The organism is Prevotella sp. E15-22 (assembly GCF_023204875.1).
GTDB lineage: Bacteria > Bacteroidota > Bacteroidia > Bacteroidales > Bacteroidaceae > Prevotella.
In genome coordinates this window covers 115,343-173,013 of the sequence record NZ_CP096247.1, presented here as the reverse complement: position 1 = coordinate 173,013, position 57,671 = coordinate 115,343, and the positions used below count along the sequence as shown (strand labels likewise).

Here is a 57,671-nt window from a genome sequence, read left to right as displayed (position 1 = left end):
GATGCTCTGGAAGGCAATCATCAGGATGATGCCGATGATGAGGATGGAGATGACGAACGAGAGCATCTGGCCACGCACCAGATACTGCATCATGGTGACGTACTGCGGGATGTTTCCTACCGTCGTAATCTTCGCCCCAGGGAACAGTTCCTGGGCATCCTGCTGGATGCGCGCCATCTCACGCTCCACCTGCGCCGAGTTGAAGTCGGATATCTCAACCATCAGTCTAAGGCGGCGGTAGTCATAGTCCACCCAATACTCGGACTCCGTACCGCCAGCATTTTCGTAGAGAAGAATTTCCTGCGCCACCTCCTCTTCCGTATCAGGCACACGATAGTAGGCTGTGTCGCCATCGTTGAGCGTCTGGTTCAGGTCCTTCAGAATGTCGAGAATCGAGGTGGTACGCTTGGTCAGGTCGTACGTACCCACTTGCTGCTGCAACTCATCCAGTCGGTGCAGATTATCAGGCTCCTTGGCCTCATCGTTGTGAGACAGTTCCACGATGAGGTCGTAGGAATAGAGTGAGCCCAACTCTGAACGACCCACGTCCATCACCTCCTTTACGTAGGGCACATCCTCGCCCATGGTACGCTCAATATCAAAGGCTGCCTCAATCTTCCACAGACCCACGCACAACACCAGACATACCACAAGGAACGACCAGCCAATCTTCTTGGGATTACGTAATACCACGTCACTCAACTTTACCATTGCCGCCGTCCAGCGCGTGTCGCTCTCATCGGTAAAACCCTTCTTGGGTTGCTTGTTTTTACCAAACGACAGCAATACGGGCGAGATAATCAGCGACGTGAGGAGTACGAACAGTACGCTCATCGAACTGATGACACCCACACAATGCATGGGACGGATGGGGATAACGAGGAACGACAGGAGCGACACCAGTGTGGTGAAACCGCAGAAGAACACCGACCAGCCAATCTCCCTGAGTGTCTCGACCACGGCCTTGCGCCTCTCGCCGTGAATGCGCATACGTCCGCGGAAATACGAGAAGATATGGATGTTATAGGCAATGGCCACGGCAAAGGCCAGAATGGTGGGAATCATCAGTACGGTGGAGTCAACATACATCTTCGTCCAGCCCGCAATGCCGTAGGTGATAAAGAGTCCGCCAACCACCGAGATAATCGGCGCCAGCACACCACGCAGCGAGCGTGTCATGCAGAGCATCACCAGCATGCAGACGATGGTGGCAATCATCATCAGTCTACTCATCTCCTGTCCGATATAAACGGTCTTGCAGTTGGTGACGTAGGGCATGCCCGTACCTTTAGGATGCAGTGAGGCATAGGCAGGCTTCTTGATAATGCGCTCCACCTCCTGACCCGTGATGATATCAGGCGCCACGGTGCCCTGCTGCTTCCACACGCTGTCCTTGGGGAAGGTGCGTAGTTTCACCATAATCCACGACAATCGGCCGTCCTGCGAGATGAGTTTGCGCGCCACGTGTGGCTTACTGTAGGCACGGGCTTTGATACTGTCCATCGCCGCAGTGCCGTCTTCAGGAATCTCATCAGGCACAATCTGCTCGATGGTCATGCCCTCGTCGCTGCCCACCATAAACTCGATATCGGTGAGCGATGTCACCTTGTCGGCATACGACAGACTGTCCAGCAGTTCGTTGGAGAGGGCTCGCAGCGTGGCAAGATTTTCCTGTGTAAAGTGGTTGTCACATTGCGTCAGCACGCCCACGTAGTAGTCGTTGCCGAAGTGCGACTTAAACTCATCAGTCATCACCAGCATAGGGTCGTCCTCAATGAAATAGTCGTCGAACGACGTCTCCTTCACCATCCGCTTCATGCCAATCACCGACATGATCATCACCAGCACAAAGGTCGCCAGCACCAGCCAGCGCCTGCGCAGCAGTTGTCCAGCAAACCGCGCGAACAACTCATTAATCTTTTCAATCTTCATACCTTTCAATTATTTAATAACGAACAATGTTTCAAAATGTTCACAAAAAAAGAGGACCCGCATTTCTGCGAGTCCACTCTGTATCTTGATGCCGAAGCATTCCTATGTATTCTTAATCGTTTCATCTGTTGCATATTTTCGACTGCAAAATTACTATATTCTGTCGAAACGTGCAATACCTAAAACTGACTATTTCGTGTTCATCAGCGTGCGCCACCCTCCAAACTCAAACTTGATGTAGTCCTCGATGGCGCGTCGTATCTCGTCGGCAGGTAGGTTATGCTTGATGACCTCGGAGATGAAACTGAACATCCACACCATATGCACATGGTAGGTGAAGGGTGTTTGGATGACGCCATACTCAGGGTATTTGCGCTTAAACTCATTCATAAACTCCAGAACCATCTTGGTGCACTCGTCCGTGTAGGTGTCGATATAGTTCTCGAGCGAGGAGCCCTGCGACTGATAAAGCAGCAGTTTCAGCTCGTCGCGATGGTTATTAATGAGCAGCATATACTCCTTCACATGGTCACCCACCATCCCATTGCTCTGACCTGTGGCATAGCAGAGGAAGTCGACCTGACCCTCCACATTGTGATGTTCACGCATCATGCGCTCCAACTCAGCCGTGAGTGGCGATACGATATGGCGAAACAGCTCGTCCTTACACTTGAAATAGTTATAGATATTACTCACGCCAATGCCCACCCCAGCCGCAATGTCGCGCATCGAGGTCTTGGCGTAGCCCTGACGCAAAAAGATCCTGCGGGCCACCTCCACAATCTGTTCACGTGTATAGTCCTTTTTTACCTGCATGGATTGTCAGTTAAGCATATGAGTGCATACCACCCAGGAAGAAGTTCACACCAAAATAGGTGATGAGGATGGTGAGAAACGCCAGCGTCATATACACATGACGGTTCATGCGGATGCTGCGATGGGCAGGAACAGCATAAACCATCAGGGTGATGAGCGCCCACGTCTCCTTAGGGTCCCACGACCAGTAGGTGCCCCACGACACATTAGCCCATATAGCACCAATGAAGATACCATAGCACAAGAAGGCAATGGCAGGGAACAGCAGGAGCTGCGACAGGTGGAGCGTTGTCTGACGGAGCTTGGGTCTGATAATGCCCACCAGACTGCTCAGGAAGATAAAGAACAGCAGGGTGTAGGCCATCATGATGGTGGCAATATGGATGGGCAGCAAACGCGAGTTGAGCACTGGCAGGGGATGGTTCTCGGGCGAGTATTTACCCAGGAAGTGATTCATCAGGAAGACGAAGCACACAAGGATAGCCACGGCGAAGACCGTCAGTGCAGTACGATGATTGCGCAACTGCGACAGCTCATAACGGAAGCCACCCTTAGGGTCGGCGAGCATCCAGACGAGCGTCACAAAGAGCAGCGCATAGCCCACATAGGTGATTGGCGTGCCCCAAGGGTCGCTATTCATGGAAAGGATACTGCCCTCCAGGTCGGCGTCGAAGTCCATCTGATACAGGCGGATGCCATTCTTACTGGCGATGTTGTTCATCGAGATGGTCACAGGCTCGCCGTCGATACGCACATACGAGATATAGTCGGACGGCATGTCGCTACCCTCATAGAACTGCACCTCGAAGTCCTCCAGACAGATTGTGAAGGGCAACTGGTGCAGGTACATGTCGCGCGTAAGATACTCATTAGTAAGTACGCCCTTGCGCAGGGGCACCACACCACGCACAGCCGTGAGGTGAGTGAGCAGGGCTCCCAGCAGGATGACCACCAGCGACAGATGGAGCAGTACCACCGACAGTCGGCGCACCCGCTGCTTCAGGAACCAGAAGATGCCGGCAGCAGCAAGGAGGGCCCACAGGGCCGAGAACCACCAGGCACCATAGTAATGCTCCGACACATAGTCTGTGCCCTGATATCGCTCAACAATCGTGGCGGCTGCCATCACGACAACCACCACAATATAGAGTAAAACAATAGCTTTCTTCATGTATATATAACGCGTAGTAAGGGCTATATATTATATTGACTCGACGAATTTCACCAACGCGTCGCGATCATCCTTGTCCAACTGATAGAACTTCTCGGCAGCGCGATAGCCATCAGACTTCTTTGAATAGCCGTGCCACATGATAGCCTCGACAACGGTACGTGCACGACAGTCGTGCAAGCGGTCGTCGGCACCTGTCAACTGGCGCGAGAGGCCTCGGCCCCACAGCGGCGTGGTGCGACACCAGCCCGTACGGATGTCGTTCTTCATCATCAGGCGGTGCTGCACCATATCCGTATAAGGCCAGATGGTCTGGTTGGGATACTTAGGCAGCATCTTCTTGGCATCCTTGCCCACACTCTTGGCATAGGCCTTGATGCTGGCATCCACCCACATATCGTCGGCACCCGTCTTCCATGAGGGACGGTGACACTGGGCACAGCCAATCTTCGTAAACAGCTCCTTGCCACGCTGCACCTTCTTGTCGTTCAGGTGACGGGCAGCAGGCACAGCCAGTCCGCGATGCCACACCATGAACTGATAATACTGTTTGTCGCTCATCTCGTCCTTGCCATTATAGGGGGCACCATTGAAGAGGTACTTCTCGAAGGTCTCCTTCTTGGCTATCGACGAGCAACTCAGCAACTCGTTCACACGCTGGGCAATACCCTCATCGGTGCCATCGGCATAGTAAGGATGCCATAGACTGAGAGGTGAGGCGCCATGCTCCTTGATATACTTGATGACCTCAGGGTCCTGACTCTGAGCCAAGGCCCATGCAGGTGTGGTGTAGAGGAAATGGCGGTCACTACGTGTCACGTTGGTGATGTTCCAAATGGCGTTAGAGCCAGCACCATCCTGCAGCGAGCCACGTGTCATGGCATAGGTGAAGCGCTTCAGCGGACCATGCTGACCATCGCGGAAGGTGCCCAGGTCGTTGTAGTTGGCAGAATAGTAGGCCGACGACTTAAAGGTGCCTGCCTCCTTGTCCCACATATTAGGATTCAGTTCCACATACTTCGACTCGCCCCTCCATTGAGCCTCGATGTCCTCATCGTCGATGGCATCAAGAAGACCTGTGCCGTAGATACCGATGGTTGACTCCAGACGCACCTCATAGTTGGTGGGCTTAGGGTTGGTGTTGAAGGCCGTCTGAGGGATGGTCACCTCAGGATAGATGAGCGAGTACTTCTCGCCATCAGCAAACGCCATGGGCAGTCCACTCTCCATGGCCGTCACCTCTTTCCAATCGATGCGAATCTGGTTCTCGTCGATAGGCGCCTTGAAAGGAGCCATTGCCTGTGTCTGAGGCATACCCGTCACCTCCGCGATATAACCGTTGGTATCAGGGTGATAGATAACCAGAAGGTAACCATTGCCAATCTGGTTGGCACGATACTCTGTCTGGCGCTTGCCATGACCATAGCTGGGATGACAGGCAATACATGAGTTGCGTACCCAGGCAGGACCCAAACCCTTGCGAGGCTCCTGCTCCAGCGTATAGAGTTTCTCAAAGAAGCCCTCACCCGTGGTGAAGTCCTCCACCATTCCTGCAGCCTCAGCAGCTGGACTAATGGCCGAATAGCTGGCTTTCTCGGTGGTTCCCAGCTGTCCGCCAGGATACCATTCCTCGGCTGAAAAATTACCTGTTTCCTTTCCAAATACTTGTTCCTCGGGTACTAGACCACCCAGGTCGCTTAAGCTATCGTTATCATCGGAACATGCTGCCAGCATCACTGCTGACAGCATTCCGATAGACGTAGCTCTAAATAAATTAGATACGTTTATCATCATGATGAATATAATTAATTAATGTTTCATTCTTCTGAGATTGAGTCCCAGTTATCAGGATCGTCAAAGTCCTTACCCCACACCACGCTGCAGTACTTCACGAAGGGTGCAGGCATACCGCTAATGGCCTCGATGGCCTTCACATAACCATTCTCCACCTTTGTGTTCACGTCATCCTTACCAACACTGGCAAAGAAGGTGTGGAAAGAATACTGGTTGGCAGTCTTATCGGTAGAGCCCAGCCAGATGTTACGGATAGAGCGGATATTATCGCGGAAGTCGCTGATAGAGTTGTAGCTATAGGGTGACTCCACATAAGAGATATCGCCTGAAGAGAAGGGGTTGGCAATCTTGGCAGATCCTACCTCCGAGCAGATGGCAAAGCAAGAACCCTCGTCGTCAGAGAGCAGCTGTGCGATGGCGTCCTTCAGTGTGGGGAAGGTGCTCTTGCTGTCAAGACCAGCCTTCTTCAGGTTGTCGCCATAGCTCAGACCCTTCTCAGTGGTGTAGTCGAGACCAGCCTCCTTCACCACAGCCACACGGGTAGCGTTGGCCGATGTCTCACCCTCCCAGGCTACCTGCAACTGGAAGGTGCGCTGCTTCAGCAGGGTGCAGATGGTCTGGGCATAGGCCAGCTCCTGTGCACCTGTGATGTGCTCGAAGTTCTTATAGGTGTCGTTAGCCTGCAACTCGGCCACCTTACGAGGCTGACCATTGCGGAAGAGGATGAACTCAAGGGCGTGGAAGCCCAGGATGGTAGCATCCTCCAGCATCTCTTCGTTCATGCCGTTGTTGAAGTAGCTCAGCAGCAGCGAACGGTTCAAAGGCCATGAGTCGATGGTGGGGTCCACATCGAAGTCGCTGGCAGCACCACCCAGGAATGCCTCAGAGCGCTCCCAGTACTGACGGGCTTTCTTGAAGTCCTCGCAGGCAGCATTGATCTGCGACTGTGTAATCGTGTTCACGGTCAAACCGTTCAGGGTGCTCTCCAGTGCCTCTGTTTCGTTGGCCAACTGTGTATAGGTGGGCACAATCACGTTGCTCACCACATTCTCGAGCACTTTATAAAGATAAGCTTCCTGTGTCTCAGAGAGGCTGGCACCACTGATGGTGCTGTTGGCCTTTGTCAGTTCGCCCTCCAAGGCTGCACATCCGTCGATAGCGGCCTCACCAAAGGCTTTGTTGTCATAGCCAGTGGTAACAGAGGCATAGGTATCCTGGTCAACAACGGGTGTGGTCACCTTGATGTTGAAACCTGTTTCATTACCATCTTTGTTGTCATCATCATCGCCACATGATGTCATTGTCAGGGCTCCCAAGGCTACTGCCACTGACAGGAAGAAATACTTTTTCATAAGCTTTTTAATACTTTTTTATGTTGAATTGTTTATCGTTTACAGAAAGAAGCCCTCGTAGGCCACGCCGATGTTCAGCGAAGGCTCGTTGTTAAACTGCGACTTAAGGAAGCGCTTAGAATACTCCGCCTTGATGACCACTGAGTGGAGGGGGTAGTAGTTCACACCCACAGCCATGCGCTTCACAGCCGTATAATCATAGGTCACACCCTTGGTGGCCGAAGCATAGGGGTTGTACTGCTCATAGCGGCCAAACAGATAGAGTTTCTTCTCCTGCTGACGCAACTTCCTAATCTGCGAGAAAATGTCGTAGCCAGCCTCCAGACCATAGGCATAGGCGTTCTTCGATACAAAGGCCGAGTGGTGGTAGGGCGACTTCTTGTTCACACGGTTCGACAGGTATTTCAACTGATCGGCATCGCCCAGATAGCCGTAGTCGGCCTGGCCACGCACGATCCAGTTATGCCCCTTATAAGTAAAGTCGAGGGCACCAACAAGTACCTGACCCTTATACTCTGCATCCACACCATTGGCATTGCGAGGATAGCTGTTGCCGATGCTCTCGCCATAGTAGCCACTCAGGCCAATACGCAAGCCACGGATGCTATAGTTATCCAAGCGGAGCGCAACACCATATTTGTTGGCCACATCAAACTCCAGGGGTGACATGTGTCCTTTGTGAATCCAGCCAGTATTGGTAAAGCCGTCGGCATTCAGGCCTGCCAGCAGCTGAGCCTCATAACGGAAGTCCTTATAGCGGCCCCAGAACGACACACCCGTCTGATGCCATGTAGAGGGCATGATGGTGTTCTCGCCCTCAGGACGATAGACGGTGAAGAAGTTGGTAGGCTCATGATGGGCGTTGTTCAGTCCCACAGGCACCACGATATGTCCAGCACGGATGTTGGCCCAGCGAGCAAACGACTTCTGGATCCAGAACTGCTCCAGCTCTACCTCGCCGCCCTTCTCTACTTCCTGTTCCCATTCGCCGCCTTCCTCGTCTTCTTTCTCATAGGCCAGTCCGTTGCCGCCGTGCTCAAACTCAATCTCTGTGCCAAACGACCAGCCTTGACCAAAATCGTAACCCAGGTAAACCACAGCATGGGGAATATCGAAGCGACCATGACTGGGGTCGTCCTTGTGCAACTCAGGCTGACTGTAACGACTCACGTGGTCACTGAAATAATTACGCGAGAACACAGCCTCGCCATAACCGCCCACAGTCAGGTGCGAAAATTCCTCTGTTTCTTTAATGCTATCTTTTGCTGTCTGAGCATCAACTGTCTGACAGGCCATAATGACTGAAAATGCTATAATAAATCTTTTCATTTCAAACTAGTTAAAATTCCGGCTGCAAAGGTAGTGTGAATAAAAAAAAGATACAATACCTAAAAATAATGAAAATGATTACGAACTATTTGGTTATTTACACACTTCATAGTAACTTTGCATGCGAAATAGGGCAGGAAGCCCATCATTTCGCAAAAACTGAAAAAATGAAACCTATGAGAAAAGTGATCCTTACGGCCTGCATGGCCGCAGTAAGCATGGTGGCGACAACCACTCAGGCACAGCCCAAACTGACAGCGACGAACATCGACCAGGTGATGAAGGCCATGACCCTTGAGGAGAAGGCCAAGCTCTTGGTTGGCGGTTCCAACAACTTCTTTGGCGACCAGGCTGCCGTAGGTGGCGAGGCCGACCTCGTGGCTGGTGCTGCAGGCACCTCTGCTGCCATTCCCCGTCTGGGCATTCCTGCCACCGTACTGACCGACGGTCCTGCCGGCGTGCGCATCGACCCCACCCGTAGGGGCACCACTCATACGTTTTATGCCACAGGTTTCCCCATTGGCTCGTGTCTGGCATCCACATGGAACACAGAGCTGGTACGCAAGGTGGGCGAGGCCGTGGGCAACGAGACCAAGGAATATCGCTGCGACGTGATCCTGGGTCCTGGCATGAACCTGCATCGCAATCCCCTCTGTGGCCGTAACTTCGAGTACTACTCAGAAGACCCGCTGCTCACAGGTAAGATTGGCGCTGCCTATATCAACGGCGTGCAGAGTCAGGGTGCTGGCGTGTCGGCCAAGCACTTCGCTGTCAACTCGCAGGAGACCAACCGCACCAGCGTTGACGAGCAACTCAGTCAGCGTGCTGCTCGCGAGCTCTATCTGCGTGGCTTCGAGATTGCCGTTCGCGAGAGTCAGCCCTGGACCATCATGTCGAGCTATAACATGATCAACGGCCAGTACTCTATGGGCAACCGCGACCTGCTCACCAGCATCCTGCGCAACGACTGGGGCTATAAGGGCATCGTGATGACCGACTGGATTGGCATCCGCAAGGGACTCGAGACCATCACTGAGGTGCAGGCAGGCAACGACCTGATGGAACCAGGACAGCCAGCACAGGTGAAGGAGATTATCGATGGTGTGAATAGTGGCCGACTGTCTATGAAGGATGTCGACCGTAACGTGCGCCGCATGCTGGAGTATATTGTCAAGACACCCAGTTTCAAGCACTATCCTGCCACCAATGAGCCTGACCTTCAGGCACATGCTGCCATCACACGCCAGACGGCTTGCGAGGGTATTGTGCTGCTGAAGAATGCACCTTGTACAACGAACAATGTACAGGCACCTTGTCTGCCGTGGAAAGACGGACAGGTCAAGACCGTCGCCCTCTTTGGCGAGAACTCCTATAACCTGCTCTCTGGCGGCACAGGCTCTGGCTGTGTGCACACCCCCTATGTCGTCGACCTGGTGGAGGGTCTGAAGAATGCTGGCATCAGCACATCGAAGACCCTGACTGACATCTATCGCAAATACAACGACTTTGCCCGCCTGAAGTTCCAGGCCGAGCGTCATCCAGCCAACTGGTTCCAGCAGGAGCAGTTTGGTCAGCAGAAATATCCTGAGATTAGCTTCTCGTCAATCGCTATTAATAAGGAGGTACGCGCAGCCGATGCTGCCATCGTCACCATTGGTCGCCAGGCTGGCGAGGGTGCCGACCGTGACATCAATACTGAGTTCAACCTCATCGACACTGAGCGCCAGTTGCTCACAGAGGTATGCAAGGCCTTCCATGCTGCCCACAAGCCCGTCATCGTGATTATCAACAGTGGTAGCGTGATCGAGACAGCCTCATGGCGCGACCTGCCCGATGCCATCATCTGTGCCTGGCAGCCTGGCGAGGAGGGTGGCAACTCGCTGGCCGACATCCTCACTGGTAAGGTGAACCCCTCTGGCCGCCTCACGATGACCTGGCCCATAGCCGCCACCGACCACCCCTCGACAGAGGGCTATGCCGACAAGGTGGCCATGAAGCACCACGAGGACATCTATGTGGGTTATCGCTATTTCGACACCTTTAACAAAGAGGTGGCCTACCCCTTCGGCTATGGACTGAGCTACACCACCTTCGAGTTCTCGAAACCCAAGGTGAAGGTGAGTGGCAAGAACGTCACTGTGAGCGTCACTGTGAAGAACACAGGCAGCGTGGCTGGCAAGGAAGTGGCACAGGTCTATGTCACTGCGCCTAAGGGCCGCATCGAAAAACCAGCTCAGGAGTTGAAGACCTTCGCCAAGACGCGCGAACTGCAGCCTGGCGAGAGTCAGACGCTCACCATGCAGATTCCTGTCCGCATGCTGGCATCGTTCGACGAGGCTGGCAGTCAGTGGCTCACAGATGCTGGTCAGTACACCTTTAAGATTGGTGCCTCAAGTCGCGACATCCGTTGCACCACCACAGCCAAGGTGGGCCGCTATACGGAGAAGACCACCAACGCGCTGGCACCCAACGTCAAACTGAACCTGTTGAAACAATAAATAAAATATAGCACCAAATCATGAAACGTATAGCGCTTTTCCTGTTGTCGCTTGCCCTGACATCCCTGTCGGCTGTGGCCCAGAACGACCTGGGCGACCCCACGTTTGTGCCCACGGTGAAGGTGAGTAAGACACTGGTTGACGGCGATTCTATTCAGTATATGGAGATGTCGAACGTCTACGTGTATCCAGAGTTGACCTTCAAGAGCAAGCGACAACAGCAAGCCTATATTCGATTGGTGAAGAACGTGAAGAAGGTACTGCCCATAGCCAAGCAGGTGCGCCAGATTATCATCGAGACGGCCGAGTTTACTGAGACACTGCCTCCCAAGGAGCGCGACGCCCACCTGAAAAAGGTGGAGCAGGCCATCGTCAAGGAGTATAAGCCACAGATGAAGAAACTGACGTTCTCGCAGGGCAAACTGCTCATCAAACTTGTTGACCGTGAGTGTCACTCCACTGCCTACGAAGCCATGCAGGCCTTCATCGGTCCCATCCGTTCAGGCATGTGGCAGGCCTTTGCCTGGATGTTTGGTGCTTCGCTGAAGAAAGGCTATGAGCCAGAAGGCACTGACCGACTCACTGAACGTGTGGTTCTGATGGTCGAGGCCGGACAACTGTAAGTACACGCCATTCCCCCAATACTTTTTTCCTACGAGAGAAACTGATAGGTCACCAAGGCGGCCGCGCTGTTCACAATGATCAGTCCACTCAGGATTGACACATCATCTATATCCCTTTCTGCTTTGTTTTTAAGAATGGTCTTTATGAGAACCGCGATGAGAACAATCTCAAGAACACACGGTATCATAACCAGTCCCCACCTGAGTCTCGTGCAACAGCAAAACAACTCTTCCTTAAAACAGATAGCCACCGCTTCTGTTAAATAGACCGTCAAAACGAGACATGCCAGAATAATAATCCTTGTAGTTTGTTTCATACATTAATAATTAACATCATAGTTGATTTAAATTCTGCTGCAAAATTAGTTACTTTTGCAAAAACAAAAAAACTTTTTATGTTTCAATGTGTTTCACTAAACAAAAGAAAAATTAAACAAGTGTACAATAAATTAGTAATCAGTTACTTAGCAACACTCTGTTTGTTGAAGTAATTATTACATTATCAACTAAATATGAAACACTCTGAAACAAATTTCACGAAATCCTTGTAGTTTATTTTTGTTTTTATTATCTTTGTATGCGAAATAACTAAAGCCTAAGATAATGAAGAAGAACCTTACTACATATATCTATGTGTTTTTGGCTGTAATCCTGACCTCGTGTACTGACCATGCAACCCTTGACAGGTTGGATTATATCAAGGAAATAGGTAACGAGAACCCAGAGGAAGCACTCGTGATGCTCGACTCCGTCGAGGTGGACATCAAGCGGGCATCGGCCTATGCCAAAAACAAGTTTGACCTGCTGCGCGTCAGACTCAATGATAAAGTTGATCACAAGCCTACGTCAGACTTGATGATCAGGCAACTCGTTGACTATTTCGAGAAGGAGGGCAACGTGCGCGACAAGCAGGAGGTGTACTATTACGCTGGCAGCATCTATCGCGACCTGCAGGACACACCAAGGGCCCTCGAGAACTTCTTCAAGTCGCTGAGCTATGCCAACGACTGCAACGACTGCGACGCCTATATGCTCTGCTGCACCTATTCCAATCTGAGTCATCTGTTCTATACAGTACAGGACTATCGGAACGACTTGAAGATGGCCAAGAAGGAACTGGAGATCTGTAAGAAAGGCATCGGCAGTCTGGTCATCCCCTATATGCACATGGGCATAGCCTATCTGGCCTTGGACAGTATGCCCCAGGCCAAGGAGGCGCTCGACATGGCCTATCAGGAGATCATCTCGAAAGAAGACATCTCCAGCAATCAGGCGTCACTCATCCACCTGCTGAACGACTACTCTACTTTGGGTGATACTGCCAAAGCCAAGGTGTGCTACGAACTGATTGAAGACCGTCCCCTCGAACACTTCAAGGCTTTCCCTTGCAATGCCTTTGCTCGATACTTTGAAGCTGCAGGCAAGGTGGACTCGGCCATCATCTATTGTCAGCGTGTGCTGGACGATGGGCAGGACATAGACAACATGTACGATGCGGCCAAATCACTGTTCCGACTCTATGACAGGATGGGCGACAAGGAGAAGACCAATCACTTTGCCAGGAGCTATATGGCACTGAGCGACTCGATGGACTTTGGCACGCGACAGGAGTTGGCCGCCACAGTGACCAACGCATATAAGTATCACCTGGACCAGAACAGGGAGCAGCAACTGAAAGACGAAAGGAACAAGACCTTCAACACGCTGATTGCCGTCTCGATGCTTTCGGCCCTCGCCTTCCTCATTGCCATCACCGTTTACATCCGTAGGAAGAACAGATACCTGAAGCGAATCATCGCCCTCTCGGCCGACCTGCGAAAGCTCTCTGACGAGGAGAAGCGACTGCACGAGGAGATCCGTCAGAAGGAAGAGCAGAACAAGGTATTCATCAAACTGCTCCACATGTCGAAGTTGGAGGACAAGGCCGAGGATGTGGTGTCGTTCGTCAAGGAGTCGGCCTCGGGCAAGCAGCCCATGAAGGCATCCGACTGGAAGAAGCTCTACCAGGCTGTGGACAACCTCTACCCCACCTTCCACGACAAACTCATACACGAGTCGGACGCATTCAACGAACAGCAGATGCAGTTCTGCTACCTCGTCAAGATAGGCCTCTCCAGCACGCAGATCCAGAACCTGATGAACCTCTCGCGCGCCACCGTCTGGCGATGGAAGCAGAAATACGAATGGATTCAAACGGCATAGCGTTCTGGCAGGATTCCTGATTTTTAGAATTATTCGGACAATAGCGCCTCTGAGATTTAAAAATTCTGAGCCAAAAATTTTTTCTGTGCGTACAGGCGAAATATGAGCATGTTCGTAAAATGCTGAAAATGAATGGTTTACGAAATTGGCTCGAAAAGTGTAAAGAATTAGAAAGCGTTCGAATATTCGTTTAGGTTGTAACGGAGCCTGAGTTACACTGCAACGGAGGCTGTTTTGCATGGTAAAACAGCCTCCGTTGGGTTGTAAAACAGCCTCCGTTGCATGGTGAAATCGATAGGGGTCATCCAAAAGGTCATTTTTGACCCATTTTCGCGTTCTAGTTTGCATTTTTTCAGAACCCCTTTTTTCGGCACTTTTTTATGACATTATGTGCCGTGGTCAGAACTGTTTTTGGATCAGACCATTGAGGTTAGTCTGATACCAAGACCTTCTTGCCATCAACGATGGTCAGTCCACGCAAGCCCTTGCCTAACTTTCGCCCCTGAAGGTCGTAGATGCCATGATGCCCAGCATTCTGTGCAGGAAGAACGCCCTGGATGGCAGTAGGCGCGTTATAGTCGATGGACACGAGCGAAAAGCCACTGTCGATATTCGTGATGTGAACACGGAAGATGAAGCGCGCCAAGGCCTCCTTACCGTCAGACGACTTATAGCGCAGGAGCTGACCAAACGTGCAGTCCTGCCCCTGAGTGACGGCCCCAGGCTTCTGACCAATATTAAAAGAGAGGGACGACGGCTGAAACTCACTATAGAGCACGCCACTGGCATACTCGATCACCACGCCAGAAGCATTGAACCAATGGCCATAGCCGTTGGCCGTACTCTGACGGTTCACCAAGGCCTGCGTCCTGGGGTTCATGGCATAGAACATCATCTTGCCAGCACCAGGCCCACCTGTGGCCCATGCCTGCAGCTTGCTGGCAATATCCGTGGGCTGCATCTGGAACGCCGTGCCCAGCATGGCCTGCGCCTGACCAGACACATTCACAGCCACAGCGTCGTAGCTGTTGAGCTGGGGCAGATAGACATCATAGGTAAAGGTGATGTCGGCCACCTCGCGCCCATCAATCACAGGTGCCACATAGACCTGAGCGCGATCGCCCAGCGTGGTGCCCTCAACCTGGAAACGATAGGGCCACTGCCCATCGTTGCTGCTGTTATCGTCCCACTTATGCGCCACATAGGAGGTGGGAGCAGGCAGAACGACCAGCCACAGCTGCTTGGTGTCAGCAGGGATGGTGATGCTCACCTCGCAAGAACTTTCAGTATTCCCCTCGCAATAGATTGAGTCCTGCTGCACATACTGGCGCGAGCCATCGTTCAGGAGGGCCACATAACCCAGTCGGAAGCCACGCTTGGCAGCATTCGAAGGGCGCACATAGGTGGTGCGCGACGTCTTGACCCACTGCGCATCGCCGTTCATCATCTCGGCTGGGTCGCCCTGCGCCAGTTTTGAGGCAGCAGGCAGAGCCGTGAAGCGTGTGGTGACCAGCGTTCCCTCAGCAGGAACAGCAAGGGGTATGACATTAAAGCCAGAAGCCTCAGGGGCCGACGACAGGGCCACCTGATAGGCCGTATCGCCCAAGGCCACACAGCGATAGTCGAAGTCGCCCACAAACGCCTGGCCATAGCTGCGACAGGCATCGAGGTCCCAGGTGACACAATGCGAAGCATAGTCGTAATAAAGACGGAAGAGATCCTTGGCATTGAGTCCCTTCAACTTCATCAGCGCCTGGTTGAAGTCAGTGGCATTGCCCTGCGTCTGTCCAGTCATGGGCTGGTTCCACACCTGCGCCACAGTGGTGATGTCGTTATAGTGCTCACACAGATAGTAGTGCAGCCAGTAACTCTGATAGCGATGCCACTCGTGCGAAAAAGCCAGGTTGTGACTCTTACGGAAGATGCCGATGCTCTGACTGAACATCTCGCTGGGGTACGACTGGGCAGCCTGCCACTGGGCCGTCTGTTCCCAGATGGTCTGACCATTGCCACAACGCAGGTGGAAGCCAGTATTATCAGTCTGCGAGTCCTTGTGGCCACTATGCTCAGCATAGCACATATAATGGAACGAGTGGCCCACCTCGTGCGCCACAGAATGGCCCACAGGCTTACAGGCCGAAGGTCCCAGCCACAGGGCACTGATCTGATAGTCGTAGCCACCACCATAGCACACCCAGTCGGTGGTGTGGTTCAGTAGCACCATGATCTTGTATTTCGACAGGTTCGAGTTCTGAGGATCCACAAAGCCCAACTGGTTGATCTCCAGATCATAGAAGGCCTCGCATTTCTGCAGCAGGTCCTGCTCGTCAACCCTATAGGCCGAAGGCGACTCAGACGGCTTTTTCGTGCCATAGCCTTTGTCCCAGAATACGATGACATTCTCGCTCTCAACACTCCTGCTCTTCGACCACGTATATTGGTTGTCTGGGTCGCTCTCCTTGTAGAGCAGCGAGTCGCTGGGCCAGGGGTTCCTCCACTCGTTGGGGATATAGACCGTTTTCTGGGCATACACGCCAATGGCCATCATACTCAGCAGCATCTGGATGAAAAAGAATCTTCTCATTGTTTTAGGGAACATCGTTTTAAGTTTTTTTATGTAGATAATTGATTTTTCGAGGTGCAAAGTTACACTTTTTTCGTAACTTTGCACCATCAAAACCGATAAATGTCTACTTTCTACTGAAAACAAGCAAGAAACAAACATGAGAAGACTTTTTTCCTTCCTCATCCTCACTTCATTATGCTATGGCCAGATGATGGCGCAGATAGTGAAGACAGAGACCGTCTGCGTGGAGACACCTGTGGGAAACGCCCCTCGACTGCCCTATCAGTTGTGGGTGACCGATGCCAACGGCAAGGGTGCCTATCGCCAGGTGAAATGGATGAACGCATCGGAAGCCACAGAGCAGGCCGAGGCCAACGCCAGCATCAACCCTGTGGGCAGTATATATAAGGTACGTGGATTCGTCCTGGGCGACAACACCACACCCAACGGCTACCCTGTGTGGGCCGAGGTGAGAGTGGTGGAAGATGAAAGAGGGACGAGGGAAGAGGGAAGAATTGTGGCTGAGCCCCTGCCACTGAACGCAGTGAGCATCGACGGCGACAACAGACTGACGCAGAATCGCGACCTCGACATCGACCAGCTGATTAGTCTGCCTGTGAAGCAGCAGCTCTATAACTATCGCGACACCTACGGACTGCCCACGGAGGGCTATCCTGAGGCCGACGGATGGGACTCGCCCACCACCAAGTTGAAGGGGCATGGCTCTGGCCACTACATGTCGGCCATGGCCTTCGCCTTTGCCAGCTGTCAGGACAAGGCGAAGAAGGACATCCTGCGACGCAACATCACAGAGATGGTGAACGGTCTGCGCGAGTGTCAGGAGCGCACGTTCGTGTGGAACGAGCAACTGGGGCGCTACTGGGAGGCACGCGACTTTGCCCCTGAGGAGGAGCTAAAGACGATGCAAGGCACATGGGCCGACTTCGACCGCTATAAGCAGGCATACGAAAAGTATGGCTATGGCTATCTGAACGCCATCCCTGCCCAGCACTGCGTACTCATCGAGATGTATCGCGCCTACAACAACGACAGCTGGGTGTGGGCTCCCTATTACTCTGTTCACAAGCAACTGGCTGGTCTCATCGACATTGCCACCTATATCGACGACAAGGCTGTGGCCAAGAAGGCGCTGCTCATTGCCAAGGACATGGGACTGTGGGTGTGGAACCGACTGCACTATCGCACCTATGTGAAGAGCGACGGACGTCAGGACGAGCGACGTGCACGCCCTGGCAATCGCTACGAGATGTGGAATATGTACATCGCTGGCGAGGTGGGCGGCATGGCCGAATCGCTGGCGCGCCTGTCGGAAATGACAGGCACAGCCGAGGAGAAGGCGCATCTGCTGGAGGCGGCCAACTGCTTTGACAGTCCTGCCTTCTTCGATCCGCTGGCGCATAATGTGGACGCCATACGCACGCGCCATGCCAACCAGCACATCCCCATGGTGACTGGTGCCCTGCGCTCGTATCGTGGCAATCACAATCCCTACTACTACGACGTGGCCGAGAACTTCTGGACGATGATTCAGGGGCGCTATCGCTATGCCATGGGTGGTGTGGGCAATGGCGAGATGTTCCGTCAGCCCTATGCACAGATGACCTCCATGTGTACCAATGCCTCGAACTGGGGGCACACCAAGCATCCTGAGTCCACCATGAACGAGACGTGCTGCGCCTATAACCTGGCGAAGTTGACGAAGGACCTGAACTGCTTCAACCCCAACGACGCTCGCTATATGGACTACTACGAACGCGTGCTCTATAACCAGATTGTGGGGTCGGTGAACCCTCGCAAGTATCAGACGTGCTATCAATATGCCGTGGGACTGGATGCCTCGAAGCCGTGGGGCAACGAAACGCCTCAGGCCACCTGCTGTGGCGGCACGGGTGTGGAGAACCACGTGAAATATCAGGAGGCTGCCTACTTTGTGAACGACAACACCATCTGGGTGGCACTCTACCTGCCCACCACAGCCCAATGGAAGGAGAAGGGCGTGGTGCTGAAGCAGGCGTGTGAGTGGCCTGCTGAGAAGAGCATCATCCGCCTGACGAAGGGCAAGGCGAAGTTCGCCATGAAACTGCGCGTGCCTTATTGGGCCACTGAGGGCTTCGACATCAAACTCAACGGCAAGAGCATGGCCAGTCACTATCAGCCATCGAGCTACGTGGAGATTCCTGCACGCCGATGGTCAACGAAGGATGTGGTGGAGGTGACGATGCCCTTTACCAAGCATATCGACTTTGGGCCTGACAAGGTGGACGGCTACTGGCTGGGCGCCCTGATGCAGGGGCCGCTGGTGATGGCTGCCACCAACGTGAAGAGCTGGGACGAGGCCACCGTTGACCTATCCTCAGCCCTCAACCATCAACCTTCATCCTTCAACCTCGTCCCTGACTATGAGGGCGACAAGCACCTGACGCACTACTTCCGTCTGAACCTGCCTGCCTCAACAGTCAGCATGGTGGGCAATCTGCCTACTGACAGGTCGCAGTTGCGCGAATTGCTCCTCATCGCCAAGAGTAGGATGGACGACCAGCAGGCATGGCACAACATGACGGTGAAGGTGCCTGAATATGCGCCATGGGCCAGTCATGGCTTTGCACGCATGGCAGAACAATACAAGCAGGCACAGTCCTTTATGGAGGGCGCTGACGACCGCTATTCGCAGGAGGAGGTTGACAAGGTGGCCGCTGCCCTGAACGCCATCATCAACGCCATGCGTCCAGGCAACCTGGCTGAGCCTGAAGACCTGGAGGAGTTGCAATCGCTGCTGGAGAAGGTGGGCCAACTGCCTGCCAACGATCATATCGGTCGCGCCACGTCGTACGCCAACATGGTGATACGCTACGTGAGCGACGGCAGTGGCACGAAGGACATGATTGAGCGCGCCACCAACCAACTGAAAGAAATACTGAAATAATGATAAGAACAACACTGACCATGGCTCTGGCCCTGATGCTGACGCAGACGGCCGCTGCCGACAACATCAAAGACAACTACAAACGAGCCTTCGCTATTGGCTCGAAATACTCGAACAAGATGAAGTATGGCGACGTGAACGTGCACCTGAAGCATGGCACGCACCAGTTCTGGTACTCTGTGTTCGATGGTAAGAAACAGATATATAAGGAGGTGGATGCCGACCAGAACACGGTGACCACCCTCGCTGAGAATCCTGAGAAGCCGCGACAGCGCCCACAGTGGCAGGGACGACAGCGCCACTGGATGGAGGTGCCCGACGAGAAGGACGGCATGCGGATGTCGCCTGATGGCAAGGTGCAGGTGTTTCATCGCGACAATAACCTGTGGGTGAGGGAGAACGGCCAGGAGCATGCGCTGACCACCAATGGCGACTCGGCCTATTACTATTCAGCCTGGGGCTCGTTCTCGGCCGATGGGCGCTATTATGCCACGGTGCGCATCAAGCCTGCACCCAAGCGCTATGTGTACTATGTGGAGTCGTCGCCCAGAAACCAACTGCAGCCTGTGCTCCACACGCAGGAATATGCCAAGCCTGGCGATTCGCTGAACTATCGCGTGCCTGTGATCGTCGAGGTGGCCACTGGTCGCGTGACTGAGCCTTCGACAGCGCTCTTCCAGCACCAATATCAGGTGACGATGCCTCGCTGGAAGGACAACGAGCGTGTGACGTTCGAATATAATGAGCGTGGCCACAAGACGTATCGCGTGCTGGAGCTGTCGGCCGCCACAGGACTAGTGCGCACGCTGATTGAGGAGAAGAACGACAAGTATATCAACTACAACCGTCAGCAGCGCATCGACCTGCAGGATGGACAGCGCATCATCTGGACCAGCGAGCGCGACGGACGTAACCATATCTATCTGTACAGTGGTAAGGACTGCCGACAGATAACGAAGGGGGAATACTATGTGCGTGGCATCCAGCGCGTGGACGAGGAGAACGGCATTGTCTACTTCTCGGCCTGCGGCATGAACAAAAAGGAGGATCCATACCTGATTCATTACTACAAGATTGGACTGAACGGCAAGGGCCTGGTGTGCCTGACGCCTGAGGAGGGTAACCACAGCGTGACCTATACGGACGATATGGCCTATCTGATTGATACCTACTCGACGGTGACCACGCCACCTGTCACGGTGCTGCGCTCTGGCAAGGACGGACATATCCTGCGCACGCTGGAGACGGCCGACATCACAGCACTGGAGAAAGAGGGATGGAAGGCACCTGAGGTGTTCGTGGCCAAGGGTCGCGACGGCAAAACGGACATGTGGGGACTGATTCAGCGCCCATCGAACTTCGACCCAACGAAGAAATACCCTGTCATCGAGTATATCTACTCGGGCCCTGGCGACCAGTATGTGCCCAAGACGTTTACGCCATGGATATGGACCATGTCGAGTATTGCGGAGCTGGGCTTCATCGTGGTGCAGTTGGATGCCATGACTACCTCGTTTCGCACAAGGGCCTTCGAGGAGGTGTGCTATAAGAATCTGAAGGATGGCGGACTACCCGACCGCATAGCATGGATCAAGGCGGCGTGCAAGAAATATCCGTATATGGACGTCGACCGTGTGGGCATCTACGGCTGCTCGGCTGGCGGACAGAACGCGCTGGCGGCTGTGCTGTGGCATGGCGACTTCTACAAGGCGGCGTATGCAGCCTGTGGCTGTCACGACAACCGCATGGATAAGATTTGGTGGAACGAGCAGTGGATGGGCTATCCCGTTGACAGCTCGTATGTGGAATGCTCGAACACAGAGAACGCCTGGCGACTGGAACGTCCGCTGATGCTGGTGGTGGGCGAGATGGACGACAACGTGGATCCTGCCTCGACCATGCAGGTGGTGAACGCACTGGAGAAGGCTGGCAAGGACTTCGAGTTGGTGGTGGTTCCTGGTGCCCGTCATACCATGGGCGAGAGCTATGGTGACCATAAGCGTTATGACTTCTTTGTGCGCAACCTGCTGGGGGTGGAGCCGCCAAAGTGGAGCGAACTGAAATAGCATGATAATCCAATGAACTAAAACCGATACGACATGAAGAGAACTGTCTTTTCTTTGATTCTTTCATCACTCGTTGTGTGTCCTATAGGGGCACAAACGGGCTATCCCATCAACCCTGTGCCTTTCACGGCTGTGAAGGTGACGCCTGGCACGTTCTGGGGACAGCGCCTGGAGGCGAGTCGCAACGTGACGGTGCCCCTGGCCTTCTCGAAATGTGAGAGTGAGGGGCGCTATAAGAACTTTGAGCATGCGGCCATGCATCTGAAAGACCCTTCGAAGGTGTTTAAGGTGAACGGCGTGGGCTACTCGTTCGACGATACAGACCCCTACAAGACCATTGAGGGTGCCTCGTATATCCTGCAGACGTATCCTGACAAGAAGTTAAGGGCGTATGTGGACAGTGTGATCGACATCATCGCCACGGCTCAGGAGCCTGACGGCTATCTCTATACGGCACGCACGCAGAATCCTGCCGACCCTCACCACTGGGCTGGCGACAAGCGCTGGGTGAAGGAGGAGGACCTCTCGCACGAGCTCTATAACCTGGGGCACATGATTGAGGGGGCTGTGGCTCACTGGCAGGCCACGGGCAGCAGGAAGTTCCTGGATATTGCGCGCCGCTATGCTGATGTGGTGTGCAAGGAGGTGGGCCCTAACCCTGGACAGGCCTGCGTGGTGCCTGGACACCAGATAGCCGAGATGGCACTGTGCCGGCTCTACCTGGCCACGGGCGAGAAGAAATACCTGGACGAGGCGAAGTTCCTGCTGGACTATCGCGGCAAGACGCAGATCAAGCAGGAGTACAGTCAGAGTCATCAACCGGTGGTGGACCAGAAAGAGGCTGTGGGGCATGCTGTTCGCGCAGCTTATATGTATGCTGGCATGGCCGATGTGGCTGCACTCACTGGCGACCAGGGCTATGTCAACGCCATCGACCGTATCTGGGATAATATCGTCACAAAGAAACTGTATATCACGGGCGGCATCGGCGCCACCTCGAGTGGCGAGGCTTTCGGCAGGAACTACGAGTTGCCCAACATGAGCGCCTATTGCGAGACATGTGCCGCCATCGGTAATGTGTATGTGAACTACCGTTTGTTCCTGCTGCATGGCGATGCGAAGTATTTCGATGTGCTGGAGCGCACACTGTATAACGGTCTTATCAGCGGTGTGAGTCTTGAGGGCAACGGCTTCTTCTATCCCAACCCCTTGGAGTCGATGGGACAGCATCAGCGTCAGGCATGGTTCGGCTGTGCATGCTGTCCGTCGAACATCTGTCGCTTCATTCCCTCGCTGCCTGGCTATGTCTATGCAGTGAAGGACAGGAACGTGTATGTGAACCTGTTCCTGTCGAACAGGAGCGAGCTGAACGTTGGCAAGAAGAAGGTGGCTCTCTCTCAACAGACCAACTATCCATGGGATGGCGACATCACCATCACCATCGACAAAAATAACGTTGGTAGGTTTGCTCTAAAGATTCGTATCCCAGGCTGGGTAAAGGGCAAAGTGGTACCCTCTGATCTCTACTCCTATACAGACGGCAAACGTCTCGGTTATCGCGTAAGCGTCAACAATCAGCAACTCTATCCCGAGATTCATGACTATATCACTATCGACCGCTACTGGAAGAAAGGCGATAAGGTGCAGATTCACTTCGACATGGAGCCTCGCACGGTGCGTGCTAATAATAAGGTGGAAGCTGACAGAGGTATGGTGGCCGTGGAGCGTGGCCCGCTGGTGTACTGTGCCGAACATCCTGACAATGCGTTTGACGTCTTCTCGGCATTGGTCAACCAGGAGCCGAAGTTCCAACTTGGAAAGAAAGAGATTGCTGGTACTGAGGTGGTGACGCTGACGACGGATGCGCAGACGCTGGACTTCAACAAACAGGGAAAGCTCGTGGTGAAGGATCAGACGCTCACGTTGATTCCTTATTATGCCTGGTGTCATCGCGGCTCAGGTAAGATGCGTGTGTGGCTGCCCCAAGACCTGAAGGCCACAACACCTGCGCAGCCTGCCACACTGGCCAGCGAGAGTAAGGTGAGTAGCAGTTCGAAGGTGCCGGCTCTGTCGTCAATCAACGACCGACTGGTACCTCGCGACGAGAACGACCGCTCGATGCCCTACACACACTGGTGGCCTAAGAAAGCCACTACGGAATGGCTGGCGTATGAGTTTCCTGAAGCAGCTACCGTTCAGACATGCACCGTTTATTGGTTTGACGATGCACCCTGGGGCGGCTGTCGTGTGCCAAAGTCATGGCGTATCCTCTATCAGGATGCACAAGGCCAGTGGCTGCCGGTGAAGGATGCCGACCACTACCCCACTGTTCGTGGTGCGGCCTGCACAGTGAACTTTGCCCCAGTGAAGACCAAGGCACTGCGATTGGAGATCACACAGCCCGACGAGTTTTCGACAGGTGTATTCGAATGGAGTGTGAGATAACTGATACAGAAACAAAAAAGAATCCCGAAATCGTGATGATTTCGGGATTCTTTTGATGGTTGGACGACTCGGATTCGAACCGGGAATGACAGAACCAAAACCTGTAGTGTTACCATTACACCATCGTCCAATCGCTATTTAGCGGCTGCAAAGGTAGGAAAAATTTGGCATATTACCAAATTTTTCCTGTTCTTTTGTTATTTTACCGTGATCAGGTAATAGTTCTTCTTACCCTTCTGGGCCAGCAGATATTTACCGTCAATAAGATCGTCGGCCGTGATGGCACGGTTCTGGTCGGTGAGTTTCTCCTTGTTCAGAGAAACACCGCCACCCTGCACCATCTTACGCATCTCGCCCTTTGAAGGGAACACAGGAGCGATAGTGGTGAAGAGCTCGACAGCGGGCTGACCCAACTGGTCCTTACTGATCTCAAACTTTTCTACGCCATCGAACACATCGAGGAAGGTCTGCTCGTCGAGCTTCTCGAGAGCTTCCTTGGTTGACTTACCAAAGAGAATATTTGAAGCCTCGATGGCCATGTCAAGAGCCTCACGAGAGTGTACCAGCACAGTAACCTCCTCGGCCAGTCGCTTCTGCAGCACACGACGGCCAGGATCCTGCTTGTGCTCCTCGATAAGGGCATCGATAACGTCCTTCTCGAGTGATGTGAAGATCTTAATATAACGCTCGGCATCCTCGTCGCTGACATTCAACCAGAACTGATAGAAGCGGTAAGGTGTGGTGCGCTTAGGATCGAGCCAGATGTTGCCACTCTCGGTCTTACCAAACTTCTTGCCATCGCTCTTGGTGATGAGCGGACAGGTGAGGGCGAAGGTCTCAACGTCGTTACCCAGGGTACGGCGGATAAGCTCAGTACCTGTAGTCATGTTGCCCCACTGGTCGTTGCCACCCAACTGCAACTTCACACCCTTGTGCTGATAGAGGTAGAGGAAGTCGTAGCCCTGGAGGAGCTGATAGGTGAACTCGGTGAAAGAGAGACCATCGCGAGCGGTACCGTTGAGGCGCTGCTGCACACTCTCCTTAGCCATCATATAGTTCACAGTGATATGCTTACCCACCTCACGAGCAAAGTCGAGGAAGGTGAAGTTCTTCATCCAATCGTAGTTGTTGACCATCTCGGCAGCATTAGCCTCCTTCGACTCAAAGTCGAGGAACTTAGCCACCTGAGCCTTAATGCACTCCTGATTGTGGCGCAGGGTCTCGTCGTTGAGGAGGTTACGCTCCTGTGACTTACCTGAGGGGTCGCCAATCATACCTGTGGCACCACCCACAAGGATGATGGGCTTATGTCCGCAGCGCTGCAGATGACGCAGCATCATGATGCCGCAGAGGTGACCAATATGCAGAGAGTCGGCGGTGGGGTCGGTACCCAGGTAGGCCGTCACCATCTCCTTCTGCAGGAGTTCTTCTGTGCCTGGCATAATCTGTGCCAGCATTCCGCGCCAGCGGAGTTCTTCAACAAAATTCTTCATATATTTCTTTTTTTTAATTATCTTTATCTAGGATTTCCTAAAATCTCCTAGGTCTTCCTAGGATTGCCTAGGACTACCTAGGACCGCCTAGTATTGCCTAGTATCACCTAATCTCTACGGCACTGGATCATAACCACTGCCTCCCCAGGGATTGCATCGCAGGATGCGCCAGATGGCCAGTCCTAAGCCCTTGATAGGACCATGCTTGATAATGGCCTCCTTGGCATACTGTGAACAGGTGGGGGTGAAACGGCATGAAGGCGGCGTAAAAGGACTGATGCACCGCTGGTAGAAGATGATGGGTGCCAGCAAGACCCACTTCAGAGGCCAGGCGATCCATTTCAATACACGCTTCATAGTTTGCGGGCTATGCGTTCCAACAGGTTCTTTACCTTACTGTCCACCTCGGCTGAGGGTTGCAATTGGTCGGAAAGCCAAACGAAGGCAACAACCAACATCTGATTGGGATCCACCTTGTCGGCAAGTAGGTGCTTCTGATGACGATAGGCCTCACGAATCTGCCGCTTCACGCGATTGCGGTCGACGGCATGATGAAACCGCTTCTTAGGAACACTAATGAGCACCTGAACGGGCGGCTGCCCTTCTTGGTGCTCGGTGTGCATAAATATGACTCTCAGCGGGAAGGCAGCCATCGAATGGCTATGGCCTCCGTCGAAGAGCTCGTCTATCAGTTTCTGACTGACAACGCGCTCCATTTTCTGGAATACTGCTGGAGCCGTCACAAAATTATATATAATGAAGGTTAATCTTCGTTCATCAGCAGATAGTGCTGCAGGGCGCCCGTCATAGAAGGATACTTCTCTGTAGGAGCCTGCAGGTCCAATCGAAGTCCGGCATCCTGAACAGCCTTAGCCGTAGCAGGACCGAAGGTGCCGATGGCGATTTCGCCTTGATTGAAGTCGGGGAAGTTCTTAGTGAGCGACTCAATACCTGAGGGGCTGAAGAAAATGAGCATGTCGTAGTCGAAGTTCTTAACCTCTTCCTCAGTAAAGTCGTTGCTCACGGTTTTGTACATTACCACCTCCTTATGAATCAACTTCTTTGAGTCGAGCAGATTGGCAATGGCATCATTGTGCACATCACTCATAGGCACGAGATATTTCTCGGTCTTGTGTTTCACCATGGTAGGAATCAGGTCGTCAACCTTACCCGTTGTACCAAAGAACACCTTACGCTTGCGATACTGCACATACTTCTGGATATAGAATGCGATAGTCTCGGTAACGCAGAAATACTTCATGTCCTCGGGAATGGTAATACGCATCTCCTTGGCCAAGGTAAAGAAATGGTCGATGGCATGGCGCGACGTGAATACGACGGCCGTATAGTCCAGAATATTAACCTTCTGGGTACGGAATTCGCGGGCAGCCATTCCCTCCACCTTGATAAAGGGACGGAAGACCAACTCTACACCAAAGCGATTTGCAATGTCATAGTAGGGAGACTTCTCGCTCGTTGGCTTAGGCTGCGAAACCAAAATCTTCTTAATCATTCTCTAATGTCCTAAAAATTAATTTTCAAACTGTTGGTTATCAACACCATCGCGCAACCGAAAGTAAGCAAAGGTGTGATTTCGAGGGCACAAAAGTACAAAATATTTTGCAGAAAATGCCCTTTTTGCCTAAAAAAGATGAGCCATGACTTGTAAAATGTCAGCAATTCTTGGAATAAAACGATAAAAATGAAGTAGATAGCTGCATTTTTTAGTGATAAATTAAAATAGACAAGTAACATGACCATAGGATAGGTCATGATACCTAAACAGGCCGTCATGAGCACCTGTTCTTTCATGTATTGTATACTCTTTTTACCTCCAAAGAACACCAGATTTACCACCGTTTGCAAAAACCACTTGGCACAAAAGAAGGCCAAAAATACCGCCGACAGAAAAAAGACGATGACAGCATTGGTGTCGATAACAAAGTGGGTGGTAACCATTTCTGTGATAAACAGATAGGCTGTGATGCCCAACATCAGACAACAGATGGCGACAAAGGTCATCATGACACGCATCTCGCTCGATGTCTCTTTGATGGCATCATTACTCTCACGAGGCGTTCGGAAAAGCATCTTCAGCTCACGCATGAAGAGTGAGCGTGAGTGTGTACCCAGGATAACCACCAGACAGAAGCAAGCCAAGAGGATGATTGATATGGTGTTGTCGCTCCGCATGTTATAGGGCACAGGCGCACCCGCCATACCGAAACTGCTGCTGTGCACCTGAGTGGTACACAGCAGCGAGTCCTTTGAGAAATAGCCTTGATTTAAATAGTCATACAGGCTGTATCCCAGTGTATCTGCGGAATGACTTGATGTCTGTCCCATGATAGACGGTTAGAGTCCGAAAGCGCACTTGATGTCATCCACACGGTCCAACTTCTCCCATGTGAACAGTTCCACATCAATGGTCTTCGTCTCGTGATAATGACTGGTAAAGGTCTTCTTCACCACCTCGGGCTGACGTCCCATATGACCATAGGCAGCCGTTTCGAGGTACATGGGCTGACGGAGCTTCAAGGTGCGTTCGATAGCCTTCGGACGCAGGTCGAAGAGTTGTTCAATCTTCTTAGCAATCTCACCATCACTCATCTTCACATTAGAGCGGCCATAGGTATTCACATAGATATTCATAGGTTTAGCCACACCAATGGCATAGCTCACCTGCACCAGCATCTCATCGGCCACACCAGCAGCCACCATATTCTTTGCAATATGACGGGCTGCATAAGCAGCTGAACGGTCGACCTTTGAAGAGTCTTTTCCACTGAAGGCGCCACCACCGTGCGCGCCCTTACCACCATAGGTGTCAACGATGATCTTACGACCCGTCAGACCGGTGTCGCCGTGGGGGCCACCAATCACGAACTTACCCGTGGGGTTCACGTAGTACTTGATATCGTCATTGAAGAGCGCAAGCACCTTCTCACTCTTAATCTGTGCTTTCACACGGGGGATGAGGATGGTCTTGACGTCTTCCTCAATCTTTGCCAACATCTTCTCGTCCTCGTCAAACTCATCGTGCTGTGTAGAAACCACAATGGTGTCGATACGCTCAGGGATGCCGGCATCGCTATACTGGATGGTCACCTGACTCTTTGAGTCGGGACGCAGATAGCGCATCTGCTTACCTTCCTTACGAATATCGGCCAGCGTGCGCATGATGAGGTGAGCCAGATCCAAAGAAACAGGCATATAGTTGGCTGTTTCGTTGGTAGCATAGCCAAACATCATACCCTGGTCGCCAGCACCCTGGTTCTCGTCTTCCTCGCGGTCGACACCACGGTTAATGTCGGCACTCTGCTCATGGATAGCAGTCAGGATACCGCATGAGTTGCCGTCGAACTGATATTCTGCTTTGGTATATCCAATCTTCTTGATGGTATTGCGGGCAATCGTCTGCAGGTCAATATACACCTCGCTGCGTACCTCGCCCATAATCACTACCTGACCGGTAGTTACAAAACTCTCACATGCCACACGAGCATGGTCGTCATAGGCCAGGAACTGATCCAGAATGGCGTCCGAAATCTGGTCGGCTACCTTGTCGGGATGTCCCTCTGATACTGATTCTGATGAAAATAAATACGACATAACTATCTGATTTTGTGTGCAAAGGTACGTACTTTTTTGCAAATAACCAAAAAAACGACCTGCTTCTCATGGAGAGCAGGTCGTTTTCATTATTTGAATCAATTGTTACTCTTCGGGCAACATGACAATCTCGGCACGGTTGCCTGGCTTCAGGAATTCCTGCATGAAGGCAGCGATTGTCTGAGGTGTCTGAGCCTCAACGGTCTTCTTGTAGTCGGTGTATACATCCACACCATAGTCACGCAAACGACCGATGGCACGAATCCAATAGTTGTTAGTCTTGGCCTGGTCGTCGATGTTCTTGAGCATATACTCCTTAACCTTGTTCAACTTCTCAGCATCAACACTCTTCACCATGTTGTTCACCTCGTCGAGCATGATCTTCGTAGCAACATCACCCTTCTCAGGCTTCATAGGACAGTAGACAAGTACCTGGCCGATAGAGCGGTAGTCATCGCGCGACATACCAGCCTGTGCCATCACACTATAGGCAGCAGAGGCCTCCTCACGAATCTTCTCAGTATATATCATAGAGAGGATCTGGCCCACCATGTCAGCACGTACCACGTTCTCGAGTGAATACTTCATCTGGTCGTTCAGCCACACCATCACAGCAATAGCCTTAGGTGTCTCCATCTTACGCTTGAAGTTATTGATGACCTCACCCTTGAAGTACTCGTCCACATCCTTACCTTTCACTACCTTCTTCTGGGCAGGCAGCGAAGCCAGATACTGCTCGATGAGCGGACGGATAGTGGCCTCATCGTAGTTACCAATGATGGTGAAGGTGAAGGCAGCCGCATTGCTGGTCTGCTCCTTAGCCATCTGGAGGATACGATCATAGTCTACATTCTTCAGGTCGTCCATAGCCAGAGGAGCGAAACGCTTGCTGTGGTTCTGGATGGTCAGTGTCAGTGAATCGCTGAACACAGCCTCAGGCTGCAACAGTTTGTTCTTCAACATCAGCTCAGTAGTCTTCATCATGTTGTCGTACGACTCCTGGTCCTTGTTGATGTTGGTGAAATAGAGATAAACCAACTGCAGCATTGTCTCTACGTCAGTAGGTGTTGAAGAACCAGTGATGTTGGCACGGTCGGTGCCCAATGCCATGCTGGCGCTGGCAATTTTACCAGCCAGAGCCTTCTCGAGTTCCGTGTGAGAGAAGTTACCCAAACCGCTGGCCTCGATAACATCATCAAACAACTTGATATTGGCAAAATCCTTCTCACCATAGCGTGAAGAACCACCAAAGCCCTCACTGGCCAGGATCACCTGGTCCTTCTTCAGGTCAGTATGCTTCAGGATAACCTTAGCACCATTGCTCAGGGTCAGTTCCTTATAGTCGAACTTCTTGCCGGCCACCTCTTTCACAATCTTACCAGCCTTAGGCAATTTAGTGATCAGTGGTTCGTTCTTCACATTATCAACATAAGCCTCCAACTGGGTGGCACGTGCCTCATCAATAGCCTTCTTCAGAGAAGCCTCGGTAGGATAAACAGCACCATCCTTCTCCTGGTTCATGTTCAGCACCACCATGTTTGAGTCCTTATCCTCGAAGAAGTTCTTCATCAACTCATTGATAGTCTCCAAGGGGAGCATAGGCACCACCTGCTTCATCACCTGATAGTAGTCGTCCAAGCTGGGGATAGGCTCCTTAGCCAGGTAGTTCTTCACATATTCGTTCACGAACTGACTGTTAAAGCGCTTGTCCTTGTTCGAATATTGCTTGTCAAGCTGACTGAGGAAGTTCTGCTTGTAGCGCTGATACTCTGTTGCAGTGAAACCAAACTGAGCAGCACGGCGAGCCTCGATAAAGGCAGCCTTCAGAGCAGCCTCTGTCTGGCCCTCCTTGGGCAGTACACTGATGTTGAAAGCGTCCTTGGTCTTCGACAGCAGATACTGATCATATTCCACACCACCCTGCAAGTAGGGACAGTCGGCCTTTTGTGCCAACTCGGTCAGACGGTCGTTCAGCATGCCCATGCAGGCATCCTTCAGATAGTCGATAACCAAGTACTGCATATTGCTCTTCATCTCATCGGGAATAGGATCACTCTTGAACATCAGCTGCACGATACTATACTGCATCTCCTTATCCTTATCAACCACGATGATAGCCTCCTGGTTGTCGGGCACAGCCTCAGCCACTACGGGAGCAGGGTTAGCAGGCATCTTGATAGGAGCAAACAGATTCTTGATCTTCTGTTCAACCTTGTCCACGTCTACATCGCCAACCACGATGATCGCCTGGTTATCAGGACGATACCACTTCTCGTAGTAAGCACGCAGCACCTCGGGCTTGAAGTTATCAATCACCTCCATCAAACCGATAGGCATACGATGACCATACTTTGAATTGGGATACAGACGAGGCAGGTCGCGCTCCAACATACGCATCTGTGCGCTGGTACGCATGCGCCATTCCTCATGAATAACGCCACGCTCCTTATCAATCTCTTCAGGCTCCAGGAGCAGACCGTCGGCCCAGTCGTGCAGAATCAGCAGACATGAGTCGATGATGCCCTCACGCGTGGTAGGTACATTACTTATATTATATACCGTCTGATCAATAGAGGTATAAGCATTCAGGTCGCGTCCAAACTTCACACCAACGGTCTCGCACCACTTCACGATGTCGTTACCCTTGAAGTTGTCGGTACCATTAAAGCACATATGCTCCAGGAAGTGAGCCAGGCCACGCTGGTCGTCGTTCTCCTGGATAGCACCTACGCGCTGGGCGATATAAAACTCGGCGCGCTGCTCAGGCCATGCGTTGTGACGGATATAATACGTCAGTCCATTGTCCAACTTACCAACCTTCACATCAGGGTCGGTAGGAATAGATGGCATCTCCTGTGCCATCGTGGTTGCCGATGCCGTTACCAATAGCAGAGAGGCAAAAAATAGTTTTTTTAGGTTCATCAACTTTTGTGTTTAGTAAGAATTTGGCTGCAAAGTTACACATTTTGTGTAAATTTGCAGCCTTTTTCTGTAAAATAAATGCATTTATTCACTAAATTGCACCCATCACGCCCATCAGATAGACCAAGCCAAAGCCCAGTACCATTGAGATGATACCCATGATAATACCAATCTTAGCCATATCCTTCTGCTGAACCAAGTTGGTAGAGAAGGCCAATGCATTTGGCGGTGTAGAGATGGGCAGAATCATAGCACTTGAGGCAGCGATAGCCACACCTATGAGGACGGTGGGCGTACCACCGATAGGAGCCAGTTTATCACCCATGGCACCACAGACAATGGCCAGAATAGGCATCAGCAGGGCTGCAGTGGCAGAATTTGAGATAAAGTTACTCAGCATGTAGCAGATGATACCGCCGAGGATCAGGATGAGCACAGGCGAGAAGGTTCCGAAAGGAATACTCTCAACGGCGTTCTCGGCCAGTCCCGACTTGTTCAGGCCATAGCCCAGGGCAAAGCCACCGGCAACCATCCAGATAACACTCCAGTTCACCTGCTCAAGGTCGCGCTTGTTGATGACGCCCGTCAGTGCAAACACACAGAAAGGAATCATTGCCACGGTATATGAGTTGATGCCCGTAAAGCGGTCAAGCAACCACAGCAGCACCGTTACGAAGAAAGTAACGATAACAATATACGAATGAGTGTCCTTCTTCATCTCACCATCAATCTTCAGTTCGATGGTCTTCTGACTGAAGGGGAACATCTTTTTCAGAATCCACCAGCTGACAAACAGCAGGACAATCACCAAGGGGAACATGAACATCATCCACTGTCCGAAGCCCAAACCCAGGTTCAGACCTTCAGGGTCGTTCAGGTATTTCAGGGCGATGGTATTAGGAGGCGTGCCGATTGGCGTACCCATACCACCCAAGTTAGCTGCGATAGGAATACTCAGTGCCAAGGCCACACGTCCTTTTCCCTCGGGTGGCAACTGACGGAACACGGGTGTCAGGAAGGTCAGCATCATGGCAGCCGTGGCAGTGTTCGACACGAACATAGAGAACAGACCCGTGATGAGCAGGAAGCCCAGCAACACCATCTCACTCTTTGTGCCAAAGGGTTTCAAAAGCACCTTAGCCAACTGTGCGTCGAGTCCAGTCTTCGTGGCAGCAATAGCCAGAATAAAACCACCGATAAACAGCATGATAACAGGGTCGGCAAACGTGGCCATCACACCTTTATAAGAAAGTAAAGGTCCCACCTCCTCTTCATTGACCATCGGTAGTATACCACTGTCGGAGCAGAAGAGCAGCATCAATACGATAACCGCTACTGAAGTAGCCCATGAAGAAACGATTTCTAAAATCCACATCAACGTGGCAAAAGCAAAGATGGCGATGACTCGCTGCTGGATAACAGTCAGATTTTGAATACCATACCATTCGGCAGGCATATTCCAAAGCAACAAAGTGACTAAAGCCACCAATGCAATCTTGAAAACACGTATGGCTGCATCGCCGTACTTGTATGAGTGGCGGAAGTTTCTGGCCGCCTCTACTAGGTGTAGACCCCTGTAATTACTTAGCATATTAATAATATCTAATCTTAATGGTTTTTAATTAACGGCTGCAAAGGTAGCAAAAAAGTTGTAACCACCGAATAATAAATGTATAATTATATTGTGATGCCGTGATTTATTATCACAAAAACATGGTATTTTTTATCAAACTGAAACATATTTGCCATGTAGAGTTTACAAATTAGTGTATTTTCTACAGAAATTATTTGGCTGTTAAGAAAAGAATGTATACCTTTGTCACCCAAAATAGAAACTAAGCAAGGTATGAAAAAGATTGTTTTCCATCTCATGATGGTTGTTCTTTTGAGTTTTTCACAATCAGCAATGGCACAGTTGCCTGCTGTCACCCTGAAAACCATGGACGGACAAACCATCAAAACAGACACATTGTCGAACAACGGCAAACCATTTATCATCGACTTTTTTGCCACCTGGTGCAAGCCCTGCAATCGCGAGCTCGATGCTATCAATGAGGTGTATGCCGACTGGCAGGATGAGACAGGCGTAAAAATATTCGCCGTTTCCATTGACCAGGCACAGAACATCCAGAAGGTGAAGCCATTGGTGAGTAACCACGGCTGGGAGTATGACGTGCTGCTCGACCCCAACAGCGACTTCCGCAAGGCCCTGGGTGCACAGATGATTCCCTTTGTGGTGGTGTGCGACGGCAAGGGTAACATTGTCTACCGACACAATGGCTATACAGACGGAGCCGAGGAGGAACTTATTAATAAGGTACGAGAGCTCACAAAATAAAGAACATGAAGAGATTCTACTTAACTATTATTATCGTCGCCAATGCATTAACCATACAGGCCCAACAGGACGTCACCGTCTCTGGAAGCATACAGAGCGATATGCTACTGTCTACACAGAACAAGGATGATGCCACCAGTAACGACGATTTCATGACCAACACCTATGCCGACGTACTGCTACAGAGTCAGTATGTGGACGCAGGCACCCGTTTCGAATATATGGAGCATCCGCTGCCTGGATTCGAGAACGACTTCAAAGGATGGGGTGTGCCCCACTTCTGGGTGAAAGGTAAGTTCAACAAGGTGGAACTGACCGCTGGCACATTCTACGAGCAGTTTGGTTCAGGCTTCATCCTGCGCAGCTATGAAGAGCGCTCGCTGGGCATCGACAACTCACTCCTTGGCGGCCGCATTGTGGTGAAGCCTATGAACGGCCTCACTCTCAAAGTCCTCTCGGGCAAGCAGCGTCACTATTGGAAATGGGATGGCGGACTCGTCTCTGGTGCCGATGCCGAGGTGAGTCTTGACGAGTGGGTTCCCTCTCTTCAGCAACACGACACCCGTTTGAGTCTTGGTGCCTCATGGGTCAACAAGTACGAAAAGGACGAAGATATCTTCGTGGACCCCACCCATCGTCTGAACCTGCCTAAGTTCGTCAACGCATGGGATGTGCGCACTAATTTAAACAAAGGAGCGTGGGGCCTTCTGGCCGAGTATGCCCAGAAGACGCAAGACCCCTCGTTCGACAATAACTACTCTTATGCCAAGGGTCATGTAGCCATGCTCTCAGGCTCCTACTCCAAGAAAGGATTGAGCGTCCTGCTCCAGGCCAAGCGCAGCGACAACATGTCGTTCCGCAGTCAGCGCAGCCGTTTGGGCACTTCGATGTTCATCAATCACCTGCCTGCCTTCACCCTCGACCACACCTACGCTCTTGCCGCTCTCTATCCCTATGCCACACAGTTGGCCACGGGCGAATGGGCCTATCAGGGCGAGATTGGCTATAACTTCAAGCGCAAATCTGCACTAGGCGGCAAATATGGTATGAACGTCAAGTTGAACTACTCATACGTGCGTGCCATTCAGAATGCCTGGCTCAAATGGGGCGACGCCACCTACTATCAGGACCTTAACATCCAGTTGTCGCGTCGACTGACCAGCGACATCAAACTCAACCTCATGTACATGAACCAGCGCTACAACAAGACCGTTGTCGAAGGCGAGGGCGATATGATTCACTCTAACATCTTCGTGGCCGATGCTATGTTCCAGCTGGCTCGCACCACCAAGTTACGCACTGAGTTGCAATACCTCTCCACCCGTCAAGATCAGAAAGACTGGGCCTTTGCCTTGGCCGAGCTCTCGCTGGCTCCCCATTGGATGATTACTGCCAGCGACCTGTGGAACCACGGCGACACCAAGACGCATTACTATCAGGGACAGTTGACCTATAACCTCGAGTCGCACCGCATCCAACTGGGCTACGGTCGCACGCGTGCCGGCTACAACTGTTCAGGAGGCGTCTGCCGCTATGTGCCTGCCACCAAAGGTTTCACCCTTTCGTACAACTATAATTTCTAAGCAAAAATGAAATCCAAGATATTTTTTTCAAGTCTCATCTGCCTCCTCTTTGCAGCCTGCGACCACATCGACGAAAACGACCGACTCATCTATGTTGAGCCAGAGAGCGTGAAGCGCTGCGTCCTGCTGGAGGACTTCACTGGTCAGAAATGCGTCAACTGCCCCCGAGGCACCGAGGTCATCGAACAGTTGCAGGAAACCTATCCTGATAGCGTCATTGCCGTGGGCATTCACAGCGGTCCCTTAGGATTCAAGGGCAATGCCACCATCCTTGGACTGGCCACCGACCTGGGCGACGAGTACTATAACCACTGGTCGCTGGAATACCAGCCTGTGGGTCTCATCAACCGTCACGGACCCGTGAACTATACCGACTGGACGACTCAGGTCAGAGAGGAGATGAAAAAACCTTCAACCATCGACATGAGTCTTGCCGCCACCCTCACAGAAAGACAGATCACCATCAACGTCACAGAGACGAGTCTTGGCGATACGTACAACGGAAAACTGCAGGTATGGATACTCGAAGACAGTATCGTTGCCATGCAAACGCGACACGACCCCATCGACGATGACAACGTGACCATCAACGACAAGAACTACATTCATAACCACGTGCTGCGTGATGCCGTCAACGGCCACTGGGGCCAGGAACTGAGTCTTGACGCCGACAAGCCCAAGACACAGACCTACACCTACGCGATTCCCTCCGACGGCAAATGGAACCCTGCCCACCTCAGCATCGTGGCTTTCGTCTATAGCGATAACGGTGTGGAGCAAGCAGTCAAAACAAAAGTCAACTTATAATAAAAAACAAACGTTTATGAAGAAGTTATTTACTTTCTTTTCGTTGTGTCTGCTGACCCTCTCGGCAGCAGCGCAGCAGTACGTCTTCACTGACAAGAACGGCAATGTTCTCGAAGACGGAGTGACTATCACCTGTACAGAGGCCGAAGATGATGGCTTTGGCGGTATCAGCCTGTTGCCAGGCATCTCTGTCAAAAACGTCAGTGCCAACGAAGGCAGCCAACTGGCTATCGAAGCCACTATCACCAAGATTGACAATGGCTCATTGCAACTGTGTTTCCCCACCAATTGTCAGGTTTACAATACCACTGGCACCTATGAGCCCAGTGAAAAGGCCACACTCGCTACAGGCCAAACTAAGAGCATTCAGACCGAGTGGGTTCCTGAGAGTTATGGCGAGTGCATCGTCACCTATAAAGCAATGGACTACCAAGGTTTTGCTGGTTCTGTTTGCCGCACGCTAACCGTCAACTACAAGTATGCTGAAAGCAATGTGCAGCAGAACTGGTGGGGCTATGTCAATAACGACACAGAGAAGGCAGGCTTAGGTGTCAGAGCTACCGACACCTACCACTGTGCCATCTTCATCCCTGGCAACCACGCCGTGGCCGCTGGCAAGACCATCAAGGCCGTACGCTTTGGTTTGGTAGCTCAGAATGCCACCGACACCAAGGTATGGCTGGCATCCAGTCTGCCCTCAGCCATCAACGAGAGCAACACCCTGCAGATTGTCAACGTGCCAGACAGTAAGATTGGAAGCGACAATATCGAGGTGGACCTAACACCTTATGCCATCCCTGAAGGAGGCGTCTATGTAGGCTATTCGTTCACCATCGTCAAAGCCAACACGCAGAACGACCAGTATCCCATCCTGACCACTGGCAGCGATGCACCCAATGCCCTGATTATCAGAACCGACCAGGCCGTTACTCAATGGTCTGACATGTACGGTCAGGGCTTCGGCAGCCTCTTCCTGCAGGTTCTGCTTGAAGGCGAGTTTGCCGACAACACAGCCACAGCAGCCGACTTCGGTCCCCTCTATACAATCCTGGGTGAATCAACAACAGCCAATGTGGCCATCACGAATGCAGGTGGCACAGCTCTTAGCAGCATCGACTATACCATCACCACCGATGGCGTACCCAGTGCCGAGCAGCATGTGAACCTCACTGCACCCATCCAGTTCAACGCCACAGGAACAATCTCTATCACCATTCCTGCTGATGCTACTGCTGGCTCTAAGGTCAAGACATTCAATATCACCAAGGTGAACGGCAATGCCAACAGCAAAGCCGATGTAGGCGCTAAGTTCACGCTCTACACTCTGCCAGAACTTGTTAACCGCAACGTTGTTGTCGAGGAGTTCACTGGCACCGCCTGTGGCTGGTGTCCTCGTGGTCTCATTGGCATGGAGAACCTGCGCAAGGCTTATGGCGACCGTTTCGTAGGCATCGGTCTGCACCAGTACAACAGCAGCGACGCCATGTATATCGCCCCCAATGCCTATGCATCCATCAGTTTCGAAGGTGCCCCCTCATGCCGCATCAACCGTGGTGCTGAGATGGACCCCTACTATGGCACCAACGAGAGCATTCTCGACGACTTTGCCGCCGAGATGGCCGTCCCTGCACTGGCTAAGGTCAACGTGAGTGGTACTGCTGATGCCGACCTGACCACCGTTGAGGCCAAGGCCGAGGTAGAGGCCCTGGTTGACAACTCGAAGTTCACCCTGGAATTTGTGGTTATCGGCGACGGACTCACAGGCACTGGCTCTGCATGGAACCAAGCTAACTACTATTATCAGTACAATGCCAGTCAGTTGCCTGCCGACCTCTCCATATTTGGCACTGGCGGCAAGCACGGCAAGAGCAGCATCACAGGTTGGGTATTCAACGATGTAGCCCTCTGCAGTTCATATGTCGGTGGCAGCAACAAGGCTCCCGCTTTGGGCAACCTGGCCGCTGGCGAGAAGAAAGAAGTGGAGTACACTCTCACCCTGCCTGTCAAGACCACACTGAAGAACGCCCTGCAGAGCGACCAGCTCTATGTCATTGCTCTGGTTGTTGACCAGAACAAGAAGATTGCCAATGCTGCCAAGACAAAGATTGAGGTGGCCGATCCCTCTGGTATCGAGACCATCGAGACTGCCTCTTCTCAGGTTGAAGGTTTCTACACCCTCGACGGCAAGCGTCTCTCTGCTCCTGTCAAGGGTATGAACGTCATCAAGATGAGCAACGGTACCACCCGCAAGGTCGTGATTCGCTAATGCGCACTTAAACATCATCATAGAGTCTCCGTCTGCAATCACAGACGGGGACTTTTTGTTTTCGTATCACTTCGTTAAAAAACGCTAAATCATCATAGGCCAAAATTGACATTAAGGGTCAAGAGCATGTCTGATAGATAGGACTATAAATATTTCTCTAAATGACAAGACTTCTAATAACCATGTTTTTCGCGTTCTGTGCCGCCATGATGCACGGCAAGAACGATGTTGAGATGATCACCATCAACGTTGACACACCCCTCAACGCCCAGCGTAAGGTGACGGCCCACATGAAGGCCGGCCACTACGACGGTCCCATCGGCATTAAGTTGCGTGGCAACAGTTCGCTGTCGTTCAACCAGAAGAAATACACCATTGAACTGCGCGACGACGATGGCAACGAGGTGGATGCACCCCTGATGGGCATGCCAGCCCACAGCGACTGGGTGTTGCTGGCGCCCTATAATGACGTATCGGCAGTACGCGACCCCCTGGCCTTCCAACTGTGGCGCGACATGGGTCATTGGGGCCCACGCACACGCATGGTGGAACTCACGCTCAACGGCGAGTATCGCGGCATCTATATCCTCTCGGAGGCCATCAAGCGAGGGGAGCAGCGTGTAAACATCAGTAAGCTGAAGAAGAGCGACACCAAGGGGCGCGACATCACTGGCGGCTATCTGCTGCGCATCGACACGTTCAACGAAGACGACGCCACCTTCACATCGAAGGTGCCAGGCATCGGCGACGGCATCATGACCAGTCAGATCACGTGGTCGTGCATCTATCCCAAGAAAAAGAACCTACAACAGGAGCAGATGGACTATATCCAGAGCTTCGTCGACACGGTGGAGCAGGTCATCCAGTCAGACTATTTCGCCGACCCCAAACGCGGCTATGCGCGCTATATCGATGTGGCGTCGTTCGTCGACTATTTCATCCACACAGAACTGAGTCTGAATGCCGACGGCTATAAGCGAAGTGCCTATTTCTATAAGGAGAAGATGCACGCCGACGGCACTGGCGGCAAGTTGGTGGCAGGACCTGTGTGGGACTATAACCTGGCTTATGGCAACTGCAATTTTTGCAACGCCAACAACATCGAGGCCTGGTGCTTCGAGGGTGGCAACACCAACCCCACCCCAGCCTTCTGGCAGCGACTGTTACAGGACCCAGCCTTCCGCAAGGCCATCAAGGTGCGCTATCAGGCACTCAGGAAATCAGTGCTGAGCAACAAGGCCATCAACGCCTATATCGACCGTCATGCCAAACTGCTGGCTCCCTGCCTCGACCACCATTTCGAGACATACCCAGAGCTTTTAGGCTCCAACGACCAAACCGCCCCTGGAGGCTTTGGAGGCTTTGGCGGATTCCCACAAATGGGTGAAATGCCACAGATAGGCCAGTTCCCACAGATGGGCCAGTTCCCTATGGGTGAGATGCCCCAGATGGGACAATTCCAGATGGGCCAGTTCCCTGGCTTTGGTGGTGGCAATATGATTAGTTGGTTTGCAGCCTATCGCGTGCAGTCGTATGATGAAGAGATAAAAATCCTGAAGCAATGGCTGGCCGACCGCCTGTCGTTCCTCGATCGCAACATCGCCCGCTTCGACAAAGACTGGCTGCCACGCATCCAGGAACCCAAGGAAATTAAAGCGCCACAGTTTGGCGGCTTTGGAGGTGGTTTCGGAGGTTTTGGAGGCGGCTTCGGCGGTTTTGGATTTTAATTTATTTAAAAAAGTTCCGAGAAATTGCAATAATTCTTCAACTTGTGTGTATCTATAAGTAGAAGACAAAGCCAAAATGGAACAAGGAACCAAGGACCTGATTCACGATCTTCGGCAGCACCAGCCTGCTGCCTGTCAACAGCTGTTTACGACCTACGGCCCTGCCGTGTATCGTATGATACAACGCATCGTGCCGTGTCGTGAAGATGCTGAAGAGGTCTATCAGGATGTGTTCGTCAAGGCCCTGAACAGCATCGAAAGGTTTTCTCCCCAGCAGGCATCGCTTGCCACATGGCTTAAAAGCATTGCCTATCACGAGTCGCTCAACTTTGTCAGAGGCAAGAAGCCCACCATTGTTTATATGGATGACACTCGTCTGGACATTGACGCGATGGAGGAGCCTGACGAAGCACCACAGAACGAGCAGACCATCCAACAGCTGGAACAGGCCCTGACTGAGTTGCCGCCACACGAACAGACCGTGGTGAGCATGTTCTATTACGACGAGATGAGTCTCGCCGACATTGCCTTTGTCATTGGATCCAATCCCTCTACTGTCGGCTCGCAACTGAGTCGGATACGCAAAAAACTCTATAGAATCATTAAAACAAGATGAAGAATGAACAACATCCGTAATGATAAGAACCTGCAGGAGGCCGTCAGCCGACACGAACAGCAGTTGGAGCCGATGCCTGCCGACCTGAACGAGCGACTGATGAACAACCTGTCGCTGACGCCCGCTGGCGCAAAGAGACAGCAGGCGCATCCTCGCCTGCATGCATGGAGACGATGGAGTGCAGGACTTGCTGCGGCCATTGCAGCCAGTTTCCTTCTGATGTGGCTATTCAACTTCTCGCAGACGCCGTCCAACGAAGCGCCTCTCTTGGCACAGCAGACAAAGACGGAGTCAGCGACGACTCCTTCATCCCCTGCAGCTGAAGAACCACAGACAGAGATGACCGTCGGCGCGAAGCCTGAGCAGCACCTTTCAGACAACCAGATAGAGGCAGAACCCCAGACCGTTGAGTCTGTCACATTAGACGACACCAAGAGTCCACGCCCCAACAGTCGTCCGCAAGCCATCCCTGACATTGCGTCGCCCCAGGGTGAGCGCTTCCTTGCCTCCACGTCCAATACCATCACCTTCAGAAGCCATCACGATGGACTCGCCACCACAGCTACTCCTGAAGAAAGCGAGGACGATGGTCTGAACCTGACTGTTGCCAAGGAAAAAGGTTGGATGCCAGAAGGCTGGACAGACTTGAAGAGTTGGAGTAATGGCCAAAAACTTACTCACGCTCTGACTGACAAGGAAAGGAAAGCACTGGCCGTGGCCGTTGCCGTCAAAGACAAGCGCTGGCACATTGACATCACCTCGATGAACACCATGCGTTATGGCTCGCGAACCGTTTCCACCGACTTCTTCCTCGAACTCCGTGGCGACACCCTGCGCAGCTATCTGCCCTATCTGGGACAGGCTCAGGTATCCACCTCGCTGTCGCCCACGATAGGTCTGAACTTCGAGAGGCCCATACGACAATATAAGGAGAGTCGCCCTAAAAACAAGTACACACAGATAGACATTGACGTGAAGACCAACGAGGACACCTATCACTACACCATCGACATCTACGACTCTGGCGATGCCTATATCCGTGTGCGTTCGTTGAATCGCGACCCCATCAGTTTCGACGGTACATTAGAAACCAAATATTAAAAACCCATAAACTTATGAGAAAATTTTTAGCCATCACCATCATGGTGATCATGGCCGGCACGGCCTCTGCCCAGGAGTGTAAGGTGTTGAATCAGGAAACTGGTTTCATCAGGTTTGAGGTGGACGAGAACCTGCCTGCACCAGAGAAGGATTTTTATTACTTTGACTCAACAGAGCAACAGGCACAGAATTTGGTTAGTAGTTCTGTGCCGTATGGCTACAAACCAGAGATTCTGGCTTATAGCTTCGCTGGTGAGAAGATGACCTTGATGCGCGAGGATGTGTTCTTCAATGCATTGGTTCAGGCCTATGCCGACCATCGCCCGTTTGTCATCTCGCCCGATATGGTGTGGCAGCTGATTGGCTTCAATTTCAGCGAGTATGTCAACAACCACTCCGAGGAAATGCGTTCATTGTTGGTGCATCACGAAGGAGTAAAGGACCTGAGAATCATGACTGACGAGGACATACTGGGTGATAAGAATGCCGATTGGAGCGACATTTTCGAGAAGTTCTCTGTTGCGATTGCCGAAAACACCAAGGGCGATATTGCCCAGCTGATGACCTCCGACTTCACGACCACAGGTCCCACGGAGCGTATCGCCTCGCAAATCACGCTGATGGAGTCGCTGAAAAATTATTTCCACTATGTCGCAGGACGCCTCGCATGTGGTATTCCCAACATCACGCTGAAAGGTACACCTGACGACTGGCGCAAGGTGGCAGAGAAGGTGCAGGGACTGGAGAAGTACAACATGGGATGGTGGACCAAGGAACTGAAACCCATCATGGCTGAGTTCGTCAAGACTGCTGAAGGACATCCCGACAAGAAGTTCTGGAAGGACATCGTGATGCAGGACCGTCCAGACCGCCTGCGTGGAGGTGGTTGCAGTAGTGAGAAGCCTACCGACCTCGATGGCTGGATGGTGAAACTATTCCCAGATATGAAGAAGGGGCAGATGCGCGCCTCCATCCCTTATGGACGGAGGCAAGGCGCAGAACTGTCGAACGTGCAGTTCAAGTACCAACTGATAGACCCCATCACGATGAAGGTGATTGAAGAAACGGATATCATGCTCTATGCAGGATTCGTAGGCGTGACGGTCGATGAGGCCACAGGTGCCTTGGAACCCAAGATAGGGTGGATTGCTCGTAAGGTGGACGAGGATGCAGAAGTGGTGGCACGACTCACAAGCACGTCAATCTCGTTCAATGAGTCGGGCACAAAGATAAAGACGGTTCCCGAGGTGTTGAAGCGTGAGAAGCACTACAAACAACTCCACCTGACGTTCGAGGACAAGGTCATCGTGCCCGAGTGGATGGACAGCATCCAGATTGACGACTTCACCATTGAGGGCTACATGACCGACGCGGAGCACACTCAGCTTAAGAAGCGGTTCCCCAAGGCCAAGGTGAAACGTCAGCTTCATAACACCACCACCCGCCGAGACCTCGCTCCTGGTCAGTATGCCTATCGCCTTGACAGCATCGTGAGCGCATCATCATCCGGATTATCTGTTTTTCGTCTCGCATACGACGAGCAAGGCCGTATATCAGAAATGATAAGGCATTATTCGTATGATTCAAGACCCCTAAAAAGCATTTTCCATTATGACGAACGTGGCTTCTGTGTAAGAGAAGACCAATACGAAATGGCGAATGGCAATGATGTGCTGACAATGGTGCGTGAAGATACCTATACCGACGAAGGCCGAATAATGAAACGGGAATCGAAGATGTTCGACAAAGAGGGAAAGCTGTTTCATCACAATACAGATAGCTACACCTACGACCAGCGTGGAAATCGTGTAGAGGAAATGAGCGAACGTGAATACAATAGCAGATCATCCGGCAAGACGAAAAGAACCTCTGTGTACAATGCACTTAACCAAGAGGTAGAAGAGGTAGTGTATGGCTATAAAGTAAAGGAAGATGAATTTTTTCCGAATATCACGGACAAGATGGATTATGACATGCAGGGCCGCGTGAACCATTATACAACCATCTCAACGAATAGGTGGGACGACGCTACGACTGAGGGCTTCTTTGAATATACTGAACAGAACGGTCAGGTGGTGCGTGAGACGCACAAGTTCAAAAGTTCACGTGACGACAACTGGACGGTGGAAATAACCAGCCGCGCCTACGACGCCTATGGCAATCTGGTGCGTGAAGACCGTGAGAAGAACGACACTTATAGCGGCTCCACCAACTACTACTACGACCTTGCCACCAAGGCTGAGCATGTGCAAGGCGTTGACTGGTACGACAAACCAGGCATGAGTCTTCTGAGAGTGGGTTTGCTCTGCGAAGCATGCAACCGCAAGTCCCGCGTCACGCGCATCAACAGCGTCAACGCCTCTGGCGACTTCGAGGGAATGGATGGCTCAAACACCACGGGTTCCGACATAAGGTTTTATTATACAAGCCTCCCGAAACAGAATGATCAGTAGAACCGTCCCTTGATTATTTGGTTCAAACTGATGCCATCACTTCTTTTTAAAGAGTTGTCTCAATATTCCACTAAGTCCTTTGCTTTTCTTTTCAGGAACAAGTTGCTCTGTGATATATTCAGAAAAATAGTCTTTATACTCTAGCACGACTGGTGACGTACGTTTAAAGCAAAACGTTTCGTAGTCAGAGAATCTGTTATCATAGTCACACCATTTGCCCCACATTCCGCTATCTCCAAAGACATAATAATTATGGTTAAGCATATTGAAAAGCACATCGGTTATATAGCCACCCTTTGATATTTCTTCCCATGATTTGCCGACTGGAATCTTTATCTTGAATGCCACCTCAGGATCTTTTTCACAGCTCTCCTCTTCTACAATAAAAATGTTTTTATCTCCATATTCCATGCAGACTTTCATAATGAGTTCATAACTCTCTTTCCAGAACAATGGTGAAGAATTGTATGAGAAATATTCAAATCCATCTACAAACATCTCATCCAATGTCATAGATTCAATATTAAAAGTCCTTTCAGGAGAAAAACGGAAAACAGTCTGCATCACAGGAGCACAATGGTCCTTGTACTCAGAATCACTCATTGCATAATGGCGCAAAAAGTCCAAAGCCTGAAGCCTTAAAACATTCTCATCAATAATTTGAGAATCAATGCCCCAAAATTCGTGATTGAAGGATTCGCTATAATAATCCAAGCATTTCTCGATATTCATCTGCTTTTTTTAGTTAAGTTTTTCAGGAACCAAGACCTATCCCATTGATTATATAATTTCCATTTCAGTCATATTCTGCATAGAAGCCATAACTTTTACCCGTTTTCATCCTATAGACAATTCTTTCTGGTTGAAAAACCAATCCCAAATATGCCTGTTTAAAAGCTTCATCCTGAACTCTTATTCGTAATGGTTCTTCATTGATATTCCATATTTCCCAGTCATCTTGTTTTTCTGAAGATGAAAAATCTTTTTTTATTTTAAATAGGATATGTTTTGTCTCCCCTACATCTTTCACATTGCCGACTTTCTCCCATAATTCTCTCTTTATACCAGCACTTACAACGCAATGCGCATAGAAATCAACATCTCCTTTTATCACCTCAGATAATTCTGGTTCAACTTCAATAGGATATAATTCTTTGAACACCCTTACCACATCACTATTTAGTTGCGTTAAGTCGTTGACAATATATTGCAAATACTTTTTGTACTTACCATCTATTGCGACACAGAACACATCGCCGATTTTTGTAATTATGCGCTTTTTCATATACAAAAATAGCTACCTTTGTTTATATATCATTGCATTTTATGGGTACAAACTCCACACCTCCAGCCAATCCCGCTTTTTTTAGATGGTCGCATACCTTTGCAGATATGACAACATCATTGATTGCCGGCTGAGTATTGAATAGATGAAGGTCTTTAACTTTTGAGTAGTTTAGGCAAACCTTTATTATTATATCTGTTCCTTTTGCATATATTGTGGTATTCTTATCAAGAACATCAAATATCTTCGTAAAGTGCAAAATATAATAGTCCTTATCCCCAAATTCCTTACTAATAACTTTCACTGGAAGAAATTCCACATCATAATCAGATGGGATATACAAACATAGTATATCTTTAAATTCTTTGCTAACTAAATTAGCACCTCCTGTGCATTTGTTGAAATGACGATAGACACCATCTCTTAGCTCAATCACCAGTGACTGCCAATTCTTAACTTCTTCTGCATCACATGCTATCGGAAATGGCCAGTGGGAAGGAGAATAAAGCACCCCTCCCTCATTATCATTGCCATCAATGATTATCTTATAAAACTTAGCTTCCAAAAGATCAGGGGGTAGGTATATTATTCTTCGCTTAAATCATTGATTATCTTTTCGACAACAGGTTTCATTTGGGGAATATCCTCCTCGATTGTTCGAAAGACAACATCTGTATCAATCTCAAAAGCAACAAGTTCCAGCATAGCCTTAATCTTAAGAAGGCTGTCAAGCGCTATTTCCGTATCAAACGAATATGCCATCCCTTAAAATCCTTTTTCGAAGCAAGTTGTTCATGTTTTCACGAACACGGACCAAGTCTACCTTACAATCAAGCAATTGTTCAAGTTCAGACTGAATTTTATCCAGAGTTAGCAATGAGGGAGCCTGACCCTCATAACAAATATCAACATCGCTTTTATCCGTTTGCTCGCCACGAGCAACAGAACCAAAGATGCCAAGCTTTGTGATGCCATATTTTTCCTGAGCCGTTGGTTTAAAACGACTCATTAAGGATAATATTTCAGCTCTTGACTTCATCTTGTTTTATGATTAAATCATTATTCTTTGCAAAGATAGATAGTTTTTTTCAAAGTGCAAAATAAAATAAGAAAAACTTATTAATATACAAACATCCCTATCTAGGTTGAGACCAGAACATGATTGAAAGGGAGGGTTTTATTGTAATTTTTTGAAATATTCAGACAATAGCGCCTCTGAGATTTAAAAATTCTGAGCCAAAAATTTTTTCTGTGCGTACAGGCGAAATATGAGCATGTTCGTAAATCACTGAAAATGAGAGGCTTACGAAATTAGCTCGAAAAGTGTAAAGATTTAGAACGCAATCGAATATTCGTTTAGGTTGTAACGGAGCCTGAGTTACACTGCAACGGAGGCTGTTTTGCATGGTAAAACAGCATGAGTTGCATCGTAAAACAGCCTCCGTTGCAACCTAAAATCGATAGGGGTATGAAAAAAGGGGCCAAAAGCCCCTTTTTTGCGTTCTAGTTTGCATTTTTTCAGAACCCTGTTTTTTGGCAGTTTTTCTTGACAATCACAGGGTGAATACCTTCATCTTGATGACTGGCGGCAAGTTACTTCACCTCCCAGATGTCGTTGGTCTCGAGCAACTCCTCGAAGTTGTGATACTTCTTCTGGGCACTCACCTCGGCCAACTGCGCATGAACAGCATCGTTGTAGGTAGGAGCGTCCACGTCGCGAATCACACCCAGGGCGATGGGGAAGCCATCCTCAGGTGTCATCATGGCCAACTTCAGCTGCAGGGTGTTGTCCTCGCAGTGAGCATCGTGAACCAACACATCGTCGATGGTGTAGCCGTCCTTACCAATCTCAACCACCTTCAGGCCAAAGCCCTGCTGAACGAGTCCAAATTCGTTGTTCTCGCCAAACACCAGCTTCTCGCCATGACGAACATAGATGGCATTCTTCTTACGACCCTCGTTGTTGTAGACCACATCGTGGCAGTGGTCGTTGAAGATGACACAGTTCTGCAGCACCTCAGTGACAGAGGCACCCTTGTGCTCGTAGGCAGCCTTCAGCACCTCGACAGTACCCTTGGCATCGGTAGCCACGCAGCGAGCGAAGAAATGGCCACGAGCGCCAAAGCAGAGCTCTGCAGGACGGAAGGGATCCTCCACTGTGCCGTAAGGGCTCGACTTAGAGACGAAGCCACGAGGAGAGGTGGGCGAATACTGGCCCTTGGTCAAACCATAGATACGGTTGTTCAAGAGAATCATATTCAGGTCGATGTTACGACGGTTAGCGTGGATGAAGTGGTTACCACCGATAGCCAGTCCATCGCCATCACCACTAACCTGCCAAACGGTGAGGTTGGGGTTGGCCACCTTAGCACCAGTAGCGATGGCAGCGGCACGACCGTGGATGGTGTTCATGCCATAGGTAGCCATGTAGTGAGGCAGACGGCTGGAACAGCCGATACCAGAGATCACTGCTACGTTCTCAGGAGCTACGCCAATCTCGGCCATAGCCTTATGGAGTGAAGCCAGGAAGAAGTGGTCGCCACAACCAGGGCACCAACGAGGCTGGCCTTTCTTAAAATCTTGTGCTGTATATGTACTCATTGCTTTACTTCTTTAAAATGTCCTCGAATGCGTTCACTAACTCTTCTACCACGAAGGGCTGACCCTTGACCTGATTAAACTGGTAGGGCACGAAGCCGTCGATCTTCATGCGAAGGTAGGCAGCCAGTTGACCCATGTTCTGCTCGGCCACAACCACCTTCTTATACTTAGAGAGAACCTCGGCCGTGTTTTTGGGCAGGGGGTTCAGGTACTTGAACTGAGCCTGAGCCACCTTGTAGCCCTTAGCCTTCAACTCGTCCATAGCTGAGTGTAGGTGGCCGTAGGTAGAGCCAAAGCCCACGATGAGCAGGTCGGCATCGGCATCGCCGTCCACCTCGAGGTTGGGCACCTCAATCTTCTCAATCTTCTGCTGGCGCAGACGCGTCATCAGGTCGTGGTTCTCAGGGTTGGTAGAGATGGCGCCAGTAGCGTTGTCCTTCTCCAGGCCACCAAGGATGTGTGCAAAGCCCTCACGACCAGGCACAGCCCAATAGCGAGTGCCATTCTCAGCACGCATGTAGGGTGTCCACTTGCCCTTCAGTTCCTCAGGAACATAAGGGGGATTGATGGCACCAAGCTGAGCCATCTGGGGCAACTTGAAGGCACCAGAGCCATTAGCGATATAAGCATCGGTGAGCAGCACCACAGGTGTCATGTGCTCCAAGGCAATCTTGGCAGCCTGATAGGCAGCATCGAAGCAGTCGGTAGGACTCAGGGCTGCGATGACAGGCATAGGACTCTCACCATTGCGGCCGAAGAGGGCCTGCAGCAGGTCGGTCTGCTCGCTCTTGGTGGGAAGACCAGTGGCAGGACCACCACGCTGCACGTCGATGACGAGCAGGGGCAACTCCATGATAACGGCCAGGTTCATCACCTCCGACTTGAGGCAAACGCCAGGACCAGAGGTTGAGGTGACACCCAGGGCACCAGAGAACGATGCACCCAGGGCCGAAGCAGCACCACTGATCTCGTCCTCACACTGAACGGTGATGACGCCGCATGACTTATGCTTTGACAACTCGTGCAGGATGTCGGTGGCAGGTGTGATAGGATAAGAACCCAGGTAGAGGCGCAGGCCAGCCTTCTCGGCAGCGGCAATCAAGCCATAGGCCGTAGCCTTGTTACCCGTGATATCCATATAACGGCCAGGAGTCTTCTCCTTCGACTCCACACGATAAACATTGATAGCGTTTGAATGGGTGTTGTGACCATAGTCCCAACCAGCCTGAATCACCTTGATGTTAGCCTCAGCGATGGCAGGCTTCTTGGCAAACTTCTCGCGCAGGAAGTTGGCCACGAGGTTCAGGTCGCGATCGAACAGCCAGCAGACAAGTCCCAGAGCAAACATGTTACGGCACTTCAGCATGGCCTTGTTGTCCATACCACTGTCGGCCAGACAGCTCTTCACCATGGTGGTGAGGGGGCACTGGATCACACGGTCAGGGTCGATGTTCATCTCGCCAAGATAGTCCTCTGTCTGGAACTGAGCCTTCTCCAGGTCCTTGGGTCCAAACGAATCGGTATCGATGATAATCGTTGCACCTGGCTTAGCATAGCGATACTGAGTCTTGAGTGCAGCAGCATTCATGGCCACCAGTACGTCGCACTTATCGCCAGGGGTGTAAACCTTACCTGCACCAATATGTACCTGGAAACCAGACACACCAGTGAGCGAGCCTTGCGGAGCGCGAATGTCGGCTGGATAGTCGGGGAATGTAGAAATGCCATTGCCTACAGTGGCACTGACTGTTGAAAAAATGTTTCCGGCCAACTGCATACCGTCGCCAGAGTCACCTGAGAAGCGGACAACAACCTGGTCCAGCTCCTTCACTTCCAATTTTTCTGCCATAGCACGTGTCTCTTATGTAAAATGTAGATAAATTCTTTGTTCGGAGTGCAAAGTTACTAAAATTCAATGAAAGTAAATACAAAAAAACGAATAAATTAGTGGATTTCTTTGAATTTTATGCAAGAAAGGATAGAAAAATGCAAAAATATGCAATATTATGCAAAACTATGCCAAGAAAGATGATGAGACATTTGAATATATGGATTATTATGTTTAATTTTGCACCACCAAAAACGAAAATATGAAACAGTTATTGATTCTTTTGAGTGTGACACTCCTATGCGCAGCTTGTGGAGACAAACATAAAAAAAGTGCCGACGCAGCGGACGATGCGCTGGTGGCACAACAGTTCTCGGCCGACTCGGCCTTTACTTTCTGTCAGCAGCAATGCGACTTTGGTCCTCGCACCATGAACAGCGAGGCCCACGAGCAGTGCGGACAGTGGATTATGGATAAGTTTAGGAGCTACGGACTGGAGGTGAGCGAACAGCGCGCCACCCTGACGGGCTTCGACGGCACGCCCCTACAGAGCAATAACATCACGGCCCACTATCAGCCTGAGCTGCAGCAGCGCATCCTGATATGCGCCCACTGGGACAGCCGACCCTGGGCCGACAACGACCCTGACGAGGCCAACCACCAGAAGCCTGTGCTGGCTGCCAACGACGGTGCCAGCGGCGTGGCCGTGATGCTGGAGCTGGCTCGTGTGCTGAGTGCCGACACCTGCCGACTGCCTGTTGGTGTCGACTTCGTGTGCTTCGACGCTGAGGACTGGGGCACTGAACACCAGAGCGACTCATGGGCGCTGGGTGCACAATACTGGGCAAAAAATATTCATAAGGAGTTGAACGGCAAGACCTACCGCTATGGCATCTTGCTCGACATGGTAGGCGGCCAGGGTGCCCGTTTCTATCAGGAGGGCGTGTCGCTTCTTTATGCCAAGAACGTGGTAGACCGTGTGTGGAAAGCCGCCACCATAGCAGGCTATAGCAGTATGTTCCCACAGGCCGACGGTGGCACCATCACTGACGACCACGTGCCTGTGAACCAGGCCGGCATTCCCTGTATCGACATCATCCCCTGCTATCCTGACTGCGAGCAGAGCAACTTCGGCCCCACATGGCACACCATCAGCGACGACATGGACCACATCGACCCTGCCACACTGAAGGCCGTGGGACAAACACTCTTGCAGGTGCTCTTTACAGAGAAATAATAAGATTACCGATTGCTTTTCACCGTCTTTGCCATGCTTCTCCACTTAAGATAGCCGGCAATGGCGATTACAACATAAAGACCATAGAGCATGGCCTTGAAAGGTATGCCTTTCTTAATATATAGAAAGGTGCACACGCCATCGACCACCATCCAGAACACCCATTGCTCCACATATTTTCGAGCCAAGGCCCACAAGCCCACAAACGACAGGGCATTGGTAAAGGAGTCGAGCAGGGGCACGGTAGAGTCGGTCCACGTGACGAGTACATAATAGACGGCAGCCCACGCCACAAAGAAAAACACGATGGTGGGCAGATACTGTCGTCGAGGCATGAAGATGATGGGCAGCGGCTCCTTCTTCTTGCGCGTCTTTACAAACTTCCACACATAGAAGCCATAAAGGGCGGCAAAGGTATAGTAGCACGCCATACCAGCATCGCCATAGAGGCCGTGCTGCCAATAGAGCACGATGTCGAGGGCTGGCATGATGACACCTATCACCCAAAGGGCAATATGAGCACGATACTCGAGCCAGATATAGATCAGGCCGAGTATCGTGGTCAGTATGTCGAGCCACTGGGAAGAGAGGAATTCCATCATACTGCAGTGGTTTTCTTTAGAATCTCAGTGTGAGGTTGGCCATGGCCGTGCGACCAGCCATGGGCACGAAGCCCATTTGGTAGTAACGGTTCTCGTTGGGGTGTGTGCCTGAGAGAATAGCTGAATAGACCCAGCCGCTGGTGGCATAGTGGGCATCGAACAGGTTGTTGAACTGCAGACCCAGCACCACCTCGTGGAGGGGCGACACCTTCGTGACCTTCGAGGTATAGGTGAACTTCAGGTTGCTGAAGCTGAAGGCAGGCAGCGAACGGTCTTTGTTCTCAGTGTTGTCCAGGTACTGGCGACTCACATAGTTGGTGTGCCAGGTGGCCTGCAGGCCCTTATAGTTGAAATGAACCATACCATTGAGGATGGCTGAGGGCGAATAGGCCAAGGTTGAGTTGTCGTAGTGGAACGTAGCTGCGTTTCTGGTCCAGTCAACCTCCACCATCTCGTCGAAGTCCTTGATCTTGTTCTGACTCAGGGCTGCATTACCCTCCAGGGTGAGCAGTTTGCAGATACGCCAGTTGGCAGCCAGTTCGATACCTGCGCGATAGGACTTTGCGATGTTGGTGGTCAACTTCTCGCCAATATCGCTCAACTCGCCCGTCTGCACCAGCTGGTCTTTGAAGTCCATATAGTAGAGCGTGGCATCGAAATAGAAATTACGAGTTGAATAGTGATAACCCAGTTCATAGTCAATCACCTGCTCGGCCTTGGGATTGGGATATTTGTAGTTGTCCGTGAAGTTGTTGCGCTCAGGCTCACGATGACTCATGGCAACAGTAGCGAAGGCAGTGTGATTGTTTCTTCCTGAACGTGTTTCGTGGTGCCACTTGACGCCCACCTTGGGGTTCACGAAGTTGTACTTCTCGTTGATGTTCAGCGTCTGGTTGTGCCATAGGCCGTCGGTTCCCTGCACGAAACGGTCGTTGATACCGTCTGTTTTGTAGTTCACATGACGATACTGCAAGTCGCCCGTCAGATACCAGCCATTGGTTACCCAGTCATGGGTCAGCAGATAGTCGCCTTTCACATAGATGTTGCCATCAAACTTCCGTGCGTCAGAGTCGTAGTATTTGTGGTCGCCATTGGACAGATACTGCTCACGCAGGGCCTCGTCCTTGATATAGGTGATATAGCCGAAGTGGTTGCCATCGAACTGCTGAACAGAGAAGCCGCCCACCACGTTCCAGCGACTGTCGTAATAGTGCAGGTGGCCCACCATGCCGTAAGTATCCTGCTCCAGTCCCTTCTTGCGCACGAAGTCGGTCTTGGTGTTGGTACTCAGACCAAACTTCTCGCCAGCCTTCTTGTGATAGCGGAACTCCTTGTAGTAGCCATAGCCGTGGGTATAGTGCAGCGAGGCCGAGGCCGACAGGTTGTTGGTGATCTGGTATGACAGCGAGAGGATGTTATGGTTCTGCCAGAAGTTATCCGTGGTCTTGGGCCAGTAAGAGCCGTCGGCCATCTCCCAGCGGTGGGTCACGTAGTTGCCGTCAGCATCCTTCTCAAACAGATTGCCGTTGCTGCCGTATGTCAGCGTCTCGTAGAGTGTGTTGTAGCGACCTAGACCTGCGTTGTAGAGGTCCTCGTAGGTCTTGATGCCTGTGGGCAGGTTATAGCTCCATGTGCCATCGTCCAGACAGCCGTCCATGATACTGTAGTCGTTGTCGCCAGCAGTAACGGCATTCCAGGCCTGACCCGTCTTTTCGAAGTTGCCGATGTTCTTATAGCGAATCATGAAATCATCGTCCAACCAGGTCAGTCCACCATAGTAAGAGCCACTGCGTCCGTCAGTGCCGTGGATATAGCCGTCTGTGTTGGTCTCGTGATAGGCACCGTCGAAGATCAGGTGGTTCCACAGCAGACCCGTTGAGAAGTTGCCACCCAGGTTATAGGTGTTATAGGCACCATACGAGGCCGACAGTTCGCCACCAGCCTTGCGCGAGGGGGCTTTTGTCTGCAGCGAGATGGCACCTCCAAAGGCACCGTCGCCATTGGTCGACGAGCACACGCCACGCTGAATATCCACGCTGTTCAACAAGGCTGCATAGCTGTTCATGTTGGCCCAGAACACGCACTGGTCCTCAGGCGAGTTGAGGGGCACGCCATCGATAGTTACGTTGATGCGCGAGTCACCAGCGCCACGAATACGCATATAGGTGGTTCCAGTGCCCAGTCCGTTCTCACTCCAGGCCATCACACCTGGCGTGCGAGCAAAGAGGAAGGGCAGTTCCTGACCAGAGCTGGCGAAGTTGCTCAGTGTTCTCTGATAGAGAGTGGTGCGTGGGGTACCCGTTGTTCTTGAGCGTACACCATCCACCGTTACTTCCTGCAGTTGCTGTAATCTGATGGAGTCGACGATTGCCTTTGCAGGATTACTAAACTTCTGTGCTGTTGCATTCACACTGATGAATGCCATCAATACAAAAAGAATCTTCTTCATTCCTTTTCTTTCCTTTTTTAGTCGCTACGCTTTGTAAAAGTGCTAAAGCGAGTCTTTTTACTTTAAATAAAACGGGGCTTGTTTGATATGCTTTCCATCCCTACGCCGGCATGATCCGAATCAGGTTAGAGGGTATCATCTCAGCCCGAACCTTCGGGCACCCCTTGAATTGCGGATGCAAAGTTACGCATTATCTCCCACCCTGCCAAACATATCGACAAAAAATGTGGATTACGTTTTGCCATTTCACCAAAAATGGTTACCTTTGCATCTCGTAAAAACTTTAATTGAGAAAACGTTTTTCCATATATACCATGGGTAAAATTGAGATAGTAACAGTAACTAACCGAAAGCAGTTACGACAGTTTATTCAGTTCTACTACGACCTCTATCGTGGCAATGAGTATGCCGTTCCCTATTTGTTCTTCGACGAGATGTCTACCCTTCAGCGCAGTAAGAACCCCTCGTTCGAGTGCTGCGAGTCGGAGTATTTCATGGCCTTTCGTGATGGCAAGATGGTGGGCCGCGTGGCTGCTATCATCAACAGACGCGCCAACGAGCGATGGAACATCAACCAGGTGCGCTTCGGTTGGTTCGACTTCATCGACGATATCGAGGTGTCGGCTGCGCTGCTTAAGGCCGTTGAGGACTGGGGCCGCGCCAAGGGCATGAACGAGATGGCTGGTCCGTTAGGATTCATCGATACCGACCGCGAAGGCATGCTGGTGGAGGGTTTCGAGGAACTGTCTACGATGTATGTGAACTACAACTATCCCTACTATCCTCAGCACATGGAGCAGTTGGGCGGCTTCCGCAAGGACAACGACTATATGGAATATCTGGTTAAGGTGCCTGAGGTGGTGCCCGATAAGTTTGCCAAGATTGCCGACATGATTACGCGTCGCTATGGCCTGCAGGTTCGCCATTTTACCAGTCACGAACTGCAAAAAGAGGGCTGGGGCCGCAAGGTCTTCGAGTTGGTCAATGCCACCTATAAGAACCTCTACGGCTATTCGCAACTTTCAGACCGCCAGATAGACAAGCTGGTGAACGACTATATCAAGATTGCCGATACCAACCTCATCACCGCTGTGATGGATGGCGACGAGATGATTGGCTTCGGTGTTACCTTCCCCTCGTTCTCACGTGCATTGCAGAAGACGCGCGACGGTCGTCTGTTCCCCTTCGGCTGGTGGCAGCTGCTGCGCATCCTGAAGTGGCACAAGACCGACACCGTCGACCTCCTGTTGATAGGCGTGCTGCCTGAGTATCGCCAGAAGGGTGCCAACTCACTCATCTTCAACGACCTTATCCAGCAGTTCCAGCGCTACGGCTTCCGCTATGCCGAGGCCATGCCTCAGATGGAGGATAACGAGGCTGTCCGCTCGCAGTGGCAGTACTTGGAGAGTCGCCAGCATCGCCGTCACCGCTGCTATAGAAAGGATCTTTAAAGGAACAAGAGACTAGATAATAAAAAACAACAGGGATGTTCACAATGGAACATCCCTGTTGTTTTTATGATGTATGTTTCTGATGTCTTATCCAAAGAACTCGCCATCACCCTGCTGGTCGTAGCTGCTGCCATCGAAGCAATGGGTGCACACCTGACTCTTAGGCAGACCGATTGACTCGATGAGGTCCTCGATACGGGCGAACTTCAGTGAGGTGAGACCCAGACGGCGCGCAATCTCATCGACCATGCGCTTATACTCGGGCGAGTCGGTCTGTGCATACTTATCGAGCTTCGCCTTGTCGTCGCCCTCGAAGTCGCGAATGATACGACGGGTGATGAGCTCAAGGTCGCTCTTGCTGTTGGTAAAGCCGATGAACGGACAGCCATAGACCAGAGGCGGACATGAGATACGCACGTGTACCTCCTTGGCACCGTTCTGAACAAACTCGCGGGCATTGTCGCGCAACTGCGTGCCACGAACGATAGAGTCGTCGCAGAACACCACGCGCTGGTCCTTCAGCAGGGCTGCATTGGGAATGAGTTTCATCTTGGCCACAAGGTCACGACGACTCTGATTGCCAGGAGTAAACGAACGTGGCCAGGTGGGTGTGTACTTCAGCACGGCACGCTTATAGGGGATACCAGAACCTTCGGCATAACCCAGGGCCATACCAACGCCAGAATCGGGAATGCCACACACCAGGTCGGCCTCGATATCATCGCGCTCGCCCATCATGCGACCGTTCTTCTCGCGTACATATTCTGTATTGATGCCTTCATAACAAGAAGCGGGGAAGCCATAGTAAACCCAGAGGAACGAACAAATCTGGCAACGTTTGAAGGCAGGCTGCAGTACCTCGAAGCTATCGGCATGCAGGCGCACAATCTCACCAGGACCAAGGTCGCGCACGGGTTTGTAATCAAGGTTGGGAAAGCTGGTGGTCTCGCTGCTCACGGCATAGGCTTTCTCCCAGTCATCAGTACCGATGGGTGACATCTTATGCACTTCTTTCTTTCCGATGACAATAGGCGTACGACCCAGCACATCACGAGCGGCAATGATACCGTCTTCAGTCAAAATGAGCATCGAACATGAACCTTTAATCTTGCGGTATACCATGTTGATGCCCTCTACGAATGTACTTCCCATGTTAATAAGCAAAGCCACAAGCTCTGTCTGATTCAGGTTGTTAGCGCTCTGCTCGCTCAGATGCATGCGCTGCGCCAGGAGCTCGTCGGCAATCTCGCGCAGGTTGTTGATCTTTGCTACGGTGACCACCGCATAACGACCCAGATGCGAGTTGATGATGATGGGCTGGGGATCGGTGTCGCTGATGACGCCCAGGCCCTGATTGCCAGCAAACTCGTGAAGCTCGTCTTCAAACTTTGAGCGGAAATAGTCGCGCTCCAACGAGTGGATGCTACGGCTAAAGCCCTTTTCTTTGTCGAAGGTCACAAGACCAGCTCGTTTTGTACCAAGATGAGAATTGTAGTCAGTGCCGTAAAACAAGTCGTTTACGCAGTCTTTAGTGGAAATGGTTCCGAAAAATCCGCCCATAG

Annotated in this window: 42 protein-coding genes, 1 tRNA gene and 1 riboswitch (1 of these 44 cut by a window edge); of the genes, 16 read left to right on the top strand and 27 right to left on the bottom strand. The window is 51.4% G+C overall.

Annotated features, from left to right (window positions below):
• The 6 genes from M1D30_RS00645 to M1D30_RS00620 all read right to left on the bottom strand — a co-directional run.
• A protein-coding gene (locus M1D30_RS00645; RefSeq protein ID WP_248505175.1) for an RND family transporter crosses the window boundary here: on the bottom strand, nucleotides 1-1,932 show its 5' portion. It extends 411 nt beyond the left edge of the window; the window shows 1,932 of its 2,343 coding nt (coding positions 1-1,932); it begins with the start codon at nucleotides 1,930-1,932; the stop codon falls past the left edge of the window.
• A 189-nt stretch (nucleotides 1,933-2,121) separates the two neighbouring features.
• Nucleotides 2,122-2,748, bottom strand: coding sequence for a TetR/AcrR family transcriptional regulator (locus M1D30_RS00640; RefSeq protein WP_248505174.1), 627 nt, complete (start codon nucleotides 2,746-2,748; stop codon nucleotides 2,122-2,124).
• Between the two features lie 10 nt (nucleotides 2,749-2,758).
• Entirely contained in the window at nucleotides 2,759-3,919 is a 1,161-nt protein-coding gene (gene ccsA, locus M1D30_RS00635; protein ID WP_248505173.1) for a cytochrome c biogenesis protein, read from the bottom strand.
• Nucleotides 3,920-3,949: 30 nt separating this feature from the next.
• Nucleotides 3,950-5,668 carry a di-heme oxidoredictase family protein gene (locus M1D30_RS00630; RefSeq protein ID WP_248505172.1) on the bottom strand — a complete coding sequence of 573 codons (1,719 nt, stop codon included), beginning with the start codon at nucleotides 5,666-5,668 and terminating at the stop codon, nucleotides 3,950-3,952.
• Between the two features lie 68 nt (nucleotides 5,669-5,736).
• Nucleotides 5,737-7,065 carry an imelysin family protein gene (locus M1D30_RS00625; RefSeq protein WP_248505170.1) on the bottom strand — a complete coding sequence of 443 codons (1,329 nt, stop codon included), beginning with the start codon at nucleotides 7,063-7,065 and terminating at the stop codon, nucleotides 5,737-5,739.
• Nucleotides 7,066-7,104: 39 nt separating this feature from the next.
• Nucleotides 7,105-8,394, bottom strand: a complete 1,290-nt coding sequence (locus M1D30_RS00620; RefSeq protein ID WP_248505168.1) for a hypothetical protein — start codon at nucleotides 8,392-8,394, stop codon at nucleotides 7,105-7,107.
• A gap of 176 nt (nucleotides 8,395-8,570) precedes the next feature.
• On the opposite strand from M1D30_RS00620, the gene M1D30_RS00615 reads away from it, so the two are divergent.
• Together M1D30_RS00615 and M1D30_RS00610 are read left to right on the top strand one after the other, a co-directional pair.
• Nucleotides 8,571-10,892 (top strand): glycoside hydrolase family 3 protein, encoded by a 2,322-nt coding sequence (locus tag M1D30_RS00615; RefSeq protein ID WP_248505166.1) that lies wholly within the window; start codon nucleotides 8,571-8,573, stop codon nucleotides 10,890-10,892.
• Nucleotides 10,893-10,912: 20 nt separating this feature from the next.
• The gene (locus M1D30_RS00610; RefSeq protein ID WP_248505164.1) at nucleotides 10,913-11,515 is read left to right on the top strand and encodes a DUF4294 domain-containing protein; all 603 of its coding nucleotides are present in this window, start codon (nucleotides 10,913-10,915) and stop codon (nucleotides 11,513-11,515) included.
• A gap of 29 nt (nucleotides 11,516-11,544) precedes the next feature.
• Here M1D30_RS00610 and M1D30_RS00605 read toward each other — a convergent pair whose 3' ends face one another.
• A complete protein-coding gene (locus tag M1D30_RS00605; RefSeq protein ID WP_248505162.1) occupies nucleotides 11,545-11,703 on the bottom strand; it encodes a hypothetical protein in 159 nt (52 codons plus the stop codon).
• 415 nt (nucleotides 11,704-12,118) lie between these two features.
• On the opposite strand from M1D30_RS00605, the gene M1D30_RS00600 reads away from it, so the two are divergent.
• Nucleotides 12,119-13,717 (top strand): lipopolysaccharide assembly protein LapB, encoded by a 1,599-nt coding sequence (locus M1D30_RS00600; protein ID WP_248505160.1) that lies wholly within the window; start codon nucleotides 12,119-12,121, stop codon nucleotides 13,715-13,717.
• Between the two features lie 430 nt (nucleotides 13,718-14,147).
• Here the strand turns inward: M1D30_RS00600 and M1D30_RS00595 are convergent, their stop codons facing one another.
• Nucleotides 14,148-16,301, bottom strand: coding sequence for a DUF6055 domain-containing protein (locus M1D30_RS00595; RefSeq protein WP_248505158.1), 2,154 nt, complete (start codon nucleotides 16,299-16,301; stop codon nucleotides 14,148-14,150).
• A 139-nt stretch (nucleotides 16,302-16,440) separates the two neighbouring features.
• On the opposite strand from M1D30_RS00595, the gene M1D30_RS00590 reads away from it, so the two are divergent.
• The 3 genes from M1D30_RS00590 to M1D30_RS00580 are packed head-to-tail and all read left to right on the top strand — an operon-like array spanning nucleotide 16,441 to nucleotide 23,738.
• A complete protein-coding gene (locus tag M1D30_RS00590; protein WP_248505156.1) occupies nucleotides 16,441-19,227 on the top strand; it encodes a beta-L-arabinofuranosidase domain-containing protein in 2,787 nt (928 codons plus the stop codon).
• Nucleotides 19,227-21,293 (top strand): DPP IV N-terminal domain-containing protein, encoded by a 2,067-nt coding sequence (locus tag M1D30_RS00585; RefSeq protein WP_371874130.1) that lies wholly within the window; start codon nucleotides 19,227-19,229, stop codon nucleotides 21,291-21,293. The genes M1D30_RS00590 and M1D30_RS00585 overlap by 1 nt, the downstream gene beginning before the upstream one ends.
• Nucleotides 21,294-21,326: 33 nt before the next feature.
• Nucleotides 21,327-23,738 (top strand): glycoside hydrolase family 127 protein, encoded by a 2,412-nt coding sequence (locus M1D30_RS00580; protein WP_248505154.1) that lies wholly within the window; start codon nucleotides 21,327-21,329, stop codon nucleotides 23,736-23,738.
• Between the two features lie 56 nt (nucleotides 23,739-23,794).
• Here M1D30_RS00580 and M1D30_RS00575 read toward each other — a convergent pair.
• The 9 genes from M1D30_RS00575 to M1D30_RS00535 all read right to left on the bottom strand — a co-directional run bounded on the left by M1D30_RS00575 (nucleotide 23,795) and on the right by M1D30_RS00535 (nucleotide 33,356).
• Nucleotides 23,795-23,868 (bottom strand) — tRNA-Gln (locus M1D30_RS00575).
• 67 nt (nucleotides 23,869-23,935) lie between these two features.
• Nucleotides 23,936-25,231: a tyrosine--tRNA ligase gene (tyrS, locus tag M1D30_RS00570; protein WP_248505152.1), complete on the bottom strand. Its 1,296-nt coding sequence runs from the start codon at nucleotides 25,229-25,231 to the stop codon at nucleotides 23,936-23,938.
• A 114-nt stretch (nucleotides 25,232-25,345) separates the two neighbouring features.
• Nucleotides 25,346-25,588: a membrane protein insertion efficiency factor YidD gene (yidD, locus tag M1D30_RS00565; protein WP_248505150.1), complete on the bottom strand. Its 243-nt coding sequence runs from the start codon at nucleotides 25,586-25,588 to the stop codon at nucleotides 25,346-25,348.
• The gene (gene rnpA, locus M1D30_RS00560) at nucleotides 25,585-25,947 is read right to left on the bottom strand and encodes a ribonuclease P protein component (protein WP_248505149.1); all 363 of its coding nucleotides are present in this window, start codon (nucleotides 25,945-25,947) and stop codon (nucleotides 25,585-25,587) included. The genes yidD and rnpA overlap by 4 nt, the downstream gene beginning before the upstream one ends.
• Nucleotides 25,948-25,994: 47 nt before the next feature.
• Nucleotides 25,995-26,744 (bottom strand): uroporphyrinogen-III synthase, encoded by a 750-nt coding sequence (locus M1D30_RS00555; protein ID WP_248505147.1) that lies wholly within the window; start codon nucleotides 26,742-26,744, stop codon nucleotides 25,995-25,997.
• A gap of 11 nt (nucleotides 26,745-26,755) precedes the next feature.
• On the bottom strand, nucleotides 26,756-27,577 hold the full coding sequence (locus M1D30_RS00550) for a DUF4271 domain-containing protein (RefSeq protein ID WP_248505145.1): 822 nt from the start codon (nucleotides 27,575-27,577) through the stop codon (nucleotides 26,756-26,758).
• A 9-nt stretch (nucleotides 27,578-27,586) separates the two neighbouring features.
• Entirely contained in the window at nucleotides 27,587-28,843 is a 1,257-nt protein-coding gene (gene metK, locus M1D30_RS00545; RefSeq protein ID WP_248505143.1) for a methionine adenosyltransferase, read from the bottom strand.
• Nucleotides 28,844-28,948: 105 nt separating this feature from the next.
• Complete coding sequence (locus tag M1D30_RS00540) at nucleotides 28,949-31,765, bottom strand: pitrilysin family protein (protein ID WP_248505134.1); 2,817 nt, start codon at nucleotides 31,763-31,765, stop codon at nucleotides 28,949-28,951.
• Between the two features lie 91 nt (nucleotides 31,766-31,856).
• Complete coding sequence (locus tag M1D30_RS00535) at nucleotides 31,857-33,356, bottom strand: DASS family sodium-coupled anion symporter (protein ID WP_248505132.1); 1,500 nt, start codon at nucleotides 33,354-33,356, stop codon at nucleotides 31,857-31,859.
• 255 nt (nucleotides 33,357-33,611) lie between these two features.
• Between M1D30_RS00535 and M1D30_RS00530 the strand changes: the two genes are divergently transcribed.
• The 8 genes from M1D30_RS00530 to M1D30_RS00495 all read left to right on the top strand — a co-directional run bounded on the left by M1D30_RS00530 (nucleotide 33,612) and on the right by M1D30_RS00495 (nucleotide 44,656).
• Nucleotides 33,612-34,103: a TlpA disulfide reductase family protein gene (locus M1D30_RS00530; protein WP_248505130.1), complete on the top strand. Its 492-nt coding sequence runs from the start codon at nucleotides 33,612-33,614 to the stop codon at nucleotides 34,101-34,103.
• Nucleotides 34,104-34,108: 5 nt separating this feature from the next.
• On the top strand, nucleotides 34,109-35,686 hold the full coding sequence (locus M1D30_RS00525; protein ID WP_248505129.1) for a DUF6029 family protein: 1,578 nt from the start codon (nucleotides 34,109-34,111) through the stop codon (nucleotides 35,684-35,686).
• A gap of 6 nt (nucleotides 35,687-35,692) precedes the next feature.
• Nucleotides 35,693-36,493, top strand: coding sequence for an Omp28 family outer membrane lipoprotein (locus M1D30_RS00520; RefSeq protein ID WP_248505126.1), 801 nt, complete (start codon nucleotides 35,693-35,695; stop codon nucleotides 36,491-36,493).
• Between the two features lie 16 nt (nucleotides 36,494-36,509).
• The gene (locus tag M1D30_RS00515; protein ID WP_248505117.1) at nucleotides 36,510-38,759 is read left to right on the top strand and encodes a hemin-binding protein; all 2,250 of its coding nucleotides are present in this window, start codon (nucleotides 36,510-36,512) and stop codon (nucleotides 38,757-38,759) included.
• A gap of 161 nt (nucleotides 38,760-38,920) precedes the next feature.
• Nucleotides 38,921-40,486: a CotH kinase family protein gene (locus M1D30_RS00510; RefSeq protein ID WP_248505115.1), complete on the top strand. Its 1,566-nt coding sequence runs from the start codon at nucleotides 38,921-38,923 to the stop codon at nucleotides 40,484-40,486.
• Nucleotides 40,487-40,562: 76 nt separating this feature from the next.
• Nucleotides 40,563-41,102, top strand: coding sequence for an RNA polymerase sigma factor (locus M1D30_RS00505; protein WP_248505113.1), 540 nt, complete (start codon nucleotides 40,563-40,565; stop codon nucleotides 41,100-41,102).
• A 3-nt stretch (nucleotides 41,103-41,105) separates the two neighbouring features.
• Entirely contained in the window at nucleotides 41,106-42,203 is a 1,098-nt protein-coding gene (locus M1D30_RS00500) for a DUF4251 domain-containing protein (RefSeq protein ID WP_248505111.1), read from the top strand.
• A 14-nt stretch (nucleotides 42,204-42,217) separates the two neighbouring features.
• On the top strand, nucleotides 42,218-44,656 hold the full coding sequence (locus tag M1D30_RS00495) for a DUF4419 domain-containing protein (protein ID WP_248505109.1): 2,439 nt from the start codon (nucleotides 42,218-42,220) through the stop codon (nucleotides 44,654-44,656).
• A 36-nt stretch (nucleotides 44,657-44,692) separates the two neighbouring features.
• Here M1D30_RS00495 and M1D30_RS00490 read toward each other — a convergent pair whose 3' ends face one another.
• The 7 genes from M1D30_RS00490 to M1D30_RS00460 form a co-directional block, all read right to left on the bottom strand.
• Nucleotides 44,693-45,388, bottom strand: a complete 696-nt coding sequence (locus M1D30_RS00490; protein WP_248505108.1) for a hypothetical protein — start codon at nucleotides 45,386-45,388, stop codon at nucleotides 44,693-44,695.
• 64 nt (nucleotides 45,389-45,452) lie between these two features.
• Nucleotides 45,453-45,941, bottom strand: coding sequence for a hypothetical protein (locus M1D30_RS00485; protein ID WP_248505106.1), 489 nt, complete (start codon nucleotides 45,939-45,941; stop codon nucleotides 45,453-45,455).
• 22 nt (nucleotides 45,942-45,963) lie between these two features.
• Nucleotides 45,964-46,506 carry an imm11 family protein gene (locus M1D30_RS00480; RefSeq protein WP_248505105.1) on the bottom strand — a complete coding sequence of 181 codons (543 nt, stop codon included), beginning with the start codon at nucleotides 46,504-46,506 and terminating at the stop codon, nucleotides 45,964-45,966.
• Nucleotides 46,507-46,526: 20 nt separating this feature from the next.
• Nucleotides 46,527-46,703: a hypothetical protein gene (locus tag M1D30_RS00475; RefSeq protein WP_248505103.1), complete on the bottom strand. Its 177-nt coding sequence runs from the start codon at nucleotides 46,701-46,703 to the stop codon at nucleotides 46,527-46,529.
• Nucleotides 46,687-46,980: a nucleotidyltransferase family protein gene (locus M1D30_RS00470; RefSeq protein ID WP_248505101.1), complete on the bottom strand. Its 294-nt coding sequence runs from the start codon at nucleotides 46,978-46,980 to the stop codon at nucleotides 46,687-46,689. Before M1D30_RS00470 ends, M1D30_RS00475 begins: the two co-directional genes overlap by 17 nt.
• A gap of 554 nt (nucleotides 46,981-47,534) precedes the next feature.
• Nucleotides 47,535-48,542: a 2-oxoacid:ferredoxin oxidoreductase subunit beta gene (locus M1D30_RS00465; RefSeq protein ID WP_248505099.1), complete on the bottom strand. Its 1,008-nt coding sequence runs from the start codon at nucleotides 48,540-48,542 to the stop codon at nucleotides 47,535-47,537.
• Nucleotides 48,543-48,546: 4 nt separating this feature from the next.
• Entirely contained in the window at nucleotides 48,547-50,391 is a 1,845-nt protein-coding gene (locus M1D30_RS00460; RefSeq protein ID WP_248505097.1) for a 2-oxoacid:acceptor oxidoreductase subunit alpha, read from the bottom strand.
• A 241-nt stretch (nucleotides 50,392-50,632) separates the two neighbouring features.
• Here M1D30_RS00460 and M1D30_RS00455 point away from each other — a divergent pair, with 241 nt between their 5' ends.
• Nucleotides 50,633-51,607: a M28 family peptidase gene (locus tag M1D30_RS00455; RefSeq protein WP_248505095.1), complete on the top strand. Its 975-nt coding sequence runs from the start codon at nucleotides 50,633-50,635 to the stop codon at nucleotides 51,605-51,607.
• 5 nt (nucleotides 51,608-51,612) lie between these two features.
• Here the strand turns inward: M1D30_RS00455 and pnuC are convergent, their stop codons facing one another.
• Together pnuC and M1D30_RS00445 are read right to left on the bottom strand one after the other, a co-directional pair.
• Nucleotides 51,613-52,209, bottom strand: coding sequence for a nicotinamide riboside transporter PnuC (gene pnuC, locus M1D30_RS00450; RefSeq protein WP_248505093.1), 597 nt, complete (start codon nucleotides 52,207-52,209; stop codon nucleotides 51,613-51,615).
• A gap of 16 nt (nucleotides 52,210-52,225) precedes the next feature.
• Nucleotides 52,226-54,658 carry a TonB-dependent receptor gene (locus M1D30_RS00445; protein ID WP_248505091.1) on the bottom strand — a complete coding sequence of 811 codons (2,433 nt, stop codon included), beginning with the start codon at nucleotides 54,656-54,658 and terminating at the stop codon, nucleotides 52,226-52,228.
• A gap of 80 nt (nucleotides 54,659-54,738) precedes the next feature.
• A riboswitch (TPP riboswitch) is annotated at nucleotides 54,739-54,833 on the bottom strand.
• Between the two features lie 139 nt (nucleotides 54,834-54,972).
• Between M1D30_RS00445 and M1D30_RS00440 the strand changes: the two genes are divergently transcribed.
• On the top strand, nucleotides 54,973-56,109 hold the full coding sequence (locus M1D30_RS00440; RefSeq protein ID WP_248505089.1) for an N-acetyltransferase: 1,137 nt from the start codon (nucleotides 54,973-54,975) through the stop codon (nucleotides 56,107-56,109).
• Nucleotides 56,110-56,196: 87 nt separating this feature from the next.
• Here the strand turns inward: M1D30_RS00440 and M1D30_RS00435 are convergent, their stop codons facing one another.
• On the bottom strand, nucleotides 56,197-57,669 hold the full coding sequence (locus M1D30_RS00435) for an amidophosphoribosyltransferase (protein WP_248505087.1): 1,473 nt from the start codon (nucleotides 57,667-57,669) through the stop codon (nucleotides 56,197-56,199).
• Between the last annotated feature and the right edge of the window lie 2 nt (nucleotides 57,670-57,671).

Coding starts and splice junctions, on each gene's coding strand:
- M1D30_RS00640 (WP_248505174.1), bottom strand. CDS start 2,748: ATGCAGGTAAAAAAGGACTATACACGTGAACAGATTGTGGAGGTGGCC.
- ccsA (WP_248505173.1), bottom strand. CDS start 3,919: ATGAAGAAAGCTATTGTTTTACTCTATATTGTGGTGGTTGTCGTGATG.
- M1D30_RS00630 (WP_248505172.1), bottom strand. CDS start 5,668: ATGCTGTCAGCAGTGATGCTGGCAGCATGTTCCGATGATAACGATAGC.
- M1D30_RS00625 (WP_248505170.1), bottom strand. CDS start 7,065: ATGAAAAAGTATTTCTTCCTGTCAGTGGCAGTAGCCTTGGGAGCCCTG.
- M1D30_RS00620 (WP_248505168.1), bottom strand. CDS start 8,394: ATGAAAAGATTTATTATAGCATTTTCAGTCATTATGGCCTGTCAGACA.
- M1D30_RS00615 (WP_248505166.1), top strand. CDS start 8,571: ATGAGAAAAGTGATCCTTACGGCCTGCATGGCCGCAGTAAGCATGGTG.
- M1D30_RS00610 (WP_248505164.1), top strand. CDS start 10,913: ATGAAACGTATAGCGCTTTTCCTGTTGTCGCTTGCCCTGACATCCCTG.
- M1D30_RS00605 (WP_248505162.1), bottom strand. CDS start 11,703: ATGATACCGTGTGTTCTTGAGATTGTTCTCATCGCGGTTCTCATAAAG.
- M1D30_RS00600 (WP_248505160.1), top strand. CDS start 12,119: ATGAAGAAGAACCTTACTACATATATCTATGTGTTTTTGGCTGTAATC.
- M1D30_RS00595 (WP_248505158.1), bottom strand. CDS start 16,301: ATGAGAAGATTCTTTTTCATCCAGATGCTGCTGAGTATGATGGCCATT.
- M1D30_RS00590 (WP_248505156.1), top strand. CDS start 16,441: ATGAGAAGACTTTTTTCCTTCCTCATCCTCACTTCATTATGCTATGGC.
- M1D30_RS00585 (WP_371874130.1), top strand. CDS start 19,227: ATGATAAGAACAACACTGACCATGGCTCTGGCCCTGATGCTGACGCAG.
- M1D30_RS00580 (WP_248505154.1), top strand. CDS start 21,327: ATGAAGAGAACTGTCTTTTCTTTGATTCTTTCATCACTCGTTGTGTGT.
- tyrS (WP_248505152.1), bottom strand. CDS start 25,231: ATGAAGAATTTTGTTGAAGAACTCCGCTGGCGCGGAATGCTGGCACAG.
- yidD (WP_248505150.1), bottom strand. CDS start 25,588: ATGAAGCGTGTATTGAAATGGATCGCCTGGCCTCTGAAGTGGGTCTTG.
- rnpA (WP_248505149.1), bottom strand. CDS start 25,947: ATGGAGCGCGTTGTCAGTCAGAAACTGATAGACGAGCTCTTCGACGGA.
- M1D30_RS00555 (WP_248505147.1), bottom strand. CDS start 26,744: ATGATTAAGAAGATTTTGGTTTCGCAGCCTAAGCCAACGAGCGAGAAG.
- M1D30_RS00550 (WP_248505145.1), bottom strand. CDS start 27,577: ATGGGACAGACATCAAGTCATTCCGCAGATACACTGGGATACAGCCTG.
- metK (WP_248505143.1), bottom strand. CDS start 28,843: ATGTCGTATTTATTTTCATCAGAATCAGTATCAGAGGGACATCCCGAC.
- M1D30_RS00540 (WP_248505134.1), bottom strand. CDS start 31,765: ATGAACCTAAAAAAACTATTTTTTGCCTCTCTGCTATTGGTAACGGCA.
- M1D30_RS00535 (WP_248505132.1), bottom strand. CDS start 33,356: ATGCTAAGTAATTACAGGGGTCTACACCTAGTAGAGGCGGCCAGAAAC.
- M1D30_RS00530 (WP_248505130.1), top strand. CDS start 33,612: ATGAAAAAGATTGTTTTCCATCTCATGATGGTTGTTCTTTTGAGTTTT.
- M1D30_RS00525 (WP_248505129.1), top strand. CDS start 34,109: ATGAAGAGATTCTACTTAACTATTATTATCGTCGCCAATGCATTAACC.
- M1D30_RS00520 (WP_248505126.1), top strand. CDS start 35,693: ATGAAATCCAAGATATTTTTTTCAAGTCTCATCTGCCTCCTCTTTGCA.
- M1D30_RS00515 (WP_248505117.1), top strand. CDS start 36,510: ATGAAGAAGTTATTTACTTTCTTTTCGTTGTGTCTGCTGACCCTCTCG.
- M1D30_RS00510 (WP_248505115.1), top strand. CDS start 38,921: ATGACAAGACTTCTAATAACCATGTTTTTCGCGTTCTGTGCCGCCATG.
- M1D30_RS00505 (WP_248505113.1), top strand. CDS start 40,563: ATGGAACAAGGAACCAAGGACCTGATTCACGATCTTCGGCAGCACCAG.
- M1D30_RS00500 (WP_248505111.1), top strand. CDS start 41,106: ATGAACAACATCCGTAATGATAAGAACCTGCAGGAGGCCGTCAGCCGA.
- M1D30_RS00495 (WP_248505109.1), top strand. CDS start 42,218: ATGAGAAAATTTTTAGCCATCACCATCATGGTGATCATGGCCGGCACG.
- M1D30_RS00490 (WP_248505108.1), bottom strand. CDS start 45,388: ATGAATATCGAGAAATGCTTGGATTATTATAGCGAATCCTTCAATCAC.
- M1D30_RS00485 (WP_248505106.1), bottom strand. CDS start 45,941: ATGAAAAAGCGCATAATTACAAAAATCGGCGATGTGTTCTGTGTCGCA.
- M1D30_RS00475 (WP_248505103.1), bottom strand. CDS start 46,703: ATGGCATATTCGTTTGATACGGAAATAGCGCTTGACAGCCTTCTTAAG.
- M1D30_RS00470 (WP_248505101.1), bottom strand. CDS start 46,980: ATGAAGTCAAGAGCTGAAATATTATCCTTAATGAGTCGTTTTAAACCA.
- M1D30_RS00465 (WP_248505099.1), bottom strand. CDS start 48,542: ATGAGTACATATACAGCACAAGATTTTAAGAAAGGCCAGCCTCGTTGG.
- M1D30_RS00460 (WP_248505097.1), bottom strand. CDS start 50,391: ATGGCAGAAAAATTGGAAGTGAAGGAGCTGGACCAGGTTGTTGTCCGC.
- M1D30_RS00455 (WP_248505095.1), top strand. CDS start 50,633: ATGAAACAGTTATTGATTCTTTTGAGTGTGACACTCCTATGCGCAGCT.
- pnuC (WP_248505093.1), bottom strand. CDS start 52,209: ATGATGGAATTCCTCTCTTCCCAGTGGCTCGACATACTGACCACGATA.
- M1D30_RS00445 (WP_248505091.1), bottom strand. CDS start 54,658: ATGAAGAAGATTCTTTTTGTATTGATGGCATTCATCAGTGTGAATGCA.
- M1D30_RS00440 (WP_248505089.1), top strand. CDS start 54,973: ATGGGTAAAATTGAGATAGTAACAGTAACTAACCGAAAGCAGTTACGA.
- M1D30_RS00435 (WP_248505087.1), bottom strand. CDS start 57,669: ATGGGCGGATTTTTCGGAACCATTTCCACTAAAGACTGCGTAAACGAC.